Genomic DNA, 55,593 nt, shown 5'->3' with positions numbered 1-55,593 from the left:
CGCACCATCACCGCCAGTTCTTCCGGCGAGGCCACGCAGAAGCGCACGCCGCGACGGTTGACGAACAGCAGTCGCGAGGAAATCGGGCTGACCCAGGACAGCTTGCCGGCCTGCACCTTGCCGTCCTTGTCGACGAAGTCCAGCCAGTTGCCGATCTCCATGCGACGGAAGCGATCGGCGTCGGCATTGTCGAAATCATCGGCATCGATCTGCCCGCCCAGCTCGACCGCCGGCGATTCGGCCACCGGCGGGGCCGGTAGTGCCACCTGCGGCAGTTCCGGCAGCGCGCGTTGCAGTTCCGGCCGCGATTCGGCAATGCCCTGCAGGGTGTCATGCAGGGCATCGATGGCGCCGGTGGCGGCGTCGCCATGCACGCCCACGCTGGCGAACACCTTGGCCAGCACCGGCTGCCAGGCCTGCAGCCACGGCTTGCCGACAATCTGGCGGCGGGCCTCGGCAACTTCCTCCAGCAGCCCGTCGCCCAGGCTCAGCGCTTCGGCCACCGATGCGCCCTCCTCGCCCTCGCGCAGCAGCGCCAGGGTCAGGTGGTGCTGCCATGGCTGGCGCAGGAATTCAGCGATGGCCGGCGGCAGGGTGGCATCACCAATGCGGCGGTCCAGCTCGGCACCGGCACGGGTACGGGCCATTTCCAGCTTTTCCTGGCCACGCTGCGTTTCGGCGGCGCGACGCTCGGCGATTTCCACGCGGCGACGATGCTGCACGAGGAACTCGCGGAATTCTTCTTCCAGGGTCAGGAAGATCGCCAGGTTCTCGTTGAACTCGGCGACCAGGCGCTCGATGATCTCCTCGACCTTGGCCATCAGCATGCGCTCGGCCTGGCTTTCGCCGGTGTTGCCTTCGCAGGCCTCGGCCAGCGAGTTGAGCAGCTTGCGCGCCGGATGGGTCTTCTGCACGAACATGCGGCGGTCGAGCATGGCGACCTTGACGAACGGCACCACCAGGCGGCCGATCAACTCGCGGGAGCGGCCTTCCAGTTCGCGCTCGTCCAGCATCACGTCGAACAGCATGCCCACCAGGTCGATCGCATCCTCGTCCTGCGGGTCCAGCCGGGTCTGGCCCGGGTCGACACCGAGACGGGTGGCGCTGGACAGCACTTCGCTCTTCAACCGCTGCGCGAGTGATTCGCCGTCCTCGCCGATCGCTGCACGCAGGGTCGCACTGGGCGTGGCCTGCAGCAGCGACAGCACCGACATCATCTCGCGCTGGCTGAGCGGACGCTGCTGGCCGATCGCCACCTGTGCGGCCGACGTCGCGTCCTCGCGCACGTGGCGGGTCTGCTGCAGCAGTTCGTGCAGCGCCTCCAGCAGCATGCCCTGCTGGCCCGCATGGGCCTCGGCGGTGCCGCTGCCTTCGGCGCCCAGGTGCTGCTGCATGTGGCCACGCCGCTCGGACCAGCGTGCGGCAAAGCGCTGCGCCCAGGCCGGCGCGGCCTGCTCGTCATCACCGAATTCGCCGTCCAGGCCCGAGCCCGGGCGCTGCTCCACCAGGTCATCCAGGCCCGAGGCCATGCGCGGGTCGGGCGCGGCCGACGGTGGACGCCGCGGCGCCCCCATCTGCGACATCACCCCGGCCGCGGCCAGTTGCTCGTCCAGCTTCTCGTAGATGCGACCCACCGGCGCGCGCAGGTCACGCTCGCACAGCTTGATCAGCACCAGGTGCACTTCCGGGGCCAGTTCACAGCCGGCAAAGGCTTCGTGGATGGCCACGCCCAGGTGTTCGGGGCTGATGGGATTATGGTCGGCATCCAGTTCGGCGCCACCGACCAGACGGCCCAGGCGACGGTCGAGCCGCGCCAGCACCGGCTTGAAGTCACGCAGCAGCACCGTAGCGAAATTGCGCACCGCCAGCCGCGACTCCAGCACGTGCTCGGCCAGCAGGCTCAAGCCATCCTCGGCTGGGCCGGACAGCGTCGATTCGGCCGACATGGGCTCACCACTGGCCAGCGCATCCCAAGCCCGCTGCAGGTGGCCAGAGAAGGCACCGGCAATGTCCTCGCGGCGGCGGCGCAGTTCGCGCATCGCATCCAGGAACAGCAGCTGCGACGAACCGGCATTGCCGGCCCGGTCGAACAGGGCATCGTCGAAGCGCGCCAGTGCCGCGCCAAAGGCCTGGCACAGCGCGGGCAGGACCATGTCCCGGGCACGCTGGAGCTGGGCCGGGTCACGGCCCGGCGATCCCATCGGTGTGGGCGCGCTCATCATTCGGGAAGGCTCCCCACCTTCTCTGGTACGACAGACAACGTGGACATCGCGACAACCGGCACACCCCATGTACCGGTACGTCGATGGTAGGCCGGCCAGCCCGTCACGGACAGTGAAACAGTCCTCACTTCAAACCTCATGACCGGCGGCCCGGCAAGGTAGATATCGTAAGCCGTGCAAGGCCTGCGAGGCGAGGGGAAGCGGCCGCCCGTTTCCCGCCAGTGGCATGACGTTCATCACAGTTTGGTATTCAAAGGCCAGACGCGACACAGACGGTGTCTTTGACCACCCCGACTATAATCAAACCTTCGTGATGACCGGTTCAGACTCCATGCCCGATCCCGCCGCCCTGCTCGCCCTGGATGCCCGCCGCTCAGTGCCTTCGCGGCAACTGGCCGAGCCCGGCCCGGACCCGGCCACCCTGCAGCGGATGCTGGCTTCGGCAGTGCGCGTGCCCGATCACGGCAAGCGCGTACCGTTCCGCTTCCTGAAGATCGCTGGCGATGCACGTCACACTCTGGGCGACTTCCTGGCCGAGCGCAGCCGCCAACGCGACCCGCATGCGGGCGAGGCCGTGTTCGAGAAGGATCGCCAGCGTTTCAGCCATGCGCCACTGGTGATCGTGGTGGTGGCCAGCCCGCGCCCGGACCCGAAGGTCCCCGAACAGGAGCAGCTGATGACCGCCGGCTGCGTCTGCTTCGCCCTGCTGCAGGCCGCACAGGCGCTGGGCTTCGGCGCGCAGTGGCTGACCGCCTGGATGGCCTTCGACCCCGCCGTGCACGCCTACCTGGGCCTGGCCGAGGGCGAAGGCATCGCCGGTTTCATCCATATCGGCACGCCGAAGGCCGCCGTGCCAGAGCGCGAGCGTCCGGACCCTGCCACCCTGCTGCGCGACTGGACGCCTCCGGCATGACCCTGCCGGTACCACCGCCGTCGCTGTACCTGGTCGACGCCAGCATCTATGTGTTCCGCGCGTGGCATTCCCTGCCCGACCAGTTCCAGGACGCGCAGGGCTGGCCGACCAACGCCGTGCACGGCTTCGCCCGCTTCCTGCTGGACCTGCTCGAGCGCGAACGCCCGCGTCACATCGCCATCGCCTTCGACGAAGCGCTGGACAGTGGCTTCCGCCACCGCCTGTACCCCGCCTACAAGGCCAACCGCGACCCGGCGCCGGAGGCGCTCAAGCGCCAGTTCGTGCACTGCAAGGCGCTGTGCGCGGCGTTGGGCCTGGCGGTGCTGGCGCACCACGAGTACGAGGCTGACGACCTGATCGGAAGCGCCCTGCATGTGCATCGTGGCAGCCACCGCGGCGTGATCATCTCCGCCGACAAGGACCTGTCGCAGCTGCTGCTGGATCACGACGAGCAGTGGGACTACGCACGCAACCAGCGCTGGAACGTGGCCGGAGTGAAGGCGCGGCACGGCGTGCACGCGCACCAGATCGCCGACTACCTGGCGCTGTGCGGCGATGCGGTGGACAACATTCCCGGTATCAGTGGCGTCGGCAGCAAGTCCGCCGCCGTGCTGCTGGCCCATTTCGGCAGCATGGATGCACTGTACGAACGCCTGGACGAAGTGCCTTTCCTGCGCCTGCGCGGCGCCGCCCAGATGGCGGTGCGCCTGCGCGAGCAGCGCGAGCACGCCCAGCTCTGGCGCCAGCTGACCACCATCGCGCTGGACGCGCCACTGGAAGGCAGCCAGCCCGGCCTGCTGCGCCAGGCGGCCGATCCCGAGCTGCTCGGCGGCCTGTGCCAGACCCTGCGCTTCGGCCCGATGACCCGCCGCCGGCTGTTCGATGCCGCCGGCGTGCCCGATATTCTTCCCACCCACAGCGAGCCCGCATGAGCCAGCGCAACACCGAAGCCCCGCGTGTCGTCTATGAAGGCAAGTACCAGCGCATGCTGGTGCGCGGCACCTGGGAATACAGCGAACGTACCCACGCCGGTGGCCTGGCCGCGATCATCATCGCCGTCACCCCCGAGGACAAGGTGCTGTTCGTAGAGCAGTTCCGCGTGCCGCTGCAGGCACCCACCATCGAGATGCCGGCCGGCTTGGTCGGGGACATCCACGCCGGCGAATCGATCGAAGTCTCGGCCGTGCGCGAACTGGAAGAAGAAACCGGCTGGACCGCCGATCACGCCGAAGTGCTGCTGATCGGCCCGACCTCTTCCGGCGCCAGCAGCGAGAAGATCGCCTTCGTGCGCGCGACCGGCCTGCGCCGCGTTGGCGAGGGCGGTGGTGACGACAGCGAAGACATCATCGTGCACGAGATTCCGCGCAGTGAGGCAGCGGCCTGGCTGGTGCAGAAGATGGGCGAAGGCTACGAGCTGGACGCCAAGCTCTGGGCCGGGCTGTGGATGATCGAGCATCACCTGGACGGACGCCCGCGTGGCTGACGCCGACCTGCATGCGCTGCCGGCGCTGCTCGGCGCCGACGACCCAGCGATCTACACCCTCCACCGGCCGCATGGCGCGTCGCCGTACCTGCTGCTGGCCGATCATGCCGGCCAGCAGGTGCCGCGTGTCCTCGCAGGCCTGGGCTTGCCGCAGGCCGAACTGGACCGCCATATCGGCTGGGACATCGGCATTGCCGGCACCACCCGCGCACTGTCCGAACGGCTGGATGCCTGGGCCATCGAACAGACCTATTCGCGGCTGCTGATCGACTGCAACCGCCCGCTGGCCTCGCCGACGCTGATTCCGGAGGTGAGCGACCACACCGTGGTGCCGGGCAATGCTGGGCTGTCGGCGGCACAGCGGCAGCAGCGTATCGATGCGATCCACGCGCCCTACCACGCGCGCATCGACGCGGAACTGGATGCGCGCCGAGATGCCGGCCGCCCCACCCTGCTGGTGATGATGCACAGCTTCACTCCGGCGATGAACGGCGCGCAGCGACCGTGGCATGCCGGCGTGCTGTACCACCAGGACACGCGCTTCGCCCATGCCTTGCTGCAGGCACTGCGCGACGAAGGCGACCTGGTGGTCGGTGACAACGAACCGTATTCGGTGAGCAGCACCAGCGACTACGCGGTGCCGGTGCATGGCGAAGGCCGCGGGCTGGTGCACGTGGAACTGGAGATCCGCCAGGACCTGATCGCCGATGTGGCTGGGCAGCAGGCGTGGGCGGAGCGGCTGGCGCGGATCTTCAGCGCATTGCAGCCGCAGTTGCTGGCGTTCGGTTGAACGCGCGTGGATCCATTCCGGATCGGTAGTGCCGGCCGCTGGCCGGCAACCTCAGGGTAGTTGGATCATTGCATTGTCGGCCAGCGGCCGGCACTACCGCAGGCGTGGCACATCCACCACCCACGCCAGCGCCTTCAATCATGCCTCGCTGACCGGGCAGACGGTGGCGGCCGATTCGACCGGCGCCGGGCGCAGGCCCAGCGCGATCACCACGCCGAGCGCGGCGAACAACGCGGCGCCGTACTGTGCATTGACCGTGCCCTGCAGGGCGTCGGCACTGGTTGCGGCCTGCGTGCCCCGCGCGGCGTTGGCCACCATCACCAGCACCGCCAGTCCCAACGCGCCGCCGATCTGCTGGGCGGTGGCCGCCATGCCGGACGCGACGCCTTGCTGCGGACCGGGCACGCCCTGCCCGGCCACGATCCACATCGCTGTCCAGCTCATGCCCTGGCCGATGCTGAGCACCACGATGCCCGGCAGCAGCGGCCAGTAGCTGGCACCGTGCGGCATCGCCAGCGCCACCGCGGCAATGCCGATGGCACCGGCGGCGAAGCCCCAGGCCAGTACCTGCCGTGGCGAACGGCGCCGCAGCATGCGTTCGGCAATACGGATGCCGAAGGTGCACACCAACGTCGGCAGCAGGAAGGCCATGCCGGCCTGCAGCGGGCTCCAGCCATAGCCATCCTGGAAGTAGAGCGCCAGGAAGTAGTACTGCACGCCATAGCTGCTCATGAAGGCGAAGGTCAGGCCGAGTGCCGCGCGCAGGCCCGACAGGCGCAACAGCGAAAACTGCATCAGCGGGTCACGGCTGCGTTTTTCGATCTGTACGAACACCGTCAACAGCACGGCTGAAAGCAGCAGGCAGATCAGCGTGGCCGGTGCCGTCCAGCCCCACTCCGGTCCTTGCACCAGGGTGGTGACCAGCAGGCTGCCGCCGGCGGTGACAGTGAGGCAACCGGCCAGATCGAATGAACGGCCCTGCACCCGTGGACCATCGGACGGCAACCACGCACCGGCTGCGACCGCGCACGCCGTGGCCAGCGGCACGATCACCGCCAGCACCGCCGGCCAGCCGAACGCCTGGGTCAGCACGCCACCGAGCAGCGTGCCCAGCGCCAGGCCGACCGCGCTGGCCATGCTCCAGATCGCCAGCGCGCGGTTGCGCACCGGGCCTTCGGCGTACAGCGTGTTGATCAGTGCCAGCGTGGCGGGGAACAGCAACGCGGCACCGACGCCCTGCGCGGCGCGCGCGATGATCAGCCAGGTCGCATTCGGCGCCAGTGCGCCAAGCAGCGACGCCAGTGCGAACAGCAGCATGCCCAGCCGGTAGAAACGGCGACGGCCGATCAGGTCGGCGGCGCGGCCGCCCAGCAGCAGGCTGCCACCGAACGCCACGGTGTAGGCACTGACCACCCACTGCAGCTGCTGCGCGTTGATCTGCAGCGCGCGGCCCATGTCATGCAGGGCGACGAAGATGATGGTGGCGTCCAGCGCGATGATCAGCTGCGCGGTGGCCAGCAGGGTCAACGCCCAGCGCGGGTATTTAAGGGGAGGCATCGGCGGTCTGGATCGATGGGGGAGCGCAGTCTCATTGATGCGACCGAATCAATAAACCCCCTGCCCACCATTTCTGTCATGATTTTCCGCATGAATGCAGCCTCGATGGACCTCAATGCGGTGCGCATGCTGGTGCAGGTGGCCGAAGCGCGCAGTTTCACCGTGGCCGCCGGCCAACTCGGCCTGAGCCAGTCCGGCCTGTCGCGCGCGATCGGGCGGCTGGAAGCCACGCTGGGGGTAAAGCTGCTGCAGCGGAACACCCGCAACGTGGCGTTGACCCCGGATGGCCGCCAGTTCGTGGAACAGGTGGCACCGCTGCTGGCCGGCCTGGACGATGCCGAGCGGCAACTGGCCGACCGCCCGTGCACGCCCTCGGGTACGTTGAAGATCAGTGCGCCGTCGATGTTCGGGCGCAAGGTGCTGGTGCCGATGCTGGCGCCATTGCTGGAACAGCATCCGCAACTGCAGGTGGAAGCCGTGCTCAGCGACCGCCTGGTCGATCTGGTCGAGGAAGGCTTCGATGCCGCGCTGCGCACCGGCGTCATCGCCGACCAGCGCATCGTCGCGCGGCCATTGCGGCCGCTGCGCTGGGTGACGGTGGCCAGCCCCGCTTATCTGGCCCGCTGTGGCGCACCGGACGATGTGGCCGCGCTGCAGGATCATGCTTGCCTGGCGGTGCGCAACCTGCGCAGTGGCCGGCTGGTGGACTGGCAGTTCCTGCAGGACGGGCAACTGCGCGAGTTCACGCCGCCGACGCGGATGGTGTTCGACAGCGGCGATCCGCTGGTGGAAGCGGCCATCGCTGGCATCGGCATCGTGCAGGTGATGGATTTCGCGGTGGCTGATGCCTTGGCCGACGGCCGCCTGCAGCGCGTGCTGCAGCCTTTCGAAGGCCGCAGCCGCGCGCTGTCACTGATCTACCCGCCGTCGCGCCAGCATTCGCCGAAGCTGCAGGTGCTGGCCGACGCGTTGCTGGCCGGGGATTGGTAACGCCGGCCACTGACCGGCGTCTGCAGGAATCCACCCGTTTCAGGTTTGCCGGCCAGCGGCCGGCACTACCAGGCTGTGGTCGATCCACGCCATGCGTGGATGAGGGTTGATAGCGCCGCGCATGACCCGGCGCTACCGGTGCGGCGTTGCCGGCCAGCGGCCGGCACTACCAGGCTGTGGTCGATCCACGCCATGCGTGGACGAGGGTTGATAGCGCCGCGCATGGCCCGGCGTTACCGGTGCGGCGTTGCCGGCCAGCGGCCGGCACCACCAGACTGTGGTCGATCCACGCCATGCGTGGACGAGGGTGGGTAGCGCCGCGCATGGCCCGGCGCTACCGGTGCGGCGTTGCCGGCCAGCGGCCGGCACTACCGATCAGGCGAAGCTATCGGTAGCGCGTACCAGCGCGTCCACGTTCTCGGCCTCGAACGCCGAATGGCCCGAGGCCGGGGTGATTTCCAGCTTCGCCTTCGGCCAGACCTTGGTCAGGTCCCAGGCGTTGGCCAGCGGGCAGACCACGTCGTAGCGGCCGTGCACGATCACGCCGGGAATATCGGCAATGCGGTGCGCGTCGCGCAGCAGCTGGTCTTCCACCTCGAAGAAGCCGCCGTTGACGAAGTAGTGGTTCTCGATGCGGGCGAAGGCCAGGGCGAAGTGCGGGTCTTCGTGGCTGTTGATGAAGTCGTCATCGACATGCAGGAAGCTGGTCGCGCCTTCCCACACCGCCCACGCCTTGGCCGCTTCCAGGCGGGTGGTTTCGTCGTCGCTGGTCAAGCGGCGGTGGAAGGCCGAGATCAGGTCATGACGCTCCACCGACGGGATCGGCTTCAGGTAATGCTCCCACGCATCCGGGAACAGGCGGTTGGCGCCTTCCTGGTAGAACCATTCCAGCTCCCAGCGGCGCAGCATGAAGATGCCGCGCAGGACCAGTTCGGTCACGCGCTGCGGATGGGTTTCGGCATAGGCCAGCGCCAGGGTCGAACCCCAGCTGCCGCCGAACACCTGCCAGCGATCGACCTTGAGGTGCTCGCGCAGTTTTTCGATATCGGCAACAAGGTCCCAGGTGGTGTTGTCCACCAGGTCGGCGTGCGGGGTGGAACGGCCGGCACCGCGCTGGTCGAACAGGATGATGCGGTACTTGGACGGGTCGTGGAACTGGCGCATCTTGTCGCTGCAGCCACCGCCCGGGCCACCGTGCAGCATCACCACCGGCTTGCCGTCCGGGTTGCCGCACTGCTCGAAGTACAGCGTGTGGCGGTCGTCGACCTTCAGGGTGCCGACGTCATAGGGGGTGATGGCGGGGTACAGCGTACGCATGCTTGCAGCTCCAGGGTGATGCCCTGCCGTGGCAGGAGAACCTCCATTCTAGGCCGGACGCCGGCCCAGGGTGATGCGGTCGCGTTGCTCCAGATCCTGCACGGTCTGCACCTCGGCAAAACCCGCCGCGTCGAACAGCGCGCGGATCGCCTCGCCCTGGTCCCAACCGTGCTCGATCAGCAGCCAGCCGCCGGGCAGCAGGTGGGCCTGGCCACCGTCGACGATGCGGCGGATGTCATCCAGGCCATCCGGACCCGAGGCCAGTGCGGTGGCCGGCTCGAAGCGCAGGTCACCCTGCTCCAGATGCGGATCGTCGCTGGCGATGTACGGCGGGTTGCTGGCAATCAGATCAAGACGCGCACCCTGCAGCGGCGCATACCAGTCGTGCCCGCCTTCGGCGAAGCGGACGTTGCGCAGATCATGGCGGGCGGCATTGCGCGCGGCCACGGCCAGCGCGCCCGGGCTGGCGTCGGTGGCCAGCACCTGCGCCTGCGGCCGTTCGCTGGCCAGTGCCAGTGCAATCGCACCACTGCCGGTGCCCAGGTCGGCCAGCTGCAGCGACTGGTCTGGCGGCAGGCGCTCCAGCGCCAGCTCGACCAGCAGCTCGGTTTCCGGACGCGGGATCAGCGTGGCCGGGTCGACCTCCAGGTCCAGCGTCCAGAATCCGCGACGGCCGGTCAGGTAGGCCACCGGCTCACCGGCCACGCGGCGGGCCAGCAACGCCTCGAAGGCGGCCTGGTCATTGGCGGCCAGCGGATCGGTGGCGTGGGCGAACAGCCAGCTGCGCGGGCGGTCCAGTACGTGAAGCAGCAGCAGTTCAGCCTCGTGGCGGGCTTCGATGCCGCCGAGACGGGCACTGGCCTCGGCCACGATCTGGCGCAGGGTGGGTTCGGTTTGGAAAGACATTCCGCAATTGTAGAGCCGTGCCCATGCTCGGCTGCTTCTGGAACAGCGGAGCATGGGCTCGGTTCCAGAGATCCGCGGTCGAGCGTGGCTCGACACTACAAAAAGCTGCAATCCGTTCAGGTTCTGCCGGAGGGAATAAGGAGGGGCTATCGGCCCCTTTTCGCGCCTCCGGGAGATTTCCCTTGTCACACAGCCAGTTGCAGGATGGGAGCGGCAAGGTTCAGTGCCTGCTCATGGCCAAATGATAGACTTCATCTATCAAATAGATGCAATCAATGGATTGTTCTTATCGCCAGCGAGTCGGTAACCTAGCTCCTGTCGATTCACCCACTCCCCTTCACCAGAGGAAAAACGATGTCCCTGATCAACACCCAGATCCAGCCGTTCGAAGCCAACGCTTACCACAATGGCGAGTTCATCAAGGTTTCCGACGCCAGCCTGAAGGGCCAGTGGTCCGTCCTGATCTTCATGCCGGCCGCCTTCACCTTCAACTGCCCGACCGAGATCGAAGACGCGGCTGACCATTACGCCGAGTTCAAGAAGGCTGGCGCCGAGGTCTACATCGTCACCACCGATACCCACTTCTCGCACAAGGTGTGGCACGAAACCTCGCCGGCCGTCGGCAAGGCCCAGTTCCCGCTGGTCGGCGACCCGACCCACCAGCTGACCAACGCCTTCGGCGTGCACATTCCGGAAGAAGGCCTGGCCCTGCGCGGCACCTTCATCATCAACCCGGAAGGCGTGATCAAGACCCTGGAGATCCACTCCAACGAGATCGCCCGTGACGTTTCCGAGACCCTGCGCAAGCTGAAGGCTGCCCAGTTCACCGCCGCCAACCCGAACCAGGTCTGCCCGGCCAAGTGGAAGGAAGGCGAGAAGACCCTGACCCCGTCGCTGGACCTGGTCGGCAAGATCTAACGCAGTACCGGCCTGCCGTGGCCCCACGCCACGGCGCGCCCTTCATGCCCATGCCGGTGCCCTACCGGCGTGGGGGTGAACCCAAGACAGCCAACGCTCGCCCGCCTTGGCCAGCCAGCCCCTTCCACGGTCGCTGTCTTGGGTTCACCCCTACCCCCAGCTGGTCCGCTACCTTGTACAGCGGTGCCACGCCCCCTGTTTGCCTGAAGCCAGGAGAAGACCGATGTTGGACGCCAACCTGCAGTCGCAGCTGAAGACCTATCTGGAGCGCGTGACCCGCCCGATCCAGATCACCGCGCACGCCGACGACGGCGCCAAGTCGCAGGAGATGCTGGAACTGCTGCAGACCCTGGAAAGCCTGTCGGACAAGATCTCGCTGCAAGTGCTGCGCGATGGCCAGGGCCGCGTGCCGTCCTTCGACCTGGGCACCCCGGGCCAGGACATCCACCTGACCTTCGCCGGCCTGCCGATGGGCCATGAGTTCACCTCGCTGGTGCTGGCGCTGCTGCAGGTGGGCGGTCATCCGTCCAAGGCCACCGCCGAGCTGATCGAGCAGGTGCAGAACCTGGAAGGCGAGTACAGGTTCGAAACCTACTTCTCGCTGTCCTGCCAGAACTGCCCGGACGTGGTGCAGGCGCTGAACCTGGCGGCGGTGCTCAACCCGCGCATCCAGCACGTGGCCATCGACGGTGCCCTGTTCCAGGACGAAGTCGAGAAGCGCGAGATCATGTCGGTGCCGACCGTGTACCTCAACGGCGAAGTGTTCGACCAGGGCCGCATGACCCTCGAGCAGATCGTGGCCAAGCTGGACACCAATGCCAGCAAGCGCGATGCCGAGAAGATCGCCGCCAAGGACGCCTTCGACGTGCTGGTGGTGGGCGGTGGCCCGGCCGGTGCTGCAGCGGCGATCTACGCCGCACGCAAGGGCATCCGCACCGGCATCGCCGCCGAGCGTTTCGGTGGCCAGGTGCTGGACACCATGGCGATCGAGAACTTCATTTCGGTGAAGGAGACCGAAGGCCCGAAGCTGGCCACGGCACTGGAACAGCACGTGCGCGAGTACGAGGTGGACATCATGAACCTGCAGCGCGCCAGCGCGCTGGTGCCGGCCGGCGAAGACGGCCTGGTGCAGGTGCAGCTGGAGAACGGCGCGGTGCTGAAGTCGCGTTCGGTGATCCTGTCCACCGGCGCGCGCTGGCGGCAGATGAACGTGCCGGGCGAAGACCAGTACCGCAACAAGGGCGTGGCCTACTGCCCGCACTGCGATGGCCCGCTGTTCAAGGGCAAGCGCGTGGCGGTGATCGGCGGCGGCAACTCCGGCGTGGAAGCGGCCATCGATCTGGCCGGCATCGTGTCGCATGTAACCCTGCTGGAGTTCGATTCCAGCCTGCGCGCCGATGAAGTGCTGCAGAAGAAACTGCGCAGCCTGGCCAATGTCACCGTGCTGACCAGCGCACAGACCACCGAAGTGCTGGGCGACGGCAGCCGTGTCACCGGACTGGTCTACAAGGACCGCGTCGGCGGCGACGCCCACCGCGTCGAGCTGGAAGGCATCTTCGTGCAGATCGGCCTGCTGCCCAACACCGAGTGGCTGAAGGATGTGGTGGCGCTGTCGCCGCGTGGCGAGGTCGTCATCGACGACCGCGGCCAGACCAACCTGCCGGGTGTGTTCGCTGCTGGCGATTGCACGACGGTACCCTACAAGCAGATCATCATTGCCATGGGCGCCGGTTCGACCGCCGCACTGAGCGCGTTCGACCACCTGATCCGCTCGTCGGTGAGCAACAGCAGCGGTGCCGTTGCTGAAGCGGCCTGATCCACCGTTCCCAGATCACCGGGAACATTGTCTGCCTGTCGGGTAACCATGCCGTCAGCCGGTCCGTTACCCCAGGGGTGTAAGGATGAACCTACGTGATCTGAAGTACCTGGTAGCCCTGGCCGACCACAAGCATTTCGGCCGGGCTGCCGCCTCCTGCTTTGTCAGCCAGCCCACGCTGTCCACGCAGATCCGCAAGCTGGAAGAAGAACTGGGCCTGCCGCTGGTGGAACGCGCACCGCGCAAGGTGATGCTGACCCCGGCCGGCCAGGAAGCGGCGGCACGGGCACGGGTGATCGTGTCCGAAGTGGAGCAGCTGAAGGAAGCGGCGCGACGCAGCCGCGACCCGGAAGCCGGGACGGTGCGCCTGGGGATCTTCCCGACCCTCGGTCCGTACCTGCTGCCACATGTGATCCCACGCATCCGCGAGCGCTTCCCGGAGCTGGAACTGCTGCTGGTCGAGGAAAAGAGCGATGTGCTGCTGGACCGCCTGCGCGAAGGCAAGCTGGACGCCGCGCTGCTGGCCCTGCCGGTAATCGACGACCAGCTGCATGCCGAGTTCCTGTTCGAGGAACCGTTCCTGCTGGCGGTGTCCGGGCGCCACCCGCTGGCCCGCCGCGAACACCTGGATGTGCAGGAACTGGCCACGCAGAAGCTGCTGCTGCTGGAAGATGGCCACTGCCTGCGCGACCAGGCGCTGGAAGTGTGCCGCCTGTTCGGCGCCAACGAGAAGTCCGAGTTCCGCGCCACCAGCCTGGAGACGCTGCGGCAGATGGTTGCCGCCGACGTCGGCATCACCCTGCTGCCCAGCCTGTCGGTGCAGCCGCCGGTGCCGCGATCGAACAACATCCACCTGCTCGACTTCACCGGCGAGGGCCGTCCCAGCCGTCGCATCGCCATGATCTGGCGCCGCAGCTCGGCCATGAACGACTTCCTGATGGAACTGGCCGACCAGTTCAAGCGCCTGCCGCAGGCGCTGTTCACCCTTGATGCGGTGAATGCCACCGGCGAAGCGACTGCTCTGCCCGGCCCCGCCCTGAACGGCTGAACCCCCGCAGCACCGGCCTGGAATCGGCAGGAGTCGATTCCGGCCGCATTTGTCCCCACAATACAGACAGGCGGCGCCAGCAGGTGCCGCCTTTTGCATGGCTTTCAACCAAGGAGCTTCACCATGAGTACCGCCAGCGGCCTGCCGCCGTCGATCACCGTTTCCACCTTCGACATGGACCGCCTGGACGCCATGCTCGAATCCCCTGCGCTGAGCCAGACGCCTGCCGCGCTCGCGCTTGCTGAAGAACTCAACCGGGCCACCGTGCTGGCACCGGACCAGATTCCCGAAGGCATCGTCATGATGCATTCGCGCGTGGAGTGCGAAGATGAAGTGTCGGGCGAGAAGCACGTCCTGACCCTGGTCTTCCCCCGCGAAGCCAACGTCGATGAAGGCAAGGTTTCCGTGCTGGCCCCGGTCGGCAGTGCCCTGCTCGGCCTTTCGATCGGCCAGAGCATCGACTGGAACGCGCCCGGCGGCCGCAAGCTGCGCCTGCGCGTGACCGCGGTCCACAACGACCGCCCCTGATTACCGCTGCGCACCGCGCGCGATTCGATCCCCCTGCACCAGGAGCCGTAATGAGTACCCCGTCCAAACTGTCCCAGCTGCGCGAACTGTCCGTGGTCGTTGCCGATACCGGTGACTACGAGGCGATCAAGCGCCTGCAGCCGGTGGACTGCACCACCAATCCGACCCTGGTGAAGAAGGCGCTGGACCTGCCGGTCTACGCCGAGCTGATCGAACGCGAACTGGCCTGGGGCCGCCAGCAGAGTGGCGACCGCGAAGCCGTGGTGCACGCCGTGGCCGACCGCCTGACCATCGGCGTCGGCGCGCTGCTGAGCACGCTGGTGCCGGGCCGCGTGTCCACCGAAGTGGACGCCGACCAGGCCCACGACACCGCCGCCACCGTGGCCAAGGCCCGCCAGTTCATCCAGATGTACGCCGATGCCGGCGTGCCGCGCGAGAAGATCCTGATCAAGATCGCCGCGACCTGGGAAGGCGTGGAAGCCGCACGCATCCTGCAGGCCGAGGGCATCGACTGCAACCTGACCCTGATCTTCAACCCGACCCAGGCGCTGGCCTGCAGCGAAGCCGGGGCGTTCCTGATCTCGCCGTTCGTCGGCCGCATCCTGGACTGGTACGTGGCCAACGGACAGGCCCCGGCCACCATCGATGAAGACCCGGGCGTGAAGTTCGTGCGCGGCGTGTATGCCGAATTCAAGCGTCGCGGTTCGCCGACGGTGGTGATGGGCGCCTCGTTCCGTTCGACCGCGCAGATCGAAGCACTGGCCGGCTGCGACCGCCTGACGATTTCGCCGGACCTGCTGGAGAAGCTGGACGCCGACCACGGCGAGCTGCCGCGCAAGCTGGTGGCCGGTGCCGCCGATGGCGCGGCGGTGACCCCGATCGATGCGGCCAAGTTCGCGGCGGATCTGGCGGCCGATCCGATGGCCACCGAGAAGCTGGCGACCGGCATCGAGGCGTTTGCCAAGGATCTGGAAGCACTGCGCGAGCGGATCCGCGCGGCACTGTGATTCCGGCCAACGGCTGAGCCCCTCGTGGCGGGGGGCTCAGAGCAAAAGCCGTGCTGGGTCGGGCGGGTTGGGTTCGCGGGAGACGCCGTGAATCCATCCCTGGAGGCTTGGCCGCCGCATCCATGCGGCGGACACTCCCGCGAACCCAACCCGCCCGCCCTCTGACAGTTTCCTGTGGCCGCCCGCCACGGGAGAAAGAAAGAAGAGCAAAAGCGGGTCGCGCGCTTCGCTTGCTTGGATCGGAGCATGGCTATGCCGGTCGTCCTGACCGGCACCCTCCGGGCCGTCGCAAGCGACGTTGGCAGCGGCTCCTGCCGCTGCCTTCAGCTCTACAGAAAGCACTGCAGGACCAAACAAAAAGGACACGGCGAACGCCGCGTCCTTTTTGTTTTTCTTCAGTTCGTCAGTAACCAATGCTCTCGCCCACCGTCACCGGGAAACTCTCGGAGGTGGGGCGGTGTGGGTTGGCAGGACCGTTGGCGCCATGGATGGCGCCATCGAGCCCCCAGGGGTGAGGGCGCTTTGCTTGCGAAGCACTGCTTCGCAAGCGCCCGAACGCCCAGCCGCCAGCGGCTGGGCCGGACCGCGGAGCGGGGTTCACGGCGTGTCCTGCCAACCCACACCGCCCCACCCAACCCGCAGAAACCCAGAGCCGCTTTGGCTTTCAGCCGTTGACGTTGCCCGCCGCAGGCGGACCACCGCGCGTCAGCGCGGCGCCTCCACATCCAACCCGATCGGGCAGCTCACGCCGGTGCCGCCGATGCCGCAGTAGCCGTTCGGGTTCTTCGCCAGGTACTGCTGGTGGTAATCCTCGGCGTAGTAGTACGCCGGTGCCGGGTACATGATCTCAGTGGTAATCGGGCCGTAGCCGGCCGCATCCAGCTGCGCCTGGTAGGCCTCGCGGCTGGCCAGCGCGGCCTTGTACTGCGCCTCGTCGGTAGCGTGGATCGCCGAGCGGTACTGGGTGCCGGTGTCATTGCCCTGGCGCATGCCCTGGGTCGGGTCGTGGCTCTCCCAGAACAGCTGCAGCAGGCGCTCCAGGCTCACCACCGCCGGGTCGAACACCACCTGCACCACTTCGGTGTGCCCGGTCAGGCCCGAGCACACTTCTTCATAGGTCGGGTTCGGGGTGATGCCGCCGGCGTAGCCGACCGAGGTGCTGTACACGCCCGGCTCGGTCCAGAACTTGCGCTCGGCGCCCCAGAAACAGCCCAGCGCGAAGCGGATCTGCTGCAGGCCGGCGAAGCGGTCCTTCAGCGGATGGCTGTTCACGAAGTGCTGGTTGCTGTGCAGCGGCAATGGCTGCTCGCGCCCCGGCAATGCCTCTTCCGGGCGCGGCAGGCGCTGCTTGAAGGCGCCGATGCCGAGGATGCCCTGGCCAATTCCCAACATGATGCGCTCCTACGCCGGAAGTCCGGCTATGTCGTCTGCATCTGAAATGGGGGCGTCCGGCGCGTGGCCCAAGTCCAGCGCCGCCACGATGTCCTCGGCCTGCGGGCGTGCCGCATCGGGGATTCCCACCCGCAGCACACCGAACAGCGGCAGCTCGCCCATGCCGCCCAGCAGCTGCTCGCCAAACACGAAGGCCGGGATGCCGGCATCTTCCAGCGCGTGCTTGACCAGGTGGGCGTCGAACAGGTTGTCGGCCTTGTACACGATGTGCATGCGGCGGCTCCGTGGGACAGGGTTCCAGCATACGCCCGGGGGCTGAATGGTGGTGGTGACGGCGCATGACCGTTCTGCCGGCCAGCGGCCGGCACTACCCATCCACCTTCCGGTAGCGCCGGCAGCGGGCCTGCGGAATGTGGATCGCCGTGCAGTTGGGTAGTGCCGGCCGCTGGCCGGCATCCCCACACCCCACCGGGCAGCCCTGCCCCGTACGCGCTAGACTGTTGGTCTTTCTGCCCTTTTTCGCCCCAGACTCATGTCCGAGCACACCCCCGCCAGCCCCGAGACCCCCGCCGACAGCCACGAGAAGCGCGATTTCATCCGCCAGATCGTGCGCGAGGACCTGGCCAGCGGAAAGCACCAGGCGATCAAGACCCGCTTCCCGCCGGAGCCGAACGGCTACCTGCACATTGGCCACGCCAAGTCGATCTGCCTGAACTTCGGCATCGCCGGCGAATTCAGCGGCGTCTGCAACCTGCGCTTCGACGACACCAACCCGGCCAAGGAAGACCCGGAATACGTGGCCGCGATCCAGGACGACGTGCGCTGGCTGGGCTTCGAGTGGAACGAGCTGCGCCATGCTTCGGACTACTTCCAGGCCTATTACCTGGCCGCGGAGAAGCTGATCGAGCAGGGCAAGGCCTACGTCTGCGACCTGTCGGCCGAGGAAGTGCGCGCCTACCGCGGCACCCTCACCGAACCGGGCCGCCCGTCGCCGTGGCGCGACCGCAGCGTCGAGGAAAACCTCGATCTGTTCCGCCGCATGCGCGCAGGCGAGTTCCCGGATGGCGCGCGCACCCTGCGCGCGAAAATCGACATGGCCAGCGGCAACATCAACCTGCGCGATCCGGCGCTGTACCGCATCAAGCACGTCGAGCACCAGAACACCGGCAACGCGTGGCCGATCTACCCGATGTACGACTTCGCCCACGCGCTGGGTGATTCGATCGAGGGCATCACCCACTCGCTGTGCACGCTGGAGTTCGAAGACCACCGCCCGCTGTACGACTGGTGCGTGGACAACGTCGATTTCGCCCATGACGACGCGCTGACCCAGCCGCTGGTCGATGCCGGCATGCCGCGCGAAGCCGCCAAGCCGCGCCAGATCGAGTTCTCGCGTCTGAACATCAACTACACGGTGATGAGCAAGCGCAAGCTGATGGCGCTGGTCACCGAGCAGCTGGTGGACGGCTGGGAAGACCCGCGCATGCCGACCCTGCAGGGCCTGCGTCGCCGTGGCTACACCCCGGCCGCGATGCGCCTGTTCGCCGAGCGCGTGGGCATCAGCAAGCAGAACTCGCTGATCGACTTCAGCGTGCTGGAAGGCGCGTTGCGCGAAGACCTGGACAGTGCCGCGCCGCGCCGCATGGCAGTGATCGATCCGGTCAAGCTGGTGCTGACCAACCTGCCTGAGGGCCATGAAGAACAGCTGACCTTCAGCAACCACCCGAAGGACGAGAGCTTCGGCAGCCGCGACGTGCCGTTCGCACGCGAAGTGTGGATCGACCGCGAGGACTTCGCCGAAGTGCCGCCGAAGGGCTGGAAGCGCCTGGTGCCGGGTGGCGAAGTGCGCCTGCGCGGCGCCGGCATCATCCGCTGCGACGAAGTGATCAAGGATGCCGACGGCACCATCACCGAGCTGCGCGGCTGGCTGGATCCGGAATCGCGTCCGGGCATGGAAGGCGCCAACCGCAAGGTCAAGGGCACCATCCACTGGGTCAGCGCCGTGCATGGTGTGCCGGCCGAGATCCGCCTGTACGACCGCCTGTTCTCGGTGCCGAACCCGGATGATGAATCGGAAGGCAAGACCTACCGCGATTACCTCAATCCGGAATCGCGCCGCACCGTCACCGGCTATGTCGAGCCGGCCGCGGCCAGCGCCGCGCCGGAGCAGTCGTTCCAGTTCGAACGTACCGGCTACTTCGTCGCCGACCGCCGCGACCACACCGAAGCCACGCCGGTGTTCAACCGCAGCGTGACCCTGCGCGATACCTGGTCGGCCTGAGGACCTGCGCGGGCGCCAGCACGGTGCCCGCACGCCATCGACAATGATCACCGCCCTCTCCGTCCTGTTCTGGTTCATCTCGCAGCATCCGCTGCTGACGTTCTTTGCAGCGATGGTGCTGGCCGGGCTGGTCTCGTGGTGGCGGCGCTTTCCGGGCTACGCCATCGTGGTGTTCCCGCTGGCGATGCTCAACATGTTCTTCGGCCACTTCCTCAACGCCACCTTCCTCAACGTGGTGGGCGAGCGTGGTGAAGCGGTGATCGTCAAGGCCGAGCGAACCAGCTCCACGCTCAACGAGCAGTACATCTGGCGCTACGAAGGGGTGCTGCGTACCGCCGAGGGCCGCGACGTGGACGTGGTGTTCCACACCAACACCGCTTCGCTGTGGCCGCTGGAAAACGCCATCCGTATCCCGGCGCGCGACCAGCCGTTCGTGGTCAAGTACACGCCGGGCTTCCCACGCAACTTCGTCATCCTCACCAATGAATCCCCGCACGGCGTCGCCCAGGCCCGGGCCAGCGCGCGCGAGCGGGTGGAGGTGGCGGCACGCAAGCTGCATTTCAGCCCGGGCAATGCCGAGTTCCGCGCGGACTATCGCCGCGAGCTGGAAAGCTGGCTGCGCGACCACGGCAACGATCCGCAGCAGCAATCCGACGCGCAGCGATATCGCGCCGAACTCGACGCGCTCGACCGCTAGATGCCCAGGCCCTGCCTGGATGTTCCACCCCATCCACCCCACAGGCCTGACATGACCACGACCTCCGCCGCTCTCCTCCCGCTGCTGCAGCAGGTCCTTCAGGACGCGGGCGTCGCCAGCCACGTCGACGGCAACGCGCTGCTGCTGGACAGCGGCCTGCGCCTGACCCCGCATGCAATGGCCGCACACGCGCGCGACAACGGTGGTTGGCAGACCTCCACCGTCATTGAAAGCCAGCATCCGCAGTTGTTCGCCGATGGTCTGTTCGAGTACCAGCACGCAAATGGTGCCGATGAGCAGGCATCGCTGTTGTCCGGCTTCCAGGCCTGGGCCCGGGTGGACCTGGTGACCCTGCAGACCGCGATCGGCGCCCAGGACGCACCGGGCCTGCCGATGATGGGCCTGACCTATCCGGCCGGTGACAATGGCGAGGAACACGAGCGCACTGTAGTGCTGGGGCCGTTGGCGCACTACCGTGCACAGGAAGTGGATGCCTCCACCTGCAGCGAAGACGATCATGGCTCCTGCCCCTGCTGCCTGTTCACCCGCAGCATGGAGGCCTTCGACGAGCTGCTGAAAGCCCGCCAATTCCTCGCCATCCGCCTGTTCGCCTCGCGCGATGCCGACGGCCTGTGCGAGGCCGATTGCCGGGTCAACGGCCACGACTTCGCCGCCGCCCTGCCCCTGCTGCGCGCCTACGCGGCCAGCTGGCCGCAGGCCGGGCTGGAGTTCCGTAAGCAGTACGTGGTGATCCGCACCGGCTCGCCGGGCTGACCCACGCCCACACCCGGTACAGGCCCGTGCGGCTACACTGCGCGCCGGTTCCCCAAGCAACCGCACTTTTTCCCATCCCACACGAGGCACCCCCGCGATGCTGTACGCGCAAGTCCACCTGACCCTTCCCGCCTGGATCCACGACCAGATCGACCTGGATCGTCGATATCCGAGCGATGAGGCCAAGGTCGCGCTGGCGATCGAGCTGTCGCGGCTGAACGTCGAGCACGCCAGTGGCGGTCCGTTCGGTGCCGTGGTGTTCGGACCGGACGACAAGGTCATCGCCGCGGGCGTGAACCGGGTGATGCCGCACGCGACCTCGCTGGCGCACGCCGAGAACATGGCCTACATGCTGGCCCAGCAGCGCCTGCAGACCCCGCGCCTGAACGCGGTGCTGTCGCCGGTCACCCTGGCCACCAGTTCGCAGCCGTGCTGCCAGTGCTATGGCGCTACCGTGTGGGCCGGCATCGACCGCCTGCTGATCGGTGCCAACTCGGCCGACGTCGAGGAACTGACCCCGTTCGATGAAGGCCCGCTGCCGGCCGACTGGGTCGGCGAGCTCAACAAGCGTGGCATCGAAGTGGTGCAGGGCCTGAACCGCGACGCCGCGCGCAGCGTGCTGCGCACCTACGGGGAAAGCGATGGCGCCCGTTACTGAGACCGGCATCGGCCTGCTGTGCCTGTGCCGGCAGGGCTTCGAGCCCGAGCTGGCCGGCGAGCTGCAGTTCCGCGCCGGTGAAGCCGGTTTCGCCGGCTACGCGCGCACCCAGCGCAATGATGGCTACGTGCTTTTCATGTGCGACGAAGCCGCCGCGCTGGCGCCGCGCCTGCGCTGGCGCGAGCTGATTTTCGCGCGGCAGAAGCTGGTGGTGCTGGCCGAGCTGCCGCAGCTGGACCCGGCCGACCGTATTACCCCGATGCTCGACGTGCTGGCCGATGCGCCGCGCTTCGGCGACCTGTGGGTGGAACACCCGGACTCGGACGCCGGCAAGCCGCTGTCCGGGTTGGCCCGCGCCTTCGGCAACGCACTGCGCCCGGCGCTGCGCAAGGCCGGCAAGCTGACTGACAAGCCGAACAACCGCCTGCCGCGCCTGCATGTGGTGTTCGTCGACGGCACCCACGCCTTCGTCTGCGTGGCCGACCCGACCGACAGCGCGCCGTGGGCACTGGGCATCCCGCGCCTGAAGCTGCTGCCCGAAGCACCCTCGCGTTCGGCGCTGAAGCTGGACGAAGCGCTGCTGACCCTGCTGACGCCGGAAGAACGCGAAGCACTGGCCAAGCCCGGCATGCGTGCAGCCGACCTGGGCGCCGCCCCCGGCGGCTGGACCTGGGTGCTAACCCGCCAGCACATGCACGTGTTGAGCATCGACAACGGCCCACTGCGCCAGCACGTGCTGGACACCGGCCTGGTCGAGCACCTGCGCGCCGATGGCTTCCACTGGCACCCGGAACAGCCGCTGGACTGGATGGTCTGCGACATGGTCGAGCAGCCGCGCCGCGTGGCCGAACGCATGGCCACCTGGTTCCGCGAAGGCTGGTGCCGGCACGCGATCTTCAACCTGAAGCTGCCGATGAAGAAGCGCTGGGACGAAACCCGCCTGTGCCTGGACCTGTTCCAGGACCAGGCCGGCAAACCGCTGGTGGTGCGTGCCAAGCAGCTCTATCACGACCGTGAGGAGATCACCGTACTGGCCTCGCCGTTGCGCTGAGGCCATCACGTCCGCCGGGCATACCCCGGCGCTGCAGAGGGAGGAGCATCCATGCGACATCGAACGATTCCGCTGCTGATCACCCTGCTGGCCGCCGCACCAGCGGTGGCCCAGCAATTGCCGCACACCCCGGCACAAAGCCAGCCGCTGGGCCCCACCGGCGGCGCGATCCGCCAGCAACCGCTGGATGCGGGCCGGGTCAGCGGCAGCGTCGAGATTCCGCAGCCGGCCGGCGAGGCGCAGGTGACCGTGCGTTCGCTGGAACCGAGCAGCGTGGTTGGCCAGTACCGCATCCACTTCGCTGCGCTGGATGTGAACGGCGATGGTTTCATCAGCCGCGAGGAAGCGCAGGCGAATCCGGCGCTGGCCGATGAGTTCAATGCGTTGGACGTGAAGCGTCGCGGCAAGCTGGATCGTGCCGACCTGGCCGGCTGGCTGGTCGACTGAAAAAGGGGACGGAGGGGATTAAGTCGTTTGTGGCACAAACGACTTAATCCCCTCCGTCCCCTTTTTTGATCCAGCGCGATCTTCATCCACGCATGGCGTGGATCTACTGGAGCAACGGCGGTAGCGGTAGCGGAGTCCGCTTCCGGTAGGTGCCAACCTTGGTTGGCACAGCATCGGAAACGCCGTCGCCCCATCTGGGCCGACGTGACCTGGCAGACGTGCCAACCAAGGTTGGCACCTACCAGAGCGGGATCCCGTGGTTGCTAACGCGCCAGCGGTGCCCCCAGCAACGTGCGGTTCGCTCTCCGGCTACACCCCGGCGGCGCGCTTCCAGAATGCCTGCACCATCGGCGGCCATTTGCCGACGCAGCCCAGCGCGCGTCCGCGGGCCAGGGTCAGGTGCATTTCGTCGTTGGAGAACAGGCGGTTGATCGCATCGAAGCTGTAGGCGGCGATGTGGTTGTCGCTGCGCCGTTCGCGTGCCCAGCGCTGCAGGCGCTGCGGCGACAGCCGCGGCTGGCCACGGCGCTCGGCCGACGGCGCCAGCCACTGGTGCAGGGCGGCCACATCGCGCAGGCCCAGGTTCACGCCCTGCCCGGCCAGCGGATGCACCACGTGCGCGGCATCACCCAATGCCAGCACACGGCCGGCCACGTAGTGACGTGCCAGCTGGCGGCGCAGCGGGAAGGCTGCGCGCGGTGATGCCAGCCGCAGCTCACCCAGCCGCGCCGCGAAGGCGCGGGTCAGTTCGCGGTTGAAGCTGTCTTCGTCCAGCGCCAGCACGCGCGCCGCCTCGTCCTCGGGCAGGGTCCAGACGATCGAGCTGCGGCGCTCGGCCACCGGCAGCAGCGCCAGCGGCCCGCTCGGCAGGAAACGCTGCCAGGCGGTGGCCTGGTTGGGAAGATCGCTGTCCACGTAGGCCACCACGCCACGCTGGTGGTAGTCATGCTTTTCAACCTCGATCCCGGCCAGTTGGCGCAGGGTCGATTCGGCGCCGTCGGCGGCTACCGCCAACGCCGCTTCCAGGCGACGACCGTCATCCAGGCGCAGGCGCACGCCGTCGTCGTCCTGCTCCAGCGCTTCCACCCGCGCCGGGCAGTGCAGCTGCACGCCCGCCGCCGGCAACGCCGCCCACAGGCGATCCTGCAGCAGGCCGTTCTCGACGATGTAGCCCAGTTCACGACGGCCGAAGCGATCGGCATCGAACAGCAGATCTTCGCCGCCGGCCGCATCCCACACCTGCATGCGCCGGTAGGGCCAGGCGCGGGCCTGCACGATCGCCGGCCACACGCCCAGGCGGCTCAACAGTTGTACGTTGTCAGCAGCGAAGGCGAACACGCGGAGGTCAGGCTGTGCGGCCTGCCACGGCGCGGGCTCACGACCTTCCACCAGCGCAACCGACAGGCCGGCATCGGCCAGCGCCAGCGCGCACGCGGCACCGACCACGCCACCACCGACGATGGCCACATCAAGGCGCATGCGCCGGCTCATGCGGCTTCTCCGCGGCACAGGCGCGGCACTTCGCCGCGGAAGCCCATCGCGCCACCGACCAGCATCGACTGCACCGATGCGCGTTGCGCGGCCACCAGGCCGAGGCTGCGCAGCGGCCGCATCAGCGGCGCCGGGTTGCTGGTCAGGCGCGCCAGGCCGCCGGAGAACGCCACCGTCTGCCGGCGATCTTCCTCGCGGCGCGCGACATAGGCCTGCAGCAGTGCATCACTGCCGGCATCTTCATGCGCATCCTCCAGCAGCTCGGCCAGGGTCAGCGCATCGCGCAGGCCCAGGTTGAAGCCCTGTGCACCCAGCGGATGAATGGTCTGCGCGGCATTGCCCAGCAGCACCGTGCGCTCACCGGCCAGGGCGCGCGCCAGCACCTGGATGAGCGGGTAGGCGCTGCGCGGGCCGGACTCGAGCAGGCGGCCGGCACGCCAGCCGATCGCGTTCTGCAGGCGTTGCAGCCAGGCGGCATCGTCCAGCGCCATCACCGCATCGGCCTGGTCGCGCGCAACACCATGCACGGTGCCGAAGTGACGATCGCCGCGCGGCAGCAGGGCCGTCGGACCGGTATCGGTGAAACGCTCCCATGCGGTGCCATCCGGCACGCGCTGGCTGCGTACACGGGCCACGAACAGGGTCTGCTGGAAATCATGGCGGTCGACCTCGATGCCCAGTGCACCACGCACGCCACTGGTCGTACCGTCGGCACCCACCACCAGCCGTGCCAGCAATACGCGCTCGCCGGCCTCATCGGCGACCCGCACCTGGCGGTAGCCGTCGACCACTTCACCCAGGCCCAGGAACCGCATCGGCCGGTAACGGCGCAGCCGCGGCAGCTCCTGAAGCCGCGCTTCCAGCGCCTGGCCGAAGTCGCGGGCGACCACCACCTGGCCGAACCAAGGCCGGTCGTAATCGGCCGCTTCCAGCTGCACACGGCCGAAATCGCCGGCACGGCTGACGTGGATGCGCCGGATCGGGCCCGGTGCCATCGCCAGCTTCTGCATCACCCCCAGCGCGGTCAGCGCATTGACGGTGGCAGCGGCAAAACTGAGATTGCGCTGGTCGAACACCGCCGGCAGCTCGCCGGCCGGGCTGGCCTCGAGCAGGCCCACGTCGCGGCCGAGGCGGTCCAGGGCAATGGCCAGGCTGGCGCCGACCAGGCCACCACCGACAATCAGCACGTCATGTCGTTCACTCATGCGTTCATGATACGCGCTCGTCCCGTCTGTACGCCGAACGGCCGGTCCTGCGCCAACCCGCGCGGCGGGCTAGAATGAAACCTGAATCCGCTCCGGGCCCGCCACCATGTCCGACACTGCCAACCGCGCCTTCGTCCTGTCCGTGCTCGTTCTGGTGCTGGCAGCGACCCGTGTCAATCACTTCGCGGCGATCCCCGATGCCTCATGGGCGGTGTTCTTCATCGGTGGCTTCTACCTGGCCCGCTGGACGCGCTGGGCGTTCCCGCTGCTGATGGTGTTCGCGGTGCTGGTGGACTGGATCGTGATCCGCAGCAGCGGCCTGGACTTCTGGCAGCACTACTGCGTGTCGCCGGGCTACTGGCTACTGCTGCCGGCCTATTTCTCGCTGTGGGCCGGCGGCATGCTGCTGGGCCGCAACTACCAGAGCGCGCGCTGGCCGGTACTGGCCAAGGGCGCGCTGCTGCTGGTCGCCTCGGTGGCGGTCTGCCACCTGCTGGCGCAGGGCGGCTTCTACTGGACCAGCCGCAACGTGGCCGAGCCGACCCTGGCCGGCTGGGCACAGAACTACGCGCAGTGGTTCGGCCCCTACCTGCGCACCACGGCGATCTACGTGGCGCTGGCCGCCGCCCTGCAGCTGGCCGTGGAGCAGGTGTTGAAGCTCCAGCAGGCCCGCCGCGACATCCGCCACTGAGCCGCGACATGGGTCATCGCCTCTCGCGCATCTACACCCGCACCGGCGACGACGGCAGTACCGGCCTCGGTGACGGCCAGCGCGTGCCCAAGGATGACGCCCGGGTGGCGTCCTACGGCACCGTCGACGAGGCCAATGCCGCGCTCGGCCTGCTGCTGGCCGTGCCCCTGCCCGAGGATGTGCGCGCGCTGGTGGTGCATCTGCAGCACCAGTTGTTCGACCTGGGCGCCGAACTGTGCATCCCCGGCCACGCCGCGATCCACGCCGCCGATGTCTCCGCCCTGGAACAGCAGCTGGACCATTACAACGCCGGCCTGCCGATGCTGAAGGAATTCATCCTGCCGGCCGGCGGCGAAGCCGCCGCGCGCTGCCATCTGGCCCGCACCATCGTCCGCCGCGCCGAGCGCGAAACGGTCACCCTGGCCCGCCACGAGGCCGTGCGCAGCGAGGCGTTGCAGTACCTGAACAGGTTGTCGGACCTGTTGTTCGTACTGGCCCGGGTGCTGGCCCGTGCCGACGGCCAGGGCGAAGCGCTGTGGCAACCACAGCAGCGCCAGCGCTGAGCCTGCACGATGCTGGTCTACACCCATCCGTCCTGCCTGCTGCACGACCCCGGCCCCGGCCACCCGGAGTGCCCGCAACGCCTGCAGCATGTGCTGGACGCGCTGCACACCGCGTTCCCCGGCCAGCTGGAGTGGCGCGAAGCGCCACCGGCCAAGTTCGGTGAACTGACCCGGGTCCACGACAGCGCCCTGCTCGACTTCGTGCTGCAACCGCAGACCGCACCATTGCGCCAGCTGGACATGGACACCTGGACCTCACCCGGTTCGGCCAGCGCCGCCGTGCACGCCGCCGGTGCCGGCGTGGCCGCGGTCGATGCGGTGATGCTGGGCGACGACCCGCTGGCCTTCTGCGCGGTACGCCCGCCGGGACACCACGCCACCAGCAGCACGGCGATGGGCTTCTGCCTGCTCAACAACATCGCCATCGCCGCCGCCTATGCCCGCGACCGCCACGGCCTGGAACGGATCGCGGTGGTCGACTTTGACGTCCACCACGGCAACGGCACCCAGGACATCTTCCAGCACGACGCCCGGGTCTCGTACTACAGCACCCACCAGGCCGGGCTGTTCCCCAATTCCGGCCTGCGCCGTGACCGCGGTGCCGGCAACCTGATGAACATCCTGCTGCCGCCGGGCAGCGGTGGCTTCCGCTTCCGCAACGTCTGGGCCGACGAGATGCTGCCGGCCATCGACGACTTCCGCCCGCAGCTGCTGCTGATCTCGGCCGGCTTCGACGCCCACCTGCGTGATCCGCAGGCGGACCTGATGCTGGAGACCGACGATTTCGCCTGGATCACCGGTGAACTGCACGCGCTGGCACGCCGTCACGCGGCCGGCCGGGTGGTCTCGATGCTGGAGGGTGGCTACGACCTGCAGGCCCTGGCCGAGTGCAGCGTGGCCCATGTCCAGGCCCTGCTCACGCCGTCCGTGGGCACCTCCGCCGGATGAACCCGAACCGGCAGGCTCCGGCGTCCTTCATTGCCCCTATGCAAGGGATGGGGCAAGCTACCGTCCGTTTTCGCCCGAATCCGAACCGCGTGCGCCGAGCCCTCCGCCTGCTTCCCCTGCCTCTGAGCATCGCCATCAGCCTGCCGGCGATGGCCGATGAAAAGCCGCTCAACTGGGGCCTGTGCCCGGCCACCGACGTCATTCCCGCGTTCACTGACGCCCCCACCCCGGTCCCGGCCCAGGACAAGGCTGCCGCCGCGGCCGCCCGCGAGCAGCAGCCGACCGACATCGAGGGTGACCAGCTGCTGGGCACCACCACCGTGCCGCAGTACGAGGGCAACGTGGCGCTGCGCCGGGGTGACCAGTTCGTCGGTACCGACAAGCTCAGCTTCGACACCGAGACCGGCAACTACATCGCCGACGGCAATGTCCGCTACCAGGACGGGTCGATCCGGATGGTCGCCAAGCGTGCCGAAGGCAACCAGGAAAGCGATACCCACAAGATCTCCGACATCAAGTACCAGCTGGTGTCGCGCCGGGGCAACGGCGATGCCGAGTCGGTCGACCTGCAGGGTGCGGTCGGCCAGATGCACCGCTCCACCTACACCACCTGCGACCCCTCGCAGCCGGTGTGGAAGCTGTCTGCGCCGCAGATCGAAGTGGACAACGACGAGGGCTTCGGCACCGCGCGCAACGCCGTGCTGCGCATCGGCAAGGTGCCAGTGCTGTGGGCGCCGTACTTCAAGTTCCCGATCGATGACCGCCGCAAGACCGGCCTGCTGTTCCCGCAGCTGGGCATGTCCGGGCGCAACGGCTTCGACTACGCCCAGCCGATCTACTTCAACCTGGCGCCGAACTACGACGACACGCTGACCCCGCGCTACATGAGCCGGCGCGGCCTGCTGCTCGACAACGAGTTCCGCTACCTCTACAACGGCGGCCGCGGCGAGGTGTTGACCTCGTTCATGCCCAACGACCGCCTGCGCGACCGTGACCGCGGCCGGGTGATGTTCTCCGGCTACCACAACCTGGACAGTAACTGGCACGCGCGTGCCAATCTGGCCTGGGTCAGCGACGAGCGCTATGTCGAGGATTTCGCCAACCGCCTGGTGGGGGTGACCGCCTCCAACCTGCAGAGCACGGTGGGCCTGTACGGCACCGGCAAGAACTGGACGGCCGGCATCATGGCCGACCGCTGGCAGCTGACCGACTACACCCTCGACGAGCGCGCCCTGCCCTACAACCGCCAACCGCGCCTGTACTTCAACTGGGACAAGCCGGTCCGGCCCTGGCTGGAAACCGGCATCTACGCCGAAGCGGTGCGCTTCACCCACGACGACATCAACTTCAAGAACGCCGTCGGCACCGGTAAGGATCTGCAGTACACCCGCAACGGAGTGCAGTGGACCGACGGCGTCGGTGTCAGCGGCGGTTCGCGATTGGACGTGAAGCCGTATGTGTCATTCCCGATCAGCGGCGCGGCCTGGTATGTGACCCCGACCCTGGCCTACCGTTACACCGCCTATCAGCTGGACCGTGGCCTGGTGGATGGTGTGAGAGGCATCCAGGCCCAGATCCTGAGTTCGCAGGGCATCGACCCGAACACGGCCACGCCCGAGCAGCTGCGCGGCAATACCTCGCCCAGCCGCAGCCTGCCGATCGGCAGCATCGACGCCGGCCTGTTCTTCGATCGCGAAACCAGCATCCGCGGCAAGTCCTTCCTGCAGACCCTGGAACCGCGCCTGTTCTACCTGCGCACGCCGTACCGCAACCAGGACGAGCTGCCGATCTTCGACACCCGTGACTTCACCTTCAGCTGGGGCCAGCTGTTCCGCGACTCGCGCTACACCGGCGCCGACCGCCAGAACGACGCCAACCAGCTGACCCTGGCGGTGAGCACCCGGTTCATCGACCAGACCACCGGCAAGGAACGTTTCTCGGCCTCGATCGGCCAGATCCAGTACTTCGATGAGTCGCGGGTGACCACCACCCCCGGCGGCGCCCCGGTGGAAAAGGGCAAGTCGGCCTGGATCGCCGACGGCAACTACATGATCAACGACCGCTGGACCCTGGGCGCCACCTACCAGTGGGACCCGAAGTACAAGCGCGAGGATCTGGCCAGCGTCCGTGCCCGCTACCTGATGCCCAACGACGGCGTGGTCAACCTGAGCTACCGCTACCGCATCAATGCCGGTGCTATGCCCGGTGCCAACAAGCATGACCGCACCCTGCTGGAGCAGGCCGACCTGTCGTTCCTGTACCCGCTGAATGCGCGTTGGAGCCTGGTCGGCCGCTATTACTACTCGCTGCAGGACAAGGAGCCGCTGGAAATCATCGGCGGTGTCCAGTGGGACAGCTGCTGCCTGGCCGTGCGTGTGGTCGGCCGCCGCTATGTCCGCAATCGCGAAGGCGAGATGAACAACTCCATCCAGGTGGAGTTCGTCCTGAAGGGCCTGAGCTCCATCGGCCAGGACACGGACCGCACTCTGCGCCGTGCTATCCTCGGCTACAACCGCGACGACCTCTATCTCGTGCCGCCCAGCAACACCGGGGCGACCCGCGATGACTACGATCCGAATCTGATCCCATGACCAAGCGCTTCCCCGTTCTACTCGCCTCGCTGCTGGCGGTGTCCAGCGTGTCCGCCCCCCTGCAGGTGCTTGCCCAGGAGGCGCAGCCGCTCGACCGCATTGCCGCCGTCGTCGATGAGGACGTGATCCTGCAGAGCGAGCTCCAGCGTGCGATCGCCAACATCAAGGCGCAGTACGCCGGGCGGGAAAACCAGCTGCCGCCGGAAGACGTGCTCAGCCGCCAGGTGCTCGAGCGCCTGGTGCTGGTCAAGCTGCAGGTGGCCCGCGCCCAGGGCAGCGGCATCCGTGTCAGCGACCAGGAGCTGAACCAGGCGATGAACTCCATCGCCCAGCAGAACGGTTCGAACCTGGACACCCTGCGCCAGCGCCTGGCCCACGACGGCATCGATTTCAACGATTTCCGCGCATCGGTGCGTGATGAGATCACCGTGCAGCGCCTGCGCCAGAGCTTCGCGCAGAGCCGCATCAGCGTCAGCGAGGGTGAAGTCGATGCCGCGCTGAAGCAGCAGGCCACGGTAGGCAACCAGTACCACCTGGCGCACATCCTGGTCGCGTTGCCGGACGGCGCCAACGCCGACCAGATCGCCACCGGCCAGAAGAAGGCCGATGGCGTCAAGGCCCTGCTGGACAAGGGCGAGCTGGACTTCAACGCGGCGGCCGTGCGCTATTCCGACAGCCCCAATGCGCTGGAAGGCGGCGACCTGGGCTGGCGCAGCCTGGATGAAATCCCGCAGGCCTTCGCGCAGATGATGGAAAAGATGAAGCCCGGCGAAGTAGTCGGCCCGATCCGTGGCCCCAGCGGCTTCCAGCTGTTGAAGCTGGTGGAAGTGCGCGATGCCAGCGCCACCGCTGGCGCCAGCACCGTCACCGAGTACCACGGTCGCCACATCCTGGTGCGCGTGGACGATCATCAGACCGACGCGGCCGCCAAAGCCAAGATCGATACCCTGCGTGCCCGCATTGCCGGTGGCGCGGACTTCGAGACCGTGGCCAAGGAGTCCTCCGAGGACAACAACAGCAAGGGTCAGGGCGGCGATCTGGGCTGGTTCCCGGCCGATGCGTTCGGTCCGGCCTTTGGCCAGCAGGTGGCCGCCATCCAGGACGGCGGCGTCAGCCAGCCGTTCCGCACCGATGCCGGTTGGCACATCCTGCAGCGCGTGGCCACTCGCCAGACCGACGTGACCAACGACAACCAGCGTGCCCAGGTCCGCGAGACCATTGGCCGCCGCAAGCTGGAAGACGAGTACAACCGCTTCCTGCAGGAACTGCGCGGCGAAGCCTACGTCAGCTTCCGCAGTGGCGACCGCGCGGAAAACACCGCCACGCCGCCGCAGTCCTGATCGATGCGCCCCGAGCTCGCTCTGGTACCGGGCGAGCCCGCCGGGATCGGCCCGGAGCTGTGCGTCCGCCTCGTCCAGCAGCCGCGTGAAGATTGCCGGCTGCTGGCCTTCGCCGACCCGGACACCCTGCGCGCGGCCGCGGCCGCGCTGAACCTGCCGCTGCAACTGCTGCCCGAGGATGCCCAAGCGCGCGTCCCCGGCGACCTGCGCCTGCGCGTGGTGGCCAATGCCACCCCGAGCCGTTTCGGCCAGGCCGATCCGGCCAATGCCGGCGCGGTCATCGGCGCCCTGCTCGGTGCCGGCCAGGCCTGCCTGTCAGGCGAACTGCACGGCGTGGTGACCGGCCCGGTGCACAAGGCCGTCATCAACGAAGGCGGCATCGCCTACAGCGGCACCACCGAACTGCTGGCCGACCAGGCTGGGGTGAAGGTGGTGATGATGCTGGCCAACCACATCGTGCGCGTGGCCCTGGCCACCACCCACCTGCCACTGCGCGAGGTGGCCGACGCGATCACCACGCCCAGCCTGGAACACACCCTTCGCACCGTGCACGCCGCGCTGCGCCGCGAGTTCGGCCTGCCCGCGCCACGCATCGCCGTGCTCGGCCTGAACCCGCACGCCGGCGAAGACGGCCATCTAGGCCGCGAGGAACTGGACCTGGTCATCCCGCTGCTGCAGCGCCTGCGCGCGGAGGGCATGGACCTGATCGGGCCGCTGCCAGCCGATACCGCCTTCCTGCCGGCCAAGCTGGCCGGTTTCGACACCGTGCTGGCGATGTACCACGACCAGGGCCTGCCGGTGCTGAAGTACTCGGGCTTCGAGCAGGCGGTGAACCTGACCCTGGGCCTGCCCTACCCACGCGTTGCAGTGGACCACGGCACCGCGCTGGACCTTGCCGGCCGTGGCGTTGCCGATCCTTCCAGCCTGCAGGCGGCAACGACGTTGTGTGCGCAGCTTGCGCGGCAACGTACACTGAGCGCATGAATTCCCCGCATTCCCCCTCCGGCCCGGTGTTCACCGCCCCGGCCAAGAAGCAGCTTGGCCAGCATTTCCTGGCCGACCGCCACTACATCGACAAGATCGTGATGGCGGTCAACCCGAAAGACGGTGACCGCCTGGTCGAGATCGGTCCCGGCCAGGGCGCGATCACGCTGCCGCTGCTGCGCGTGCATCCGAAACTGACGGTGATCGAGTTCGACCGTGACCTGATCGCGCCGCTGACCGCCGCCGCCGAGCCGCTGGGCGAGCTGACCATCGTCCACCGCGACGTGCTGCGCGTGGACTTCACCGAGCTGGCCGCCGGCCAGCCGATCCGCCTGGTCGGCAACCTGCCCTACAACATCTCCTCGCCGATCCTGTTCCATGCACTGGAACATGCCGCGGTGATCCGCGACATGCATTTCATGCTGCAGAAGGAAGTGGTCGACCGCATGGCCGCCGGCCCCGGCAGCAAGGTGTACGGCCGGCTCAGCGTGATGCTGCAGGCCTACTGCCAGGTGACCTCGCTGTTCGTGGTGCCGCCGGGCGCATTCCGGCCGCCGCCGAAGGTCGATTCGGCCGTGGTGCGGCTGGTGCCGCGTGACCCGGCCACGATCAACATCACCGACCACAAGCGTTTCGCCGAGGTGGTCAAGGCCGCCTTCGGGCAGCGCCGCAAGACCCTGCGCAACGCCCTGAACAACGTGGTGTCCGCCGAACAGTTCGTTGCCGCCGGCGTGCGTCCCGATGCCCGCGCCGAACAGCTGGACGTGGCCGAATTCATCGCTTTGGCCAATGCCTCCTGATTACACTGCCGGTATGGAAGACGCTGACGTTTACGCCATCTCCGTCGAAGTCGCACCGCGCTTCCTCGACGATCAATCCGCGCCGGAAGACGGACGCTATGCGTTCGCCTACACGATCCGCATCCACAACCAGGGGCGTGTTGCCGCGCGCCTGGTCGCACGCCACTGGCGCATCACCGATGCCAACGGCCGCGTCGAGCATGTCGATGGCGACGGGGTGATCGGCGAGCAGCCACGCCTGCGTCCCGGTGAAGACTTCCATTACACGTCCGGTGTCATGCTGGGGACCGATCACGGGACCATGCAGGGCCACTACGACATGGTCGCCGACGACGGCACCGAATTTGCCGCGCCGGTCGCACCTTTCGTGCTGGCCATCCCGCGTACCCTGCACTGACACGGAGGCCGGACGATGAGTGTGTGGGCGATCGGCGACCTGCAGGGCTGCTATGACGTCACCCAGCGGCTGCTGGAGAAGATCCGCTTCGACCCGGCGCAGGACACCCTGTGGTTCTGCGGCGACCTGGTCAACCGCGGTGGCCAGTCGCTGGAAACGCTGCGGCTGGTGCATTCGCTGCGCGAGCACAGCGTGGTGGTGTTGGGCAACCATGACCTTTCGCTGCTGGCCGTCGGTGCACGCACCGAAGAGGAACAGCGCAAGGTCAACCCGGACCTGCTGCGCATCGTGCAGGCCGAGGACCGCGACGAACTGCTGGACTGGCTGCGCCTGCAGAAGCTGGTGCACGTGGACCGCGAGCTGGGCTGGATGATGGTGCACGCCGGCCTGGCGCCGAAGTGGACCACGCAGATGGCCGAAAAGCATGCCGCCGAGGTCGAGGCGCAACTGCACGGTGCCGGCTACCGCAAGCTGTTCCGCAACATGTACGGCGACAAGCCGAGCTGGGCACCGAACCTGTCCGGCTACGACCGTTCACGCGCGATCATCAATGTGCTCACCCGCATGCGCTACTGCACCCCGCGCGGGCGCATCGGCATCGAGGACAAGGGCACGCCGGGCACGCAGGAACAGGGACTGTACCCCTGGTTCGAAGTGCCTGGCCGGGTCGAGCGCGACCTGAAGATCGTCTGCGGCCACTGGTCGGCGCTGGGCCTGACCATCACCCAGGGCGTGCATGCCATCGACACCGGCGCAGTCTGGGGCGGCAAGCTGACCGCGATCCAGCTCGATACCGACGAACTGCGCGTGGTGCAGGTGCCGGGCCGCGATGTCCCCGCACCCGTGCCCAACGCACGCCCGCCAGCGCGACCGGCGCACGAGCGCCCGGCGGCATCGGCGCAGGGCAAGGAACAGGGCGGCGGCAACACCCCGGCCGCCACCCCGGGCAACCGCGGCCCACGCCGTCGTCGTCGCCGTGGCGGCGGCGCGGGTGGTGGCTCTGCGGGCCCCGGCAGCAACAGTCCCCCGCCGCAGGCATGACACGGCGCGGTGGGGCACCATGGACGGTGCTGCTGCTGACGGTGGCCCTGGCCAGCGGCTGCCAGCCCCCTTCGGCCCCAGCCCCCGCCGACGGCGGAAACGCCGGCCTCACGCCATCGCAACCGCAGGCGCCTTCGCCGCCGCTGGTGGCAGCGGCGCGCGCACAGGTCGGCGTCACCACCCGCTACGACCCTGCCTATCAGGTGCTGGCCTATCCCGGCGGCGACGTTCCGGTTGATCGCGGCGTGTGCACCGACGTGGTGGTGCGTGCCCTGCGCAGCCAGGGCCTGGACCTGCAGGCGCGCGTGCATGAAGACATGCGCGGCAATTTCAGTGCCTATCCCGCGATCTGGGGCCTGTCACGGCCGGACCGCAACATCGATCATCGCCGTGTGCCGAACCTGATGCGCTGGTTCGAACGGCAGGGCTGGCAGCAACCGATCACGGCCGCCGCCACCGACTATGCGGCCGGCGACATCGTCGCCTGGAAGCTCAACGGCAACGGCCTGCTGCACGTGGGCATCGTCTCCGACCGGCGGCTGGCCAATGGCACGCCGCTGGTGCTGCACAACATCGCGCGCGGCACGCGCGAAGAGAACCTGTTGTTCCAGCACGCCATCATCGGGCATTACCGGATGCCGCAGCGACAGCCCAGGTAGAGTCGACTGTCAGTCGACTATCGCGCGCAGCGCGGGTTTTTCGGGTGACCGCCGAGAGCAGTCGACCAACAGTCGACTCTACCCCGTCGACATCCCCGTCGGTGTTTTCCTTGGTATTTGCGCGATCAGCGGCGCACGTGGTGCGCGAAGCGGAACGCGTAGGCATGGCGTTCGTCGGCCGGGTGCGGCTCGCTGCTCACTTCCCGCCAGTCCTGCATGTCGACTTCGGGGAAATGGGTATCAGCGGGGATTTCGGCATCCACCCAGGTCAGGTACAGGTCACTGGCCTGGTCCAGCAGCTGGTGGAAGATCTCGCCGCCGCCGATGATGCACAGCTCGCTGGCGCCCTCGCCTTCGGCAATCGCCTTCGCCTCGTCCAGCGACGCCACCGCACGCATGCCCTCGAACGGCACCTGGCCGCTGCGGGTCAGCACCAGGTTGGTCCGCCCCGGCAGCACGCGGCCGATCGACTCGGCCGTCTTGCGCCCCATCAGGATCGGCTTGCCCAGGGTGAGCGCCTTGAAGTGCTTGAAGTCATCCGGCAGGTGCCAGGGCATGGCATTGCCCTGGCCGATGCCACGGTTGCGGTCCAGCGCCACGATCATCGACAGCTTCATCGCGCTCATACCGCCACCGGCGCCTTGATCGCCGGGTGCGGATCGTAACCGTCGATGCGGATGTCGTCGAACTGGAAGCCGAACAGATCGGTCACCTCCGGGTTCAACCACAGCTTGGGCAGCGCGCGCGGTTCACGCGACAGCTGCTCGCGCGCCTGCTCGAAGTGGTTCGAATACAGGTGCGCGTCGCCCAGCGTATGCACGAAATCGCCCACGCCCAGGCCGGTGGCCTGCGCCACCATGTGGGTCAGCAGCGCGTAGCTGGCGATGTTGAACGGCACGCCGAGGAAGATGTCGCCGCTGCGCTGGTACAGCTGGCAGCTGAGCTTGCCGTCCACCACGTAGAACTGGAACAGGTTGTGGCACGGCATCAGCGCCATCTGCGAAAGCTCGCCCACGTTCCAGGCGCTGACCACCAGCCGCCGCGAATCGGGGTTGCGCTTGATCTCGTCGACCAGCCACTGCATCTGATCGATCTCACGGCCATCGGCGGTGGCCCAGCTGCGCCACTGCTTGCCGTACACCGGGCCGAGATCGCCGTTCTCGTCGGCCCACTCGTCCCAGATCCGCACCTGGTTGTCCTTCAGGTAGCCGATGTTGGTGTCGCCCTTCAGGAACCACAGCAGCTCGTGGATGATCGAGCGCAGGTGCAGCTTCTTGGTAGTGACCAGCGGGAAGCCGTCGGCCAGGTTGAAACGCATCTGCCAGCCGAACACGCTGCGGGTACCGGTGCCGGTGCGGTCGCTCTTCTCGGCGCCGTGCTCGAGCACATGCGAGAGCAGGTCCAGGTAAGCCTTCATGCCTTGCCCCCGGCAGCCACCGGCAGCTGCGGCTGCAGTACCGGCGCACGGCGCGACATCACCAGCAGCACCAGGCCGAAGGCAATCAGCGGCAGGCTGAGGATCTGGCCACGGGTCAGCCAGTCGAAGGCCACGTAGACGCCGTTGTCGGGCATGCGCACGAACTCCACCGCGAAGCGGAACAGGCCGTACATCAGCGCGAACAGGCCGCCCACCAGGTAACGGTGACGCGGCTTGGCCGACACGGCCCACAGCACCACGAACATCACCAGGCCTTCCAGCAACGCTTCATACAGCTGCGACGGATGGCGCGCGAACTGGTTCAGCGCGCCGGTGGCGAACTGCGCCTGCAGGGTCGCGTGGTCCAGCTGGTTCAGCGGCGCCGGCAGGCCGGACGGGAACACCACGCCCCACGTGCCGTCGGTGTACTTGCCCCACAGCTCGGCGCCGATGAAGTTGCCGATGCGGCCGAAGCCCAGGCCCAGCGGCACCAGCGGCGCCATGAAATCCATGGTGTCGAAGAAATGCAGCTTGTGCTTGCGCGACCACCACCAGCAGGCGCCCAGCACGCCCAGCAGGCCGCCGTGGAAACTCATGCCGCCATCCCACACCTTGAACAGCAGCAGCGGGTTGTGCAGGAAATCGCCCAGCGCGTAGAACAGCATGTAGCCGATGCGCCCGCCCAGCACAACGCCGAGCATGGCGTAGAACAGCAGGTCGGAGAAACCATTGGCGTCGACGCCCGGCAGGCGGCCGGCGGCGATGCGCTTGCGTCCCAGCAGCCAGGCGGCGGTGAAGCCCAGCAGGTACATGATGCCGTACCAATGCACCTTGATCGGCCCCAGCGAGAGGGCGATGGGGTCGATGTCGTGGAAATAGATCATGGAAGGTGCCTTGCGGTTGAACGCCTATTCTCGGGCCAGTGCCGCCCCGGCTCAACCAAGGAGCTGGGGCGAGTTCGGCAACGCGTCATCGTTCGACCGGGTCGAGGCCGGAAAGTGCCCTTCGATCAGGCTGGAGACCTCGTCGATGGCATCCTGCAGCGCTTCCACCGGATTGGAGCCACGCAGGCCCTCGCGCAGGTGGGTGCAGACCCGCTGCCATTGTGCCGGGCTGACCCGGCCCTGCAGGCCACGGTCGGCGACGATCTCGATGGCGTGGTCGGCCAGCAGCAGGTAGATCAGCACACCGTTGTTGTGGGTGGTATCCCAGGTGCGCAGGCGCGCGAAGGCATGTTCGGCGGCCTGGCGCGGGGTGACCTTGTGCCACAGCGCGGCCAGCGGCAGGTCCGCTTCCACCGCGAACATCACCTGGCCCCCGTGGCGCTGCTCACCGGCTGCGATGGCCTCGGTGATCGCCTGCAGCGTGGCCGGCGGGAACGCGCGCCGTACCGACGGCGAAAATACATGACGACACAGTCGTTGGATCATCACCAGCCCCCCGAAGCACCACCACCGCCGGAGCGGCCACCGCCGCCGCCCCAACCGCCGCCGCCGCCGAATCCACCGCCCCCGCCGAAGCCGCCTCCGTCGCCCCAGCTGCCACCGCCCCAGCCACCGCCACCGGCAAAGCGGCCCGGGTGACCGGAGAGCATGGCAACAATCAGGCCCACGACGCCAGCCAGGCCACTGGCGAGTAGTGTGGAGGTGAACAGGAATGCCGCCAGCGCCGCACCGGCACCGCCGAGCAGGCCGCGCAGCGGTCGCGGCACGCGCGAGAACACGCCGCGCAGGATGCTGCCGGCGAACACACCGATGAACAGCGCCAGGAACCAGGTATCGCCACCACCGCTGGGCTCACGCCCGCGATGGCCGCTGACCGGCGCCGGCAGCGCTTCCCCGTCGATCAGCTTGACCAGCACCGCCGTGGCGTCGGTGATGCCACCGGCGTAGTCGCCGCTGCGGAAGCGCGGCACCAGGTACTCCTGGATGACCCGGTTGGCGATGGCATCGGGAATCGCTCCCTCCAGACCATAACCGGGTTCAATGCGCACGCGCCGGTCGTCCTTGGCCACCACCAGCAGCACCCCGTCGTCCACGCCCTTGCGGCCGATCTGCCATTGGTCGAAGACCCGCGTGGTGTACTGCGCGATGTCCTCCGGCTGGGTGGTGGGCACCACCAGCACCTGCAGCTGGCTGCCCTTGCGCTGCTGAAGGTCCAGCGCCTGCTGTACCAGCGCCTGCTTCTGCGTGGCGTCCAGCGTGCCGGTGGTATCGACCACCGGCGAATCCAGCGCCGGAATCGGAGCGAGCTGCTGTGCATGCGAAGCCAGCGGCAGCCACAGCAGCAGGGCCAGCAGCGCAGTGGCCAGGCGCATCGATCAGTGCCCCGGCTGCGGTGCCGGCTGCTGCTGCGGCGCGCTGCCGAAATCGACCGCCGGCGCGTTGGAGATCTGCGCTTCGTTTTCCACGGTGAAGTTCGGCTTGGTCTTGTAGCCGAAGATCTTGGCGGTGATCACCTGCGGGAACGAGCGGATGTAGGTGTTGTAGTCCTGCACCTGCTGGATGTAGCGGCCGCGGGCGACGGTGATGCGGTTTTCAGTGCCTTCCAGCTGGGCCTGCAGGTCGCGGAAGTTCTGGTCCGACTTCAGCACCGGGTAATTCTCGGTGACCACCAGCAGCCGCGACAGTGCGCTGCCGAGTTCACCCTGGGCCTGCTGGAACTGCTTGAGCGAGGCTTCGTCGTCGGCGTTGACGTTGATCTGGCCGACACGCGAGCGGGCGTTGGTGACTTCGGTCAGCACGCGCTCTTCCTGGCTGGCAAAGCCCTTCACGGTCTGCACCAGGTTGGGCACCAGATCGGCGCGGCGCTTGTACTGGTTGAGCACTTCGGACCAGCTGGCCTTGACCGCTTCATCCTTCTGCTGGATGGCGTTGTAGCCGCAGCCGGACAGCAGGGAGGCCAGCAGCATCAGGGGCAGGACACGGGTGAACAGGCGCATGGCGGAGGTTCCGGGTGGACTGGGCACCGAGCATGCCACGGTTCGGGTGAAAGACCGGCCATCGGGCGCCGCCCCCTCCGCGGTGTTGGCGAGGAAGCGTTATCGGGGTCGGCCGGGAGGGTGGGTTGGCTGGGGGGCGCTGCAAGTACGTCCATGTAAGCTCGATCGCGCTTGCTCGTGTGCGCTGTCCTGCGCACACGGCAAGACCGGGGTTGGGCATCCTGCCCAACCCGCCCGTGGCATGCCTCGGGCCCATGGCGCTCACGCCCCCAGCCAACCCACCCTCCCGGCCACGGACAATTTCCTGGGCACCGCGGGGAGATCAAAAGAAAAATCAAAAGCAAAACGCGGTTCTTCAGGCATTCGTGTCGACCAAGGTCGACACCTACCAGAGCAGAACGCCGTTCCGACAGACCGCGGGAATCTGTCGAAGGCGGGGTGGGTCCGGTTGTGGGGGCGTGAGCCGCATGGATGCGGCGACCGAGCTTACATGGACGTACTTGCAGCGCCCCCCTCAACCGGACCCACCCCGCCAACCCACGGAATGCAGGCTTTTGCCGTTGACGTTGACGTTGATTGCAGCGGGTGCAGGGCTGCAAGCCCTGCCGGAAACCCTCTCCCCTCAGCAGGCTTCAGCCACCGCAGTGCGGGGACGCCCCAGCCACGCCAGCAGCAGGCCCGATGCCGCCAGCAGGCCACCGGCCACCGGAATCGCCGCGTAACCCAAACCCGAGCTGATCACCGCGCCCCCCAGCGCGGCACCCACCGCATTGCCCAAGTTGAACGCACCCACGTTGATCGACGACGCCAGGCCCGGCGCCTCGCTCGCCGCCTGCATCACCCGGATCTGCAGCGGCGGCACGATGGCGAAGGTCGCCGCGCCGAACAGCAGCACGCCCAGCGCCGCAGTGGCGTGGTGCATGAACGCCAGCGGCAGCACGAACATCAGCACGGCCAGGACCGCCAGCAGGATGCGGGTCGCGCCATCAAGCGACCAGTCGGCCATGCGCCCACCGATGCCATTGCCAAACGTGAAGCCGATACCGATCAGGGCCAGCGACATCGCGATGAAGGTGTTGGAGGCGCCGGTCAGTTCGGTCAGCACCGGCGCCACGTAGGTGTACAGAGTGAACATCGCACCCGCGCCGAGCACCGTGGTGCCCATCGCCAGCAGTACCTGCGGCTGCAGGATGGCCTTCAGTTCGCGGCGCACGTCCGGGCGCGGCCCCGGTGCGGACGCCGGCAGCGCGAAGCCCAACGCAGTGATCGCGATCAGGCCCAGCGCCGCAGTACCGGCGAAGGACAGGCGCCAGCCCAGTTGCTGGCCCACCCAGGTCGCCAGCGGCACGCCGCCGATATTGGCGATGGTCAGGCCCATGAACATGGTGGCCACCGCGGCGGCCTGCTTGTCCTTCGGCACCAGGCTGGCGGCAACCACCGCACCGATGCCGAAGAAGGCACCGTGGTTGAGGCTGGTGACCAGGCGCGACAGCAACAGCAGGCCGTAATTCGGGGCCAGTGCCGAGAGCAGGTTGCCAACCACGAAGATCGACATCAGCAGCATCAGCGCGGTGCGCTTGCCGAAACGCCCCATCAGCAGGGTCATCACCGGTGCGCCCAGCATCACGCCCACGGCGTAAGCGGTGATCAGCATGCCGGCAGTGGGAATGCCCACACCCACGCCGTCGGCGATGACCGGCAACAGGCCCATCGGCGCAAACTCGGTGGTTCCGATGGCGAAGGCGCCGACGGCAAGCGCCAGCAAGGCGGCTCTGGAATTCATGGGGGGGTCCTGGGGGAGGGATTCGGGAGTGCGTAGCCTGCGCGCTTTGCTGTGGCGGATTAAGCCTCGCCCCGGGAAAACACTGTTGATTCTGGTTCACAAGTGAGGCACGGAAACCCGCTGCAAGTGCAAAAACCGCAGCGCCGTAGCAGAGCCGTGCCCCCCCCCCCCCACAAACGCAGAACCCCCGGCCGGGCCGGGGGTTCTGAGGGACTTACATGCCAGAGGCGCTTACCAGTTGCCGGCGCCCGGCACGTTGTGCTCGCGCGCGCGACGGCGCATCAGCAGGTTCAGCCATTCCACCAGCACCGAGAAGCCCATCGCGGCGTAGATGTAGGGCTTGGGCACGTGCACGTCCAGGCCGTCCAGGATCAGCACCGCACCGATCATCAGGATGAAGGCCAGCGCCAGCATCTTCACGGTCGGGTTGGCGTCGATGAAGCGGCCCAGCGGGTTGGCGGCCAGCAGCATCACCAACACCGACAGCAGGATGGCGGCGACCATGACCGGGATGTGGTCGGCGATGCCAACCGCGGTGATCACCGAGTCCAGCGAGAACACGATGTCAATCACCGCGATCTGCGCGATCACGTAGCCGAACACGGCCGAGGCCTTGGTGGTGCTCGGATCTTCATCCTCGCCGCCGCTGATCAGTTCCTTGATCTCCATGCAGCCCTTGATGATCAGGAACAGGCCACCGACGATCAGCACCAGGTCACGGATGGAGATGCCCATGCCGGCCACCGTGAACAGGTTGGCCACCATGTGCGCCAGATACGCCAGCGACACCAGCAGACCGATACGGGTGATGCAGGCCACGGCGATACCGAGCTTGCGTGCGAACGGGCGACGTTCTTCCGGCAGCTTGCTGACCGCGATGGAAATGAACACCAGGTTGTCAATGCCGAGCACGATTTCCAGCGCGCTGAGCGTGAACAGGGTTACCCAGGCATTGGGGTCGGCGAGGAACTCAAAGGACATGGAATCTCTTCAAGGCAGTGGGGGAATGGGGTTTCAGCCGTAGCTGCCGGCCAGCGCGTGTGGAACCACGACCAGGGCCCAGCACAACAGCACGTTCATCATCAGCACGAACACCGCCGCCGAGCCCATGTCCTTGGCGCGGCCAGCCAACTCGTGGATTTCGCTGCCGTAACGTTCGATCACCGCCTCGATCGCCGAGTTGGCCAGTTCCATCGCCAGCACCAGCAGCATCGAACCGATCATCAGCGCACGCTCGACCGGCGTCTGACCCAGCCAGACCGCGACCGGCGCCAGCAGGATAAGCAGGTAGACCTCCAGCCGGAACGACGATTCGTGCAGCCAGGCGGCGCGCAGGCCCTGCCAGGACCAGCGGGCGGCCTGGAAGATGCGGCGCGGGCCGCGGGGCAGATGGCCGAACTGATCAGCCACGGGTGGAACATCCAGCAACAGGGGCGCGGCGCAGCGACCGCTCAGACGCACGGCAGGGAATCATGGGTGCACAGGAATAGGCAGATGGCCGCCATTTTGCCACAAGGCCACCAGCCGCATCCCGGCTCCGGCCCGGTGAATGGACCGCCAGGGGCAAGCCCCGGCCCGCCCCAGCTTCTATGATGACGTTCCCTTCCCTGCTGGAGCGCCTGATGTCCCGTCGCCGTACCTGCCTGCTGATGCTGGGCCTGCTGACCGCCGCACCGCTGGCCCAGGCCCTGGGCCCGACCACGTCGCCCCGGGTACCCGAACAGGTCTCCAACGTGGCCTGGGCCGGCGACATGGCCCGGTTCGCCAGCGCCGACCAGGCCAACCCGCCGCCCCGCGGTGGCATCGAATTCATCGGCAGCTCCTCCATCCGCTTCTGGGAGAGCCTGGCCACCGACTTCCCCGGCCAGCCTGTATTCAACCGCGGTTTCGGCGGCTCGGAAGTGCGTGACAGCACTTGGTATGCCGGCCAGATCGTAGTGCCGTATGCGCCGTGCAAGGTGTTCTTCTACGCCGGTGACAACGACCTCAACAGCGGCCGCACCCCGACCCAGGTGCGCGACGACGTGGTCGCCTTCGTGCAGCGCGTGCATCGCGACCTGCCGAAGACCAAGGTCGAGTACCTGTCGATCAAGCCGAGCCCGTCGCGTGCGCACCTGCTGCCGGCGATCAACGAGGCCAACACGCTGATCAAGGCCGCGCTGGCCAAGCTGCCCAACACCGGCTTCACCGATATCTACACGCCGATGCTGGGCGCGGATGGCCAGCCGGATGCAACGCTGTTCCGCGAGGACATGCTGCACATGACCCCGGCCGGCTATGACATCTGGACCAAGGCGCTGGCGCCGAAGGTCAACTGCAACTGAGGCGGACGTGCGCCGGAGGGCGCCACGCACGCGCTCCGGTAGATGCCAACCTTGGTTGGCATGGGACACCGGCGTGAATCCTGCTGAAAGCGCCGACCAAGGTCGGCAACTACCAAGGCAGCAGGCGCCCGGTCAGCGGAACACCACCGTCGCTTCGGTGCCCTGACCTGGCTCGCTGGCCAGGCTGACCTTCCAGCCGAAGCGATCACACAGCCTGCGTACGATCGACAGGCCCAGGCCGGTACCCTGCGGCCGGCTGGGTTCGGCGCGATAGAACGGCTCGAACGCCCGGGACAGCGCTTCGGGGGACATGCCGATGCCGGTATCGTGCACCACCACCCGATCGTTGTGCACATGCACGTCGATGCGCCCCTCGTCGGTGTAGCTGCATGCATTGCGCACCAGGTTGCTGACCACCACCTGCAGCACCCGCGGCGGCGCATGCAGCTGCACCGGGCCATCGCTGTGCAGGTGCACCGACACCGGGCGAGCCCCCAGCAGTTCGTTGGCGTTGTCCACTTCATAGCGGACGATATCGTTGACGTCGAACAGCTCGATCTGCGGTTCGACGTCTGCCTCGCGGGCCAGGATCAGGAACGCATCGATCACTGCTTCCATGTCGCGGCCAGCCCGCTGGATGCGCTGCAGGCTGCGGCGCAGGCGCGGCTGCAGGCTTTCATCACCCAGTGCCATGTCGCTGGCAACGCGGATGACGGTCAGCGGCGTGCGCAGTTCATGGCTGGCATCGCGGGTGAAGTTGCGCTCGCGTGCCACGTGCGCGCTGACCCGGTTGGCCAGCGAGTGCAACGCGGCCGCCAGCTGCCGGGTCTCGCCCTGCATGTCCGCCGGCAGCTTGTTGGGCTCCAGGTCGGCCGCTTCCGGATGCCCCGGGTCCCAGCGCGAGACGCGTCGAGCCAGCCAGTTCACCGGCGACACCAGGCGCTTGGACGCGCGGTAGGTCACCCAGCTGGCGCCATACACCGCCAGCAGGGTCAGCAGCACCGGCACGATGCCGAACCAGAACGCCAGCATCTCTGCGCGCGAGCGCAGGAACACCAGGTACAGGCGGCCAGCCGGGCGCACATCAACCAGCACCAGCTGGTCTTCCTTGGGCAGTTCGTGGAAGCCGGGCTCCAGATTGCGCAGGTTGGCCGGCAACGACAGTGCCGACTGCCCGCTTTCCAGCAGGTAGCCGCGGATGTTCTGGGTATTGGGCGGTGGCTGCACCGGGGACGCTTCGTGCAGCGTCCAGTAGTACGCCGCCTCCTCGCGCAGGGCAGCGCCGACCAGGCTGTGCTTGATCACCAGCGAGACCAGCCACGCACCCAGCAGGATACCCAGGCTGGCCAGCACTGCCTGCAGGATGAAGGCGATACGGATCTTGCGCGGCAGGCCGTGCGGCATTGCGGAGTCCCGGTCAGAGCGCTGCGATTATAGGCAGCGCGCCACGCCGTGCGGGTGCATGGGCGATGACCGGCGGCAACGCCGGCCGGTCATGCCCTGCCCTCGTACGTGGCCACAACCCGGCCGGGCCTGCTGCTGCACCGGCGGGTATCCTGCTCAGGCCATCGGCTGGGCGATGTCGGCAATGCGGTAGCCGGCACTCTGCACGGTGTGCAGCAGCGGACGGTCGAACGGCTTGTCGATGATCTTGCGCAGGTTGTACAGGTGGCTGCGCAGGGTGTCCGAATCCGGCAGGCCATTGCCCCAGATCTCGCGCTCGATCTCCTGGCGGGTGACCACGCGCGGCGATTCGCGCATCAGGATGGTCAGCAGGCGCAGGCCGATCGGCGAAAGCTGCAGCTCGGTGCCGGCACGGGTCGCACGCATGCTGACCGGATCGAGCACCAAGTCGGCCACCTTCAGCACTTCCGAACCGACCTGGCGACGTTCGCGACGGATCAGCGCGCGCAGGCGGGCTTCCAGCTCCTGGATCGCGAACGGCTTGGTCAGGTAGTCATCGGCACCGAAACCCAGGCCGGTGAGCTTGTCGTCCAGCGTGTCGCGTGCCGTGAGCATCAGCACCGGGGTGGACTTGCGCGCATCGTTGCGCAGGCGACGGCACACTTCGATGCCATCCAGGCGCGGCAACATCAAGTCGAGCACCACGACGTCATAGCTGTTCTCCGCCGCAAGGCGGTAGCCATCCAGGCCGTCCTGTGCATAGTCGACTTCGAAGCCGCGACCTTCCAGGTATTCCCCGATCATCTCGGAGATGTTGCGGTTGTCTTCGACCACCAGCACCAAGCCGGAGGTCTCCTTCGTCTGACGCATGTGATTCCCTCTAACTTCAGCTTTGTGAAACATGCCGGATCGACGGTGGACGCGATGTGAAGTTCCGTCAAGAGGTACACAAACGGTTCAGAGCAGCGGCCTCAGCAGCGGCCAGACGTTGTCCAGCACCTTTGGCTGCGCCTGTGCGGTCGGGTGCAGGCCGTCGGCCTGCATCATGCCCGGCTGCAGGGCGACGCCCTCCAGCAGGAAGGGCAGCAGCGGCACCTTGTACTGCGTGGCCAGCGCCTTGTAGGCCGCCGCCAGGCGCTGGCGATAGGCCGGCCCGTAGTTGGGCGGCACGTCAATGCCCAGCAGCAGCACCTTCGCGCCCGCCTTCTGGCTGGCCTGCACCATCTTTCCCAGGTTGCCCTGCACCTGCGCCGGGGTCAGCCCGCGCAGTGCGTCATTGCCGCCAAGGGCGATCACTACCACGGTCGGCTTTTCCTTCGCCAGCAGGGCCGGCAGGCGGGTGAGTGCGCCGGCGGTGGTCTCGCCGCTCATGCTGGCGTTGACGATGCGCGCCGGGGTTTTCGACTGCTGCCTGACCCGCTGCTGCAGCAGGCTGACCCAGCCGGCGTCGGCAGGGATATTGTGGGCAGCACTGAGGCTGTCGCCGAGCACCAGCACGGTACCGGCCGGACCTTTGGCACAGGCCAGCCCCGGCAGCAGCAGGAACCCTAGCAGCAGCACCATCATCGCGCCGGCTCGCCGGCTCCATCCCGTCTTGCGCATTGGAGTCTCCTCATCGACAGCCTGTCCCCCCGCAGCGCGCCCGTCGCCATCGCCGTCGACCAGGTCGGCAAGTCCGTGCAGGGCCCGGAGGGTGAAGTCCACATACTGGACAACATCACCCTGAAGGTCCATGAAGGCACCAGCGTGGCCATCGTCGGCGCCTCCGGTTCCGGCAAGACCACCCTGCTTGGCCTGCTGGCCGGGCTGGACCTGCCCAGTCGCGGCCGCGTCGCGCTGGCTGGCCAGGACCTGTCGGCGCTGGACGAGGAGGCCCGCGCCCAGCTGCGCTCGCGTGAGGTCGGCTTCGTGTTCCAGAGTTTCCACCTGCTGCCGGCGCTGACCGCCGCCGAGAATGTCGCGCTGCCGCTGGAACTGGCCGGGCGCGAAGACCGGGCGCGGGTCGATGAAGTGCTGGCCCAGGTCGGGCTGGCCCATCGCGCCCGCCACTATCCGCGCCAGTTGTCGGGCGGCGAGCAGCAACGCGTGGCATTGGCACGTGCGTTCGTCACCCGCCCGCGCATCCTGTTCGCCGACGAACCGACCGGCTCGCTGGACCACGCCACCGGCCAGCACATCAGCGACCTGCTGTTCGAACTCAACGCCGGCAGCGGCACCACCCTGGTGCTGGTCACCCACGACCTGCGCCTGGCCCAGCGTTGCCAGTACATCCACCGCATCGACGACGGCCGCCTGCTGCCGGTCGAGCGTGGGGCGCAGGCATGAACCTGCTGCGGCATGCGTGGCGCGCGCTGCGCCGCGAGGCGCTGGCCGGTGACCTGCTGACCGTGTTCGCCGCACTGGTGCTGGGCGTGGCGGTGATGACCGCGGTCGGCACGCTGGTAAACCGGGTCAACCTGGCACTGACCGGCAGCGCAGCGGAAATGCTCGGTGGCGACCTCGGCATCGCCGGGCGCGATGACCCGCCGCAGGCGTTCGCCGACGAGGCGCAGCGGCGCGGACTGGCCTACACCCGCATCGCCAGCTTCGGCAGCGTGCTGTTCAACGGTGATGCCAGCCAGATGGCCGGCATCAAGGCGGTGCAGGCGGGCTATCCGCTGCGTGGCACGCTGCGGGTGCGCAGCACGCCCGGTGGCGCGCTGATCGCCAACGCCGGCACGCCGCCCAAGGGCCAGGCCTATGCCGACCCGCGCCTGTTGCAGGGACTGGGACTGAAGGCCGGCGACGATCTCGAGTTCGGCGCTGGCACGCTGCGCATCGCCGGCATCATCGAGGCCGAACCGGATACCGGTGGCGACCTGCTGACGCTCTCCCCCACCCTGCTGGTCAACCGCGCCGATGTGGAAGGCACGGGCCTGCTCGGTCCGGGCAGCCGCATCAACTACCGGCTGATGTTTGCAGGACCGGCAGGACAGGTCGCGTCCCTGCGCGAGTTGCTGCTGCCACAGGTGAAAGGCCTTCGCCTGCTTAGCGTGGACGACACCCAGCGCGGCGTGCGCCAGGCCTTTGATCTGGCCGGGCGCTTCCTCGGCCTGAGCGCGCTGCTGGCGGTATTGCTGGCCGGCGTGGCGGCCGCGCTGGCGGCCAACCGTTTTGCCCTGCGCCGCATCGACCAGGTGGCGATCCTGCGCTGCCTGGGCGCGCGCCAGCGCGACATCCTGCTTGGCCTGGCGCTGCAGCTGCTGATGCTGGCGGTGCCGGCCTGTGCGCTCGGCATCGGCCTGGGCATGGCCGCGCAGGAAGGCCTGGTGCAGGTGCTGGGCAGCCTGGTGCCGCAGCGCTTGCCGCTGCCCGAGGCAATGCCGGCGCTGACCGGCGCCGGCATCGGCCTGTTGCTGCTGTTCGGCTTCGGCCTGCCGCCGCTGCTGCGCCTACGCGGGGTGCCGCCGATGCGCGTGCTCAACCGCTCCTTCGCCGCCCTGCCCCCGGCCTCGCTGCTGGCCTACGTAGCAGCGCTGGCGGCGAGCCTGCTGCTGGCGGTGCAGGTGACCGGTGATCTCAAGCTGGCGCTATGGGTGCTGGGCGGCCTGGCCGCGTTGGCGGTGGCGGCCGGCGTGGTCGGCTTCGTGCTGCTGCAGCTGCTGCGCGGCCTGCAGCACCGCCTGCACGGCCACTGGCGGCTGGGCCTGGCGGCGCTGACCCGGCGCCGGATGCTGGCGGTGATGCAGCTGGTCGGGCTGTCGCTGTCGCTGTGCGCGCTGTTGCTGCTGGCGGTGACCGGCCCCGGCCTGCTGCAGCAATGGCGCGAACGCCTGCCCGCGGATACGCCGAACTACTTCCTGATCAACATCCAGCCCGAACAGCGCGACAGCGTGCTGGCCGCGCTGCGTGGACTGGGCGCCAACGACGCCAGCATCGAACCGATGGCCACCGGCCGCCTGATCGCGATCAACGGCAAGCCGCCGTTGCGCGTGGATCGCGAGCCCGGTCAGGACGGACAAGCGGCACAGGGCGAAGGTCAGCGCGATGATGACGACGAGAACCGGCCGTTGAACTTCAGCTGGCGCAGCAGCTTCCCGCCGGCCAATACGCTGATGAACGGCACCTTCTGGACGCCCGACAGCACGGCGCTGGAGGCGTCGGTTGAAATCGGCTGGGCCAAGCGCTACGGCGTGTATCCGGGCGACCGCATCACCATTGCAGTAGGCGAGCAGGAGCGCGAGTTCACCGTGACCAGTGTGCGCAAGGCCGACTGGAACACCTTCCGGCCGAACTTCTTCGTGCTGCTGAACCCGAACGCGGTGGGCGATACACCGCACAACCTGCTGTCGGCATTCCACCTGCCGGCCGGCAAGGCAGCCGGACTGGGCGAGCTGGTGCGCGCGCAGCCCAACCTGTCGCTGCTGGACGTGGACGCGGTGATCTCGCAGGTGCGCGATGTGATGGAACGGGTGGCACAGGCGGTGCAGCTGGTGATGGTGTTCAGCCTGCTGGCCGGCGTGCTGGTGCTGCTGGCCGCGCTGCAGGCCACGGCGGGCGAGCGTCGCTACGACAGCGCTGTGCTGCGCACGCTGGGCGCGACCCGGCGCCAGCTGCGCGGTGCGGTGCTGGTGGAGTTCGGCGCACTGGGCACGCTGGCCGCGTTGCTCGCGGTGGGCGCGGCAGCCGCCATCGGCGTGGCAGTCTCGCAGAAGGTGTTCGAGCTGCCATTGCTGCCGCCGTGGCCGGGCCTGCTGATCGGCGGCGTGGTCGGCATCGGGCTGAGCCTGCTGGCAGGCTGGTGGGGTACGCGGGCGATCCTGCATACGCCACCGGCATTGGCGCTGCGCGAGGCCTGAGGCGGCGCCGGACCGGGGCGCGTGCCGAGCAAGCTCGGCACCTACCAAGAGCACATGACGGCGTTGCCAGTGTTCAAGGAACAAGCACATCCACGCATGGCGTGGATCTACTGGGCCTTTTCCACGTACTTGGCGAACACGTCGTCGATCTGCGTGTCCTTCACCTTCTTGCCGGCCTGGATCGCTTCGGCCTGGGTGAACAGCGGAATGATCATCGCCATGCCGTCGATCCTGGTCTTCAGGTGCACGCCCGGGGCCTGGGTCAGGAAACCGTCCCAGCGCTGGCGCACCTTGGCCCAGTAACCGGCGGTGGCCTTCCAGTAGTTGCGCGCCGGGGTGAAGTCGACCTCGGTGGTCTTCACGTAGTCGTTGAAGCCGAACTCGCGTGCGATCTCCACCTGGCTGCCATCGGCGTTGCGCTGCACCTTGGTGTTGAACTGTTCGTGGGTCCAGCCATTGGGCGTGAGCGTGTGGCGGTTGACCACGGCCAGCGCGTTGTAGTCGCTGCGCTTGGTGTACTCACGGCGCGGCAGCGGGCGCCAGCTCAGATCGCTGGTCCAGCTCGGCACGTTGTTGGTGTAGGTCCAGGTGCCGGTGCCGCAGTAGCGCGGTGCGTCGCTCACTTCGTACACGCACTGGGTCCAGGCGCCCTGGTTCACCGCCGACGGAATACTGCGCACCTTCCAGGTCTGGTCGGCGCTGAACTCGAAACGGTTCGGTGCTTCGTACACCCAGTCCTGGCGCCAGTGCTTGGTGATGTGGCCGCTCTTTTCATCCAGCAGCAGGTGCTGCAGCACGATGCGCTTCGGCGTGTCCTCGACCACGATGACCACTTCACTGCCGCCGCTGCGCATCGCCGGTGCACGCTCGTAGCCCGGCTTCAGCAGCACGGTCTCGTCGAAGGCGAAGTCCACGGTGTACTCACCCTGCATGGCGAGGATGCTGTCGTGGTCGCGGGCGATATCGGAGGGCTGCGCGCTGGCCACGCCGCTGGCGGCGAGCAGCAGCATGGCGCTGGCTGTCTGGAGCTTCATCGGGGTCTTCCTTCGGGGTTGCAGATTCATTGAGGGGCCATCCGTGGCCAACGGGCGTTCCATCAGGAGAGGGTCACAGGCGGATCAGCGGCAGGTCGCCGGGAATCTGGGGCGCCGGACGCCGGGCGGCGTCGGCACAGCAGCAGTCGTCGATCGCCAGCTCGCCTTCAGCACCTTCCAGGCGTGCGATGCGGCGCGCGGTGGCCGCGCCCAGCGAGGACAGGGTCGACAGACTGGCGGCCAGCGTGCGTCCGTCGTCGGCGGCATGCAGGCGCAGCGCGCACAGGCGCCAGCGCTGGCCGCCGAGATGGCCGGCCAGACGCCGCCACAAGCGTTCGCCAACGCTCGCCTCGACGTCGTGTTCCGGTCCCGGCGGCAGCGGCGCGACCAGACGGTCCCAGGCCAGGAAATCGCTGTCGGGCAGCAGGTACAGGCGCCACACGCAGCGGCCGCGGCCATCAAGGAAGCACAGGCTCTCGCGCAGGCCCTCGCTGTCCACGCCCTGGCAGGCGTGTACGCGTACGGCCTGGCGCCAGCCGCCCAGCTCGTTGCCGTCGGCGTGGTACAGGCACAACACGGTGCCGAGCGTGGCCAGCTGTGCCGGGGTCGGCCAGGCCGCGCTGTTCGGCGCGGCGATGGAGTCATTCCTGCGTGCGGACAAGGCTCGGCTCATGAGATCACCAGGAAACGGCAAGGCTGGCGGAGAAGGTGCGGCCCGGGCTGCTGAAACGATCGCTCAGTGCGCGATCGGTGATCAGGCTCGGGGTGATCGACGACCATTCGATGTAGCGCTTGTCGGCCAGGTTGAACACGCCGACATTGAAGGTGGCACCCGGCGCGAAGTTCCAGTGCGCCATCAGGTCCAGCACGCCGTAGCCGGCCGGCTGGTAGACGAACGGCGCCGGTGCGTTCGGATTGGTCTGCGCCGCAGGCGGCGGCAGGCGCTTCTTGCGCTGCACGAAGGTACCGGCCAGTTCGACGCCCCAGGTATCGGTGTCGTACATCAGGCCCAGCGTGCCACGCAGCGGATCGACCGAGGCCAGCGGTTCGTCATCGGTCCGGTTGTCACCACGCGACCATGCCAACGCACTGCGCAGCGCCCAGCCCTTCAGTGCCGGGCTGAGTTCGCCGAACTCGATGCCGGCCTTCATTTCCGCGCCATAGATGCGCGCGTCGGCGATGTTCTGCGACTGGAACACGGTCAAACCCTGTGCGTTGCGACCGGTATCGACGTTGGACTGGATGAAATCCTTGTAGTCGTTGTAGTAGCCGCTGACGCTGACGTACGCCGCCGGCGCGATGAAGCGCAGGCCCAGTTCGTAACCGTCGCTGGTTTCCGGCTTCAGATCCGGGTTGGCGATGGCGGTATAGCGGAAGGCGACGTTGGTCAGGCCGATGTTGACGTCGTTGTACGGCGGCGAACGGAAGCCACGCGCATAACCGGCGAACAGCGACCATTCGTCGGTGAAGCGCCAGACCATGCCCAGCTTCGGCGACACGCTGGTCTTCTTCAGCTGCGCCACGGCCGTGGTCGGGTTGTCTTCGGCGAAGATGCTGTCCACTTCCGGCTTCAGCTCGTAGCGGTCCACGCGCACGCCCGGCACCAGCGACAGCCGGCCATCGGCAAAGCGCATCTCATCCTGTGCATACAGGCCCAGCTCGGTGGTCTTGCTGATCGGGAAGTCACGCACCGGGAAGGTGTCCGGCAGCACCGTGTTGCTGACCACGCCAGCCTTGCTGACCTGATAGCCGTCGCGCTTCTGGCGGATCTCGGTACGGGTGCCTTCGAAACCGTAGGTCAATGCGTGCTCGACGCTGCCGGTGGTGAACGCCTTGTTGAACTGCGCCTGCAGGCCATAGGCATGCTGGTCGAAGGAGAACACGCGGTGGCGGCGGGTGCCGTCGGTGCGGGTCTCGTCGGTCTGCTGCCGGGTTTCGCTGTTCTGCGCGTACACCTGCCAATGCAGGCTGTCGGCGAACGGCTGGTCCAGCGCATCCATCTCGTGGGCGAAGGACACGCGGTTGCGCTTCTGGGTGTCGTGGGACTTCATGCCAGTGGCCGCAGCCATCGCGCCGGGGCGCGGTGCAACGCTGGCGATCGCCGACAGCACATTGGTATCGGTGGTGTCTTCGTTGCCTTCCACGGTCAAGCGGAAGCGCTGGTCCTCGCCGGGTGCATAGACCAGTTTGCTGAGCAGGCTGCGGCCGTCGCGATCCTGCGGATTGGACGCGGTGCGGGTGTCGTTGTCGCTGCGCACCGTGCCCTTGTTGTCCGTTTCCTGGCCCTGGTGATGGTTGACGTTGACCAGGCCGCTCCAGTGGTCGCCACCGAAGGCGGCGGTGGTAGCGCCGAGCAGGCCCTTCCACTCACCGTCGTAGCCGAACTTCAGGCCGAAGTAGCTGTTCTTGCCGTCCTTGAGAAAGTCGGCCGGGTCTTTGGTCACGAACGCGACCACGCCACCGAGTGCGTCGGAGCCGTACAGCGAGCTGGCCGGTCCACGCACGATCTCGACGCGCTTGAGCGTATCGAGGTCGGTGAAGTTGCGGTTGGAACTGGCGAACGAACCAATGTCGAACCGGGTCGGCATGACGATGCCGTCGGTCTGGATGCGCACGCGGTTGCCGTCCAGGCCACGGATGCGGAAACCATCCAGGCCGAAGCGGGTCGCGCTGCGGGTGACCGACAGGCCCGGCTCGTAGCGCACCAGATCCTTGATGTCCTGCACCAGGTGCCGGTCCATCTGCTCACGGTCGATGACATCCACGGTGGCCGCCACGTCGCTCACCGCCCGCTCGGTGCGGGTGGCGGTGACCTGCACCCGATCGAATTCGCGCGCATCGGGGGCAGCAGTGGCAGCAGCGTGGGCGGACAGCGGCAGCGCCATCCAGACAGCAAGGCAAAGGGCGGTATGGCGGGTCATCGGGTTCGTTCGGTCAGGCAGGGGAACCCCCGGTTACCGGCACACCCGGAAGGTGCACGCGGTAGACCGAGGGGGAGAGAGCGGGAGCGGACGGGTCGCCCACCCTGTCGGCGCTGCCGGCAGGAGGGAGGGAGGCGGGCGACCAGAACGCGATTACTTGGTCAGGATCAGCTTGTCGTTGCTGGTGTGCCGCAGGCGATAGAAGCGGTCGCCGTGCTGGATCAGGATTTCACGACGGCCCTTGAGCAGGGCTTCGCTGTCGATGACCTCTTCCGGCGGAACGACGCGGACCGGTCGATCGCGGAGGGTCAGTGTTTCGGGGCGCAGCAGTACAGGTTGAGCATTCATGAGCATCTGGACTCGTGCGAGGGACGAGTTAAATGATAATGATTCTCAGTTGACAATCAACAACCATTCTCAATTTCATTGATGAGATTAATGATCGAATTCGGAAATTCGATAAACACCATCAATCAAAAGATTGAGTGCGACCCCTTTGTAGAGTCGAGCCACGCTCGACTGCTCTTGGCGCCGTCGCCAGGAAACGCCCGCGCTGCGCGCGGAGTCGAGCATGGCTCGACTCCGCAAAGGGCTGTCAGGCGAAGACGGCTTCGACCTGGGCCCAGCCGGCGGCGTCGACCTGCTCCAGCACGTCCAGTGCCTGCAGGTTCTGCAGCAGCTGGCTGACCCGGCTGGCGCCGAGGATCACGCTGGAGACATTCGGGTTGCGCAGGCACCAGGCAATCGCCAGCGTGGCCGGGGCCTGGCCCAGCGCGCGCGCGACTTCGCTGAAACGGCGCACCTGACCCAGGCGGGCCCCGGCGTCGGCCCCCAGCACCAGGTCCTGCAACCACTCCATGCCTTCGCGCCCCAGCCGTGCATCGGCCGGGATGCCCTGGTCGTACTTGCCGGTGAGCAGGCCCGAGGCCAGCGGCGAGAAGATGGTGGTGCCCAGTCCGGCGCCGGCATACAGCGGCGCGTACTCGACCTCGACCCGCTCGCGGTGCAGCAGGTTGTACTGCGGCTGCTCCATCGACGGGCCCTGCAGGTTGCGCGCCTGCGCGATGTCCAGCGCCTGCTGGATCTGCTCGGCCGACCACTCCGAGGTCCCCCAGTAGAGGATCTTGCCCTGCCGCACCAGGGTGTCCATGGCATGCACGGTCTCGGCGACCGGTGCGTCCGGATCCGGGCGGTGGCAGTAATAGAGGTCCAGGTAATCCACCCGCAGGCGCTTGAGCGCGGCATGGCAGGCATCGGTCACATGCTTGCGCGACAGGCCGCGCTGGGTCGGCCGTGGGTCCTTGGCGCTGCCGAAGAACACCTTGCTGGAGACGCAGAAACCGTCGCGCGGCAGGCGCAGGTCGGCGATCACATCGCCCATCACCTGTTCGGCGCGGCCGTTGGCATAGCCCTCGGCATTGTCGAA

The 55,593-nt window shown here is 67.7% G+C and carries 55 protein-coding genes (2 of these 55 running past the window's edge); 29 read left to right on the top strand and 26 right to left on the bottom strand.

Going from position 1 to position 55,593, the window contains the following annotated elements; translation table 11 throughout:
- A protein-coding gene (gene pacR / locus AC5P9P_RS11445) for a PacR family protein (protein WP_033834166.1) crosses the window boundary here: on the bottom strand, nt 1-2,222 show its 5' portion. 100 nt of this gene lie to the left of the window's left edge; 2,222 of the gene's 2,322 nt are visible here — the first part of the coding sequence; it begins with the start codon at nt 2,220-2,222; its stop codon lies beyond the left edge, outside the window.
- A 331-nt stretch (nt 2,223-2,553) separates the two neighbouring features.
- On the opposite strand from pacR, the gene AC5P9P_RS11440 reads away from it, so the two are divergent.
- Genes AC5P9P_RS11440 through AC5P9P_RS11425 form a run of 4 tightly spaced genes read left to right on the top strand, consistent with a single transcriptional unit; the run spans nt 2,554 to nt 5,408 of the window.
- On the top strand, nt 2,554-3,135 hold the full coding sequence (locus AC5P9P_RS11440) for a nitroreductase family protein (protein WP_005412319.1): 582 nt from the start codon (nt 2,554-2,556) through the stop codon (nt 3,133-3,135).
- On the top strand, nt 3,132-4,067 hold the full coding sequence (locus AC5P9P_RS11435; protein WP_005408166.1) for a 5'-3' exonuclease: 936 nt from the start codon (nt 3,132-3,134) through the stop codon (nt 4,065-4,067). The genes AC5P9P_RS11440 and AC5P9P_RS11435 overlap by 4 nt, the downstream gene beginning before the upstream one ends.
- The gene (locus AC5P9P_RS11430; protein ID WP_005408165.1) at nt 4,064-4,618 is read left to right on the top strand and encodes an NUDIX hydrolase; all 555 of its coding nucleotides are present in this window, start codon (nt 4,064-4,066) and stop codon (nt 4,616-4,618) included. The genes AC5P9P_RS11435 and AC5P9P_RS11430 overlap by 4 nt, the downstream gene beginning before the upstream one ends.
- Complete coding sequence (locus AC5P9P_RS11425) at nt 4,611-5,408, top strand: N-formylglutamate amidohydrolase (protein ID WP_049402841.1); 798 nt, start codon at nt 4,611-4,613, stop codon at nt 5,406-5,408. The genes AC5P9P_RS11430 and AC5P9P_RS11425 overlap by 8 nt, the downstream gene beginning before the upstream one ends.
- A 138-nt stretch (nt 5,409-5,546) precedes the next feature.
- Here the strand turns inward: AC5P9P_RS11425 and AC5P9P_RS11420 are convergent, their stop codons facing one another.
- Nucleotides 5,547-6,965 carry an MFS transporter gene (locus AC5P9P_RS11420; protein WP_111188658.1) on the bottom strand — a complete coding sequence of 473 codons (1,419 nt, stop codon included), beginning with the start codon at nt 6,963-6,965 and terminating at the stop codon, nt 5,547-5,549.
- Nucleotides 6,966-7,070: 105 nt separating this feature from the next.
- On the opposite strand from AC5P9P_RS11420, the gene AC5P9P_RS11415 reads away from it, so the two are divergent.
- On the top strand, nt 7,071-7,955 hold the full coding sequence (locus tag AC5P9P_RS11415) for a LysR family transcriptional regulator (protein ID WP_033834184.1): 885 nt from the start codon (nt 7,071-7,073) through the stop codon (nt 7,953-7,955).
- A 375-nt stretch (nt 7,956-8,330) separates the two neighbouring features.
- Here AC5P9P_RS11415 and pip read toward each other — a convergent pair whose 3' ends face one another.
- Together pip and prmC are read right to left on the bottom strand one after the other, a co-directional pair.
- A complete protein-coding gene (gene pip, locus AC5P9P_RS11410; RefSeq protein ID WP_014646006.1) occupies nt 8,331-9,272 on the bottom strand; it encodes a prolyl aminopeptidase in 942 nt (313 codons plus the stop codon).
- A gap of 48 nt (nt 9,273-9,320) precedes the next feature.
- Nucleotides 9,321-10,178, bottom strand: a complete 858-nt coding sequence (prmC, locus tag AC5P9P_RS11405) for a peptide chain release factor N(5)-glutamine methyltransferase (RefSeq protein WP_033834170.1) — start codon at nt 10,176-10,178, stop codon at nt 9,321-9,323.
- 354 nt (nt 10,179-10,532) lie between these two features.
- Here prmC and ahpC point away from each other — a divergent pair, with 354 nt between their 5' ends.
- From ahpC to AC5P9P_RS11380, 5 genes are all read left to right on the top strand, one after another.
- Nucleotides 10,533-11,096 carry an alkyl hydroperoxide reductase subunit C gene (ahpC, locus tag AC5P9P_RS11400; RefSeq protein ID WP_005408159.1) on the top strand — a complete coding sequence of 188 codons (564 nt, stop codon included), beginning with the start codon at nt 10,533-10,535 and terminating at the stop codon, nt 11,094-11,096.
- Between the two features lie 223 nt (nt 11,097-11,319).
- Nucleotides 11,320-12,912, top strand: coding sequence for an alkyl hydroperoxide reductase subunit F (gene ahpF, locus AC5P9P_RS11395; protein WP_005408158.1), 1,593 nt, complete (start codon nt 11,320-11,322; stop codon nt 12,910-12,912).
- Between the two features lie 85 nt (nt 12,913-12,997).
- Nucleotides 12,998-13,960 carry a LysR substrate-binding domain-containing protein gene (locus AC5P9P_RS11390; RefSeq protein WP_111109069.1) on the top strand — a complete coding sequence of 321 codons (963 nt, stop codon included), beginning with the start codon at nt 12,998-13,000 and terminating at the stop codon, nt 13,958-13,960.
- Between the two features lie 123 nt (nt 13,961-14,083).
- Nucleotides 14,084-14,488 (top strand): nucleoside diphosphate kinase regulator, encoded by a 405-nt coding sequence (rnk, locus tag AC5P9P_RS11385; protein ID WP_005408156.1) that lies wholly within the window; start codon nt 14,084-14,086, stop codon nt 14,486-14,488.
- A 50-nt stretch (nt 14,489-14,538) separates the two neighbouring features.
- A complete protein-coding gene (locus AC5P9P_RS11380; RefSeq protein WP_049431743.1) occupies nt 14,539-15,495 on the top strand; it encodes a transaldolase in 957 nt (318 codons plus the stop codon).
- Between the two features lie 36 nt (nt 15,496-15,531).
- Here AC5P9P_RS11380 and AC5P9P_RS11375 read toward each other — a convergent pair whose 3' ends face one another.
- From AC5P9P_RS11375 to AC5P9P_RS11365, 3 genes are all read right to left on the bottom strand, one after another.
- Nucleotides 15,532-15,909 carry a hypothetical protein gene (locus AC5P9P_RS11375; RefSeq protein WP_152904947.1) on the bottom strand — a complete coding sequence of 126 codons (378 nt, stop codon included), beginning with the start codon at nt 15,907-15,909 and terminating at the stop codon, nt 15,532-15,534.
- Nucleotides 15,910-16,200: 291 nt separating this feature from the next.
- The gene (msrA, locus tag AC5P9P_RS11370; RefSeq protein WP_049402197.1) at nt 16,201-16,866 is read right to left on the bottom strand and encodes a peptide-methionine (S)-S-oxide reductase MsrA; all 666 of its coding nucleotides are present in this window, start codon (nt 16,864-16,866) and stop codon (nt 16,201-16,203) included.
- Nucleotides 16,867-16,896: 30 nt separating this feature from the next.
- The gene (locus AC5P9P_RS11365; protein ID WP_005408153.1) at nt 16,897-17,160 is read right to left on the bottom strand and encodes a putative signal transducing protein; all 264 of its coding nucleotides are present in this window, start codon (nt 17,158-17,160) and stop codon (nt 16,897-16,899) included.
- A 259-nt stretch (nt 17,161-17,419) separates the two neighbouring features.
- Here AC5P9P_RS11365 and AC5P9P_RS11360 point away from each other — a divergent pair, with 259 nt between their 5' ends.
- From AC5P9P_RS11360 to AC5P9P_RS11335, 6 genes are all read left to right on the top strand, one after another.
- Nucleotides 17,420-19,168 carry a glutamine--tRNA ligase/YqeY domain fusion protein gene (locus tag AC5P9P_RS11360; RefSeq protein WP_049454333.1) on the top strand — a complete coding sequence of 583 codons (1,749 nt, stop codon included), beginning with the start codon at nt 17,420-17,422 and terminating at the stop codon, nt 19,166-19,168.
- A 43-nt stretch (nt 19,169-19,211) separates the two neighbouring features.
- Nucleotides 19,212-19,865: a membrane protein gene (locus AC5P9P_RS11355; RefSeq protein ID WP_033834174.1), complete on the top strand. Its 654-nt coding sequence runs from the start codon at nt 19,212-19,214 to the stop codon at nt 19,863-19,865.
- A 51-nt stretch (nt 19,866-19,916) separates the two neighbouring features.
- Entirely contained in the window at nt 19,917-20,639 is a 723-nt protein-coding gene (locus AC5P9P_RS11350; RefSeq protein WP_049402195.1) for a DUF6348 family protein, read from the top strand.
- Between the two features lie 97 nt (nt 20,640-20,736).
- Entirely contained in the window at nt 20,737-21,297 is a 561-nt protein-coding gene (locus AC5P9P_RS11345; RefSeq protein ID WP_033834176.1) for a nucleoside deaminase, read from the top strand.
- Nucleotides 21,281-22,348 (top strand): 23S rRNA (cytidine(2498)-2'-O)-methyltransferase RlmM, encoded by a 1,068-nt coding sequence (gene rlmM / locus AC5P9P_RS11340; RefSeq protein ID WP_033834177.1) that lies wholly within the window; start codon nt 21,281-21,283, stop codon nt 22,346-22,348. The genes AC5P9P_RS11345 and rlmM overlap by 17 nt, the downstream gene beginning before the upstream one ends.
- A gap of 51 nt (nt 22,349-22,399) precedes the next feature.
- Nucleotides 22,400-22,795: an EF-hand domain-containing protein gene (locus AC5P9P_RS11335; RefSeq protein ID WP_005408148.1), complete on the top strand. Its 396-nt coding sequence runs from the start codon at nt 22,400-22,402 to the stop codon at nt 22,793-22,795.
- Between the two features lie 309 nt (nt 22,796-23,104).
- Here the strand turns inward: AC5P9P_RS11335 and AC5P9P_RS11330 are convergent, their stop codons facing one another.
- Together AC5P9P_RS11330 and ubiH are read right to left on the bottom strand one after the other, a co-directional pair.
- Entirely contained in the window at nt 23,105-24,286 is a 1,182-nt protein-coding gene (locus AC5P9P_RS11330; RefSeq protein ID WP_049402192.1) for a UbiH/UbiF family hydroxylase, read from the bottom strand.
- Entirely contained in the window at nt 24,283-25,491 is a 1,209-nt protein-coding gene (ubiH, locus tag AC5P9P_RS11325) for a 2-octaprenyl-6-methoxyphenyl hydroxylase (RefSeq protein WP_049402191.1), read from the bottom strand. The genes AC5P9P_RS11330 and ubiH overlap by 4 nt, the downstream gene beginning before the upstream one ends.
- A 106-nt stretch (nt 25,492-25,597) precedes the next feature.
- Here ubiH and AC5P9P_RS11320 point away from each other — a divergent pair, with 106 nt between their 5' ends.
- The 10 genes from AC5P9P_RS11320 to AC5P9P_RS11275 all read left to right on the top strand — a co-directional run bounded on the left by AC5P9P_RS11320 (nt 25,598) and on the right by AC5P9P_RS11275 (nt 35,505).
- Complete coding sequence (locus tag AC5P9P_RS11320) at nt 25,598-26,182, top strand: hypothetical protein (RefSeq protein WP_111173511.1); 585 nt, start codon at nt 25,598-25,600, stop codon at nt 26,180-26,182.
- A gap of 8 nt (nt 26,183-26,190) precedes the next feature.
- On the top strand, nt 26,191-26,745 hold the full coding sequence (locus AC5P9P_RS11315) for a cob(I)yrinic acid a,c-diamide adenosyltransferase (RefSeq protein WP_033834179.1): 555 nt from the start codon (nt 26,191-26,193) through the stop codon (nt 26,743-26,745).
- Nucleotides 26,746-26,754: 9 nt separating this feature from the next.
- The gene (locus AC5P9P_RS11310) at nt 26,755-27,693 is read left to right on the top strand and encodes a histone deacetylase family protein (RefSeq protein ID WP_005412302.1); all 939 of its coding nucleotides are present in this window, start codon (nt 26,755-26,757) and stop codon (nt 27,691-27,693) included.
- An 89-nt stretch (nt 27,694-27,782) separates the two neighbouring features.
- Complete coding sequence (gene lptD, locus AC5P9P_RS11305; RefSeq protein WP_111173513.1) at nt 27,783-30,284, top strand: LPS-assembly protein LptD; 2,502 nt, start codon at nt 27,783-27,785, stop codon at nt 30,282-30,284.
- Nucleotides 30,281-31,624, top strand: coding sequence for a peptidylprolyl isomerase (locus AC5P9P_RS11300; RefSeq protein WP_033835926.1), 1,344 nt, complete (start codon nt 30,281-30,283; stop codon nt 31,622-31,624). The genes lptD and AC5P9P_RS11300 overlap by 4 nt, the downstream gene beginning before the upstream one ends.
- 3 nt (nt 31,625-31,627) lie before the next feature.
- A complete protein-coding gene (gene pdxA / locus AC5P9P_RS11295; protein ID WP_033834751.1) occupies nt 31,628-32,608 on the top strand; it encodes a 4-hydroxythreonine-4-phosphate dehydrogenase PdxA in 981 nt (326 codons plus the stop codon).
- On the top strand, nt 32,605-33,408 hold the full coding sequence (gene rsmA, locus AC5P9P_RS11290; protein WP_111109097.1) for a 16S rRNA (adenine(1518)-N(6)/adenine(1519)-N(6))-dimethyltransferase RsmA: 804 nt from the start codon (nt 32,605-32,607) through the stop codon (nt 33,406-33,408). Before pdxA ends, rsmA begins: the two co-directional genes overlap by 4 nt.
- 13 nt (nt 33,409-33,421) lie before the next feature.
- Nucleotides 33,422-33,805, top strand: a complete 384-nt coding sequence (gene apaG / locus AC5P9P_RS11285; RefSeq protein WP_005412297.1) for a Co2+/Mg2+ efflux facilitator ApaG/CorD — start codon at nt 33,422-33,424, stop codon at nt 33,803-33,805.
- 15 nt (nt 33,806-33,820) lie between these two features.
- Nucleotides 33,821-34,846, top strand: coding sequence for a symmetrical bis(5'-nucleosyl)-tetraphosphatase (locus AC5P9P_RS11280; protein ID WP_005412296.1), 1,026 nt, complete (start codon nt 33,821-33,823; stop codon nt 34,844-34,846).
- On the top strand, nt 34,843-35,505 hold the full coding sequence (locus AC5P9P_RS11275) for a DUF1287 domain-containing protein (protein WP_033834748.1): 663 nt from the start codon (nt 34,843-34,845) through the stop codon (nt 35,503-35,505). Before AC5P9P_RS11280 ends, AC5P9P_RS11275 begins: the two co-directional genes overlap by 4 nt.
- A 125-nt stretch (nt 35,506-35,630) precedes the next feature.
- Here AC5P9P_RS11275 and AC5P9P_RS11270 read toward each other — a convergent pair whose 3' ends face one another.
- The 9 genes from AC5P9P_RS11270 to AC5P9P_RS11230 form a co-directional block, all read right to left on the bottom strand.
- Entirely contained in the window at nt 35,631-36,122 is a 492-nt protein-coding gene (locus AC5P9P_RS11270; protein ID WP_111109099.1) for a dihydrofolate reductase, read from the bottom strand.
- A 5-nt stretch (nt 36,123-36,127) separates the two neighbouring features.
- Nucleotides 36,128-36,922 carry a thymidylate synthase gene (locus AC5P9P_RS11265; protein ID WP_012479193.1) on the bottom strand — a complete coding sequence of 265 codons (795 nt, stop codon included), beginning with the start codon at nt 36,920-36,922 and terminating at the stop codon, nt 36,128-36,130.
- Nucleotides 36,919-37,806, bottom strand: a complete 888-nt coding sequence (gene lgt / locus AC5P9P_RS11260) for a prolipoprotein diacylglyceryl transferase (protein ID WP_005412292.1) — start codon at nt 37,804-37,806, stop codon at nt 36,919-36,921. The genes AC5P9P_RS11265 and lgt overlap by 4 nt, the downstream gene beginning before the upstream one ends.
- A gap of 51 nt (nt 37,807-37,857) precedes the next feature.
- The gene (locus AC5P9P_RS11255) at nt 37,858-38,352 is read right to left on the bottom strand and encodes a TPM domain-containing protein (RefSeq protein ID WP_033834745.1); all 495 of its coding nucleotides are present in this window, start codon (nt 38,350-38,352) and stop codon (nt 37,858-37,860) included.
- Nucleotides 38,352-39,239 carry a TPM domain-containing protein gene (locus AC5P9P_RS11250; protein WP_288418435.1) on the bottom strand — a complete coding sequence of 296 codons (888 nt, stop codon included), beginning with the start codon at nt 39,237-39,239 and terminating at the stop codon, nt 38,352-38,354. Before AC5P9P_RS11250 ends, AC5P9P_RS11255 begins: the two co-directional genes overlap by 1 nt.
- A 3-nt stretch (nt 39,240-39,242) precedes the next feature.
- Nucleotides 39,243-39,863 (bottom strand): LemA family protein, encoded by a 621-nt coding sequence (locus AC5P9P_RS11245; protein ID WP_012479189.1) that lies wholly within the window; start codon nt 39,861-39,863, stop codon nt 39,243-39,245.
- A 622-nt stretch (nt 39,864-40,485) separates the two neighbouring features.
- On the bottom strand, nt 40,486-41,646 hold the full coding sequence (locus AC5P9P_RS11240; protein WP_049402344.1) for an MFS transporter: 1,161 nt from the start codon (nt 41,644-41,646) through the stop codon (nt 40,486-40,488).
- Nucleotides 41,647-41,877: 231 nt separating this feature from the next.
- Complete coding sequence (locus AC5P9P_RS11235; protein WP_495232781.1) at nt 41,878-42,627, bottom strand: TerC family protein; 750 nt, start codon at nt 42,625-42,627, stop codon at nt 41,878-41,880.
- 33 nt (nt 42,628-42,660) lie between these two features.
- Nucleotides 42,661-43,056 (bottom strand): diacylglycerol kinase, encoded by a 396-nt coding sequence (locus tag AC5P9P_RS11230; RefSeq protein ID WP_005408126.1) that lies wholly within the window; start codon nt 43,054-43,056, stop codon nt 42,661-42,663.
- 212 nt (nt 43,057-43,268) lie between these two features.
- On the opposite strand from AC5P9P_RS11230, the gene AC5P9P_RS11225 reads away from it, so the two are divergent.
- The gene (locus AC5P9P_RS11225; RefSeq protein ID WP_111173366.1) at nt 43,269-43,970 is read left to right on the top strand and encodes an SGNH/GDSL hydrolase family protein; all 702 of its coding nucleotides are present in this window, start codon (nt 43,269-43,271) and stop codon (nt 43,968-43,970) included.
- A 132-nt stretch (nt 43,971-44,102) separates the two neighbouring features.
- On the opposite strand, the gene AC5P9P_RS11220 is transcribed toward AC5P9P_RS11225, so the two are convergent.
- The 3 genes from AC5P9P_RS11220 to AC5P9P_RS11210 all read right to left on the bottom strand — a co-directional run bounded on the left by AC5P9P_RS11220 (nt 44,103) and on the right by AC5P9P_RS11210 (nt 46,976).
- Entirely contained in the window at nt 44,103-45,374 is a 1,272-nt protein-coding gene (locus AC5P9P_RS11220; protein ID WP_495232780.1) for a sensor histidine kinase, read from the bottom strand.
- A 156-nt stretch (nt 45,375-45,530) separates the two neighbouring features.
- Nucleotides 45,531-46,244, bottom strand: a complete 714-nt coding sequence (locus AC5P9P_RS11215; protein ID WP_002811889.1) for a response regulator transcription factor — start codon at nt 46,242-46,244, stop codon at nt 45,531-45,533.
- A gap of 87 nt (nt 46,245-46,331) precedes the next feature.
- Entirely contained in the window at nt 46,332-46,976 is a 645-nt protein-coding gene (locus AC5P9P_RS11210) for an arylesterase (RefSeq protein ID WP_033834742.1), read from the bottom strand.
- Nucleotides 46,977-47,051: 75 nt separating this feature from the next.
- On the opposite strand from AC5P9P_RS11210, the gene AC5P9P_RS11205 reads away from it, so the two are divergent.
- Together AC5P9P_RS11205 and AC5P9P_RS11200 are read left to right on the top strand one after the other, a co-directional pair.
- Nucleotides 47,052-47,699 (top strand): ABC transporter ATP-binding protein, encoded by a 648-nt coding sequence (locus AC5P9P_RS11205; protein ID WP_049454848.1) that lies wholly within the window; start codon nt 47,052-47,054, stop codon nt 47,697-47,699.
- Nucleotides 47,696-50,212: an ABC transporter permease gene (locus AC5P9P_RS11200; protein WP_495232779.1), complete on the top strand. Its 2,517-nt coding sequence runs from the start codon at nt 47,696-47,698 to the stop codon at nt 50,210-50,212. The genes AC5P9P_RS11205 and AC5P9P_RS11200 overlap by 4 nt, the downstream gene beginning before the upstream one ends.
- Nucleotides 50,213-50,319: 107 nt before the next feature.
- Here the strand turns inward: AC5P9P_RS11200 and AC5P9P_RS11195 are convergent, their stop codons facing one another.
- The 5 genes from AC5P9P_RS11195 to AC5P9P_RS11175 form a co-directional block, all read right to left on the bottom strand.
- Nucleotides 50,320-51,246: a DUF6607 family protein gene (locus AC5P9P_RS11195; RefSeq protein ID WP_049402348.1), complete on the bottom strand. Its 927-nt coding sequence runs from the start codon at nt 51,244-51,246 to the stop codon at nt 50,320-50,322.
- A gap of 73 nt (nt 51,247-51,319) precedes the next feature.
- Nucleotides 51,320-51,919 (bottom strand): ChuX/HutX family heme-like substrate-binding protein, encoded by a 600-nt coding sequence (locus AC5P9P_RS11190; protein ID WP_049397450.1) that lies wholly within the window; start codon nt 51,917-51,919, stop codon nt 51,320-51,322.
- Between the two features lie 4 nt (nt 51,920-51,923).
- Nucleotides 51,924-54,167: a TonB-dependent hemoglobin/transferrin/lactoferrin family receptor gene (locus AC5P9P_RS11185; protein ID WP_425529102.1), complete on the bottom strand. Its 2,244-nt coding sequence runs from the start codon at nt 54,165-54,167 to the stop codon at nt 51,924-51,926.
- A 153-nt stretch (nt 54,168-54,320) separates the two neighbouring features.
- Nucleotides 54,321-54,515, bottom strand: a complete 195-nt coding sequence (gene hemP, locus AC5P9P_RS11180) for a hemin uptake protein HemP (RefSeq protein ID WP_005412278.1) — start codon at nt 54,513-54,515, stop codon at nt 54,321-54,323.
- A gap of 247 nt (nt 54,516-54,762) precedes the next feature.
- On the bottom strand, nt 54,763-55,593 hold the 3' portion of the coding sequence (locus AC5P9P_RS11175; RefSeq protein ID WP_495232778.1) for an aldo/keto reductase. The gene runs 141 nt beyond the window's last position; only the last 831 of its 972 coding nucleotides appear in the window; its start codon lies off the right edge, out of view; its stop codon occupies nt 54,763-54,765.

The sequence above is a fragment of the Stenotrophomonas sp. YJH_SMC_14-1 genome, assembly GCF_059372275.1.
This window is presented reverse-complemented; position numbering and strand designations above follow the sequence as displayed.

Coding starts and splice junctions, on each gene's coding strand:
- AC5P9P_RS11255 (WP_033834745.1), bottom strand. CDS start 38,352: ATGATCCAACGACTGTGTCGTCATGTATTTTCGCCGTCGGTACGGCGC.
- AC5P9P_RS11430 (WP_005408165.1), top strand. CDS start 4,064: ATGAGCCAGCGCAACACCGAAGCCCCGCGTGTCGTCTATGAAGGCAAG.
- AC5P9P_RS11330 (WP_049402192.1), bottom strand. CDS start 24,286: ATGAGCCGGCGCATGCGCCTTGATGTGGCCATCGTCGGTGGTGGCGTG.
- prmC (WP_033834170.1), bottom strand. CDS start 10,178: ATGTCTTTCCAAACCGAACCCACCCTGCGCCAGATCGTGGCCGAGGCC.
- AC5P9P_RS11360 (WP_049454333.1), top strand. CDS start 17,420: ATGTCCGAGCACACCCCCGCCAGCCCCGAGACCCCCGCCGACAGCCAC.
- pip (WP_014646006.1), bottom strand. CDS start 9,272: ATGCGTACGCTGTACCCCGCCATCACCCCCTATGACGTCGGCACCCTG.
- ahpF (WP_005408158.1), top strand. CDS start 11,320: ATGTTGGACGCCAACCTGCAGTCGCAGCTGAAGACCTATCTGGAGCGC.
- AC5P9P_RS11390 (WP_111109069.1), top strand. CDS start 12,998: ATGAACCTACGTGATCTGAAGTACCTGGTAGCCCTGGCCGACCACAAG.
- rlmM (WP_033834177.1), top strand. CDS start 21,281: ATGGCGCCCGTTACTGAGACCGGCATCGGCCTGCTGTGCCTGTGCCGG.
- AC5P9P_RS11435 (WP_005408166.1), top strand. CDS start 3,132: ATGACCCTGCCGGTACCACCGCCGTCGCTGTACCTGGTCGACGCCAGC.
- AC5P9P_RS11345 (WP_033834176.1), top strand. CDS start 20,737: ATGCTGTACGCGCAAGTCCACCTGACCCTTCCCGCCTGGATCCACGAC.
- AC5P9P_RS11280 (WP_005412296.1), top strand. CDS start 33,821: ATGAGTGTGTGGGCGATCGGCGACCTGCAGGGCTGCTATGACGTCACC.
- AC5P9P_RS11275 (WP_033834748.1), top strand. CDS start 34,843: ATGACACGGCGCGGTGGGGCACCATGGACGGTGCTGCTGCTGACGGTG.
- hemP (WP_005412278.1), bottom strand. CDS start 54,515: ATGAATGCTCAACCTGTACTGCTGCGCCCCGAAACACTGACCCTCCGC.
- AC5P9P_RS11335 (WP_005408148.1), top strand. CDS start 22,400: ATGCGACATCGAACGATTCCGCTGCTGATCACCCTGCTGGCCGCCGCA.
- AC5P9P_RS11215 (WP_002811889.1), bottom strand. CDS start 46,244: ATGCGTCAGACGAAGGAGACCTCCGGCTTGGTGCTGGTGGTCGAAGAC.
- AC5P9P_RS11220 (WP_495232780.1), bottom strand. CDS start 45,374: ATGCCGCACGGCCTGCCGCGCAAGATCCGTATCGCCTTCATCCTGCAG.
- AC5P9P_RS11190 (WP_049397450.1), bottom strand. CDS start 51,919: ATGAGCCGAGCCTTGTCCGCACGCAGGAATGACTCCATCGCCGCGCCG.
- AC5P9P_RS11310 (WP_005412302.1), top strand. CDS start 26,755: ATGCTGGTCTACACCCATCCGTCCTGCCTGCTGCACGACCCCGGCCCC.
- AC5P9P_RS11440 (WP_005412319.1), top strand. CDS start 2,554: ATGCCCGATCCCGCCGCCCTGCTCGCCCTGGATGCCCGCCGCTCAGTG.
- apaG (WP_005412297.1), top strand. CDS start 33,422: ATGGAAGACGCTGACGTTTACGCCATCTCCGTCGAAGTCGCACCGCGC.
- AC5P9P_RS11265 (WP_012479193.1), bottom strand. CDS start 36,922: ATGAAGGCTTACCTGGACCTGCTCTCGCATGTGCTCGAGCACGGCGCC.
- AC5P9P_RS11250 (WP_288418435.1), bottom strand. CDS start 39,239: ATGCGCCTGGCCACTGCGCTGCTGGCCCTGCTGCTGTGGCTGCCGCTG.
- AC5P9P_RS11300 (WP_033835926.1), top strand. CDS start 30,281: ATGACCAAGCGCTTCCCCGTTCTACTCGCCTCGCTGCTGGCGGTGTCC.
- AC5P9P_RS11350 (WP_049402195.1), top strand. CDS start 19,917: ATGACCACGACCTCCGCCGCTCTCCTCCCGCTGCTGCAGCAGGTCCTT.
- AC5P9P_RS11365 (WP_005408153.1), bottom strand. CDS start 17,160: ATGCACATCGTGTACAAGGCCGACAACCTGTTCGACGCCCACCTGGTC.
- ubiH (WP_049402191.1), bottom strand. CDS start 25,491: ATGAGTGAACGACATGACGTGCTGATTGTCGGTGGTGGCCTGGTCGGC.
- AC5P9P_RS11270 (WP_111109099.1), bottom strand. CDS start 36,122: ATGAAGCTGTCGATGATCGTGGCGCTGGACCGCAACCGTGGCATCGGC.
- rsmA (WP_111109097.1), top strand. CDS start 32,605: ATGAATTCCCCGCATTCCCCCTCCGGCCCGGTGTTCACCGCCCCGGCC.
- pdxA (WP_033834751.1), top strand. CDS start 31,628: ATGCGCCCCGAGCTCGCTCTGGTACCGGGCGAGCCCGCCGGGATCGGC.
- AC5P9P_RS11415 (WP_033834184.1), top strand. CDS start 7,071: ATGGACCTCAATGCGGTGCGCATGCTGGTGCAGGTGGCCGAAGCGCGC.
- ahpC (WP_005408159.1), top strand. CDS start 10,533: ATGTCCCTGATCAACACCCAGATCCAGCCGTTCGAAGCCAACGCTTAC.
- AC5P9P_RS11185 (WP_425529102.1), bottom strand. CDS start 54,167: ATGACCCGCCATACCGCCCTTTGCCTTGCTGTCTGGATGGCGCTGCCG.
- AC5P9P_RS11380 (WP_049431743.1), top strand. CDS start 14,539: ATGAGTACCCCGTCCAAACTGTCCCAGCTGCGCGAACTGTCCGTGGTC.
- AC5P9P_RS11245 (WP_012479189.1), bottom strand. CDS start 39,863: ATGCGCCTGTTCACCCGTGTCCTGCCCCTGATGCTGCTGGCCTCCCTG.
- AC5P9P_RS11355 (WP_033834174.1), top strand. CDS start 19,212: ATGATCACCGCCCTCTCCGTCCTGTTCTGGTTCATCTCGCAGCATCCG.
- AC5P9P_RS11195 (WP_049402348.1), bottom strand. CDS start 51,246: ATGAAGCTCCAGACAGCCAGCGCCATGCTGCTGCTCGCCGCCAGCGGC.
- AC5P9P_RS11235 (WP_495232781.1), bottom strand. CDS start 42,627: ATGTCCTTTGAGTTCCTCGCCGACCCCAATGCCTGGGTAACCCTGTTC.
- AC5P9P_RS11210 (WP_033834742.1), bottom strand. CDS start 46,976: ATGCGCAAGACGGGATGGAGCCGGCGAGCCGGCGCGATGATGGTGCTG.
- rnk (WP_005408156.1), top strand. CDS start 14,084: ATGAGTACCGCCAGCGGCCTGCCGCCGTCGATCACCGTTTCCACCTTC.
- AC5P9P_RS11240 (WP_049402344.1), bottom strand. CDS start 41,646: ATGAATTCCAGAGCCGCCTTGCTGGCGCTTGCCGTCGGCGCCTTCGCC.
- AC5P9P_RS11200 (WP_495232779.1), top strand. CDS start 47,696: ATGAACCTGCTGCGGCATGCGTGGCGCGCGCTGCGCCGCGAGGCGCTG.
- AC5P9P_RS11315 (WP_033834179.1), top strand. CDS start 26,191: ATGGGTCATCGCCTCTCGCGCATCTACACCCGCACCGGCGACGACGGC.
- AC5P9P_RS11320 (WP_111173511.1), top strand. CDS start 25,598: ATGTCCGACACTGCCAACCGCGCCTTCGTCCTGTCCGTGCTCGTTCTG.
- lgt (WP_005412292.1), bottom strand. CDS start 37,806: ATGATCTATTTCCACGACATCGACCCCATCGCCCTCTCGCTGGGGCCG.
- AC5P9P_RS11225 (WP_111173366.1), top strand. CDS start 43,269: ATGTCCCGTCGCCGTACCTGCCTGCTGATGCTGGGCCTGCTGACCGCC.
- AC5P9P_RS11420 (WP_111188658.1), bottom strand. CDS start 6,965: ATGCCTCCCCTTAAATACCCGCGCTGGGCGTTGACCCTGCTGGCCACC.